This window comes from Aestuariibius insulae (genome assembly GCF_040783535.2).
Lineage (GTDB): Bacteria > Pseudomonadota > Alphaproteobacteria > Rhodobacterales > Rhodobacteraceae > Aestuariibius > Aestuariibius insulae.
This window is the reverse complement of record NZ_JBFONW020000002.1, coordinates 1-57,140: the sequence shown is the minus strand read 5'-3', so window position 1 is coordinate 57,140 and position 57,140 is coordinate 1. Positions and strand designations below refer to the sequence as shown.

Genomic DNA, 57,140 nt, shown 5'->3' with positions numbered 1-57,140 from the left:
CATCGATTCCGATCCGCCTGTGACCATCACGTCAGCGGCGCCCGACCGGATCATCCAGAAAGCCTGCCCCATCGCGTGATTTGACGACGCACAGGCTGTGGCGACCGTAAAGGATGGTCCCTTGAGGTTCCACTCCATCGACACGTGGCTGGCCGCCGCATTGTTCATCAGCTTGGGAACCACAAAAGGATGCACCCGGTTCTTCCCGGCCTCATAGACGGTCCGGTAATTCTCGTCCCAGGTGTTCACCCCGCCCCCGGCCGTGCCGAGGATCACGCCCGACCGCGCAGCCATACGGCCGCCGAATTCGCTCAGCCCCGATTGCGTCATCGCCTCCTTGGCGGCGAGCAGCGTGAACTGTGTGAACCGGTCGTAAAGCGCGATCTGCTGGCGATTGAAATGCGTGTGCTCATCGAACTCGATGACCTGGCCGCCGATCTTGACCGACAGACGGTCTACATCCTGAATATCAAGGGCGCGGATCCCGCAGCGCCCTTCCCGCATCGCCTCCAGCGTACTCGGCACGTCGTGGCCAAGCGCGTTGATGGTCCCGGCGCCGGTGATGACAACCCGCCTGGCGGTCAAGCTGGGGTGCCTTTCTGGACGCGCACCAGTCCTTCCACAGCGCCGACAATGGACGCGACAGTCGAGATATCGAACTCGCTTTCGGACGGATCGTTTGCATTAAACGGCACTGAAATGTCGAACTCTTCTTCAATGGCAAAGATGCTTTCCACTAGGCCAAGGCTGTCGACGCCCAGATCCTCAAGCGTGCTGGTCATCGTCACATCCGATGTCTCGAGCATGGCCTGATCGGCGATGATCTCGATCACCTTGGTCTTGACGTCCATTTGCCTGCACCCCGTCTCGTCTGCTTTGGCAGGGATTTAGTCACTCTCACCCGGCTTTGAAACCGCTTTCTTCAGCGCCGTCACGTCGGTCAGCAGTCGCGGCAAGCGGCGAAGCGCCTTGTAGATGGACAGGTTCGTCGCCATGCGCGTCGCCGGATAGCCCAGCATGATCCGCCCCTTGGGCACGTTGGACATCACGACCGAGGCGACACCGACCACGACATCCTCTCCGATCAGCAGGTTGTCGGACACCCCAACCCGGCCGGCCAGCACGCTCCGGTCGCCAATTACGACCGATCCGGCAATCCCGACCTGCCCGCAAAGCAGGCAGTCCTCGCCCACGATGCAGTTGTGCCCAACCTGCACGAGGTTATCGATCTTTGTACCCCGCCCGATCCGTGTCGCCCGGATCGTGCCCGCATCGATGCAGCTGTTGGCGCCGATCTCGACATCGTCGCCGATCTCGACCCCGCCCAGCGAATGGATGCGGTGCCATGTGGGATCCTCGGGCGGCGTGATTTCGGTCTCTCCGAGCGTCTCGCGGGCCAGCTCGGCACCCGAGGGCTCGGCGGTAACGAAGGAGAACCCGTCCCCCCCGATTGTAACATTGGACTGGGCGACAAAGCGCGCTCCGATCCGCACATTCCGCCCGATTCGAACGCCCGCCGCAATCTGCGCGCCCGCGCCGATCACCGATCCCGGCCCGATGCTGACATGCGGCCCGATACTCGCATCCTCTGTGACCTCGGCAGAAGGATCGATGACTGCGGAGGGATGGATTCCCGGCTTCGGCCCTACATCCATCAATTGCGTCAGCCGCGCCATTGCCAGCCGCCCGCGTGGCGCGATGATCGCCGCCTCCAGCCCCAAAGCCTGCCAATCCGCGCCCGGCCAAAGCACCGCCGCCCGCGCGCCGCCCCGCTCCAGATCCGCGCCATAGGCTGGCGCCAGAGCCAGCGCCAGATCGGCCGGCCTCGCGCTTGCCGGCTCCGCAACCCCGTCCACGGACAAGGAAACGGCGCCGAAGGCTTCCGCCTCCAGCGCCGCTGCGATGTCCTTGACCGAAAAGCTCATATCGCCCTCTCATTCGAGGGAACGAATTAGCCTCCGACCGACCGGATTGCCACCCCTTCGGAGGAGAGCGCATTCCAGATCCGCGCATCCCGCCCATAGACGTCACGCCGGAAGTTCAGTGTACCACGCGCATCGGTAAAGGCCGTCCGGTAGACGATATGCACCGGGATCGGCTGTGCCAGATCCACCCGCGTTTCGCGCCCAGTCCGAAGGCGCTCCTGAAAGAACGCCTCGGGGTTCGCCGTCTGTTTGGCCAGAAGCGCATAGGCGAAATCGAACGGATCGCGCAGGCGGATGCAGCCATGGCTGAAGGCGCGCACTTCCCGCCCAAAGAGGCTCTTGGCCGGCGTGTCATGCAGATAGATGTTGTGCCTGTTCGGGAACATGAACTTCACCAGCCCCAGCGCATTACCCTGGCTCGGCGGCTCGCGCATCGAGAAGGGGAAAGTCTGAGCTGTATAAGCGTTGAAGTTCACCGCCCCCCGATTGACCGCCCGGCCCCGACTGTCGGTGATCTGGATGTGGTTCACCGCATAAGGGTTTCGCTGGAGCATCGGCAGATACTCCTTGGTCACGATAGAGCGCGGCACATACCAGCTTGGGTTCACGACCATGAACTCCATCACGTCCGAGAACTCCGGGCTGCGACGGTCGCTCTGGTTTGCGCCGACGACCGAGCGTGTCTTGAAGGTCTCGCGGTCGCTGTCGATGATCGCCGCGGTAAAATCCGTCAGGTTCACCCAGACATGGCGCGTCCCGCGGGGCCGGTTGATCCAACGCTCGCGCTCCATCGCCACGATGACGTTGCGCAGCCGCTCGGGCACCGATTTGTTGATCTCGGTGATCGTACTGCCACCGGCGACGCCATCGGGGTTCAGCCCATAGGCCAGCTGGAACTGCTGCACGGCGGCCCGCATGGTCTCGTCATAGGTGGTTGTGGCGCTTCGGCCCATAAAGCCCATCGCCTGCAGGCGGTTGCGCAAGGCCACAACGGCCGCCCCGCTCGCCCCAGGCTCCAGCGTGCCGGGCACCTGCGCCCCCCAGCCGCCATCGGCGATCAGACGCTCCATCCGCAGCTTCTCGCGCATAAGGCGCGTATATTCCGGTGCCGCAGGCGGCAGCGACCGAATGAACGCGCCCGGGTTCGACTGAACGAACGCGGCCAGCGTCGCAGCCCGCCCGCGATAGGGCACCTCGCGCTTGATCTCGCCATCGACGCGTGACGGGATCAGAACGCCGGTCTGGATGTCCCGCGCATATTGCAGGAAGAGACGGCTCATCTCGACCTCAGCGCGCCCGCGCGAGACCGGGTCATTGGCCTGCTGCAACAACGCGGTCATACGCTGCGCATCATAGCGGCCCGACGGAAGACCATGATCCTCGGCAGTTTGCATCGCGCTCAGGAACGCCTGACGTCGCGCCCGGTCGTTATTGTCGGTCCAGATGCCTTCGAACTCTACTGAACGGTAGAACTGGGCAAGGGCATCATCGCGCGCTGCGGCTTCTGCCACTGCCTGTTTGAACGGAGTGACTTGAGCGCTCACTGCGACAGGCAAACCCACCATGAGAGAAAGACTAAAAAGAAGAGAGCGAACCGGCAGCCCACCCTTCAGGATCGTCTTCATCAAGACATCCTCCTATGAAAATCGTGTCCTAGATATCTGACCATGTCACGAATGCAGCCAGTAGCATATCCGTCTAGTCACAACTCCGAGACCGGGATGCAAGAAATGCCATCCGTGTCCCCAAAGACCGACGCAATTTCGCCACATACCTAAATTTGTTGGTGAAAACGAGACGAATCTGCGCAATTTCCTGCCGATTCTCCCTTCGTTAACTCTCTTCGCTGTAACAATCCCTTGGTCCGTGAGTCGTCCTGTGCAATAAAAATCATGCATCTGGGGATAGCTAGGCAAACCGGACCTGCGGAATAGCGGGCCAATACGGGTATAGAAACGGGACGCACAATTCATGACAAAAAGCAGCTCGATGGGCCTCACTAGACGTGGGCTCCTCTCCGCTTTCGCGGCAACAGCCATCTGCGCAGCACCGACTTACTCCAAGGCGGCAGGTTTTCTTCGAGGCGGCGGAGATGTGCGAAAACTGCGCATGTACTCGGGCCGAACGGGCGAGCACTTGAACATGGTCTACTGGATCGACGGCAAGTATGTCGGCGACGCCCTGGCCGAGGTGAACCACTTCATGCGCGACTGGCGCACGAATACCGGCATCAACATCGACACCCGTACGGTCGATATCATGGCTGCCGCCCACCGCCTCATGGATGCACGCGAACCCTATATGCTTCTGTCCGGCTACCGCTCCCCTCAGACCAATGCGATGCTGCGCAGCCGCTCGTCCGGCGTGGCCAAGAATTCTCTGCATCTCAAAGGTCAGGCCGCCGATCTGCGTCTCGACAGCCGCTCCGTCAGCCAGATGGCCCAGGCCGCTGCGGCCTGCCGTGCCGGGGGAGTGGGCCGCTATACCGGTTCTGACTTCGTCCATATGGATTGCGGGCCCGTCCGCACCTGGGGCCGCTAAGGTCTGCTTCACTCCCCGTATCCCGGAAAACGAGGCGCCCTCTTGTGGCGCCTTTTTTCTTGTTCTCAAGAAGATCTGGTACCGGTGGTCGGACTCGAACCGACACGATGTTGCCATCGGGGGATTTTGAATCCCCTGCGTCTACCATTCCGCCACACCGGCCCAGTTCGGCTGTCCTAGCCTCCACGAAAGCCCTCTGCAAGACCGGGAGTCCGCGAAATGTGCGGCGGTTCTCGCCCCCGCACAAAAGAAAAAGAGGGACCCGAAGGTCCCTCTGAGTTTCGTCATTCAGGCTCAATTATGATCTACCGCTCGCGTTTTTTGCCTGCGGCCCGAACAACGCCAGAGGGAGCGCACCCCCTCAGGGTCTCTTATCTCCTCAACTACACCCGCTCGTACCGCCGCAGGTGTTGCACTTCATGCAGGTCCCGTTGCGCACCAGCGTGTAGTTGCCGCATTCGCCACAGGGATCGCCCTCGTAGCCCTGCATCTTCGCCTTGTCGCGGGCTGACAGCGCCACGGCCGAAGTTGCGACCTTCGCCACGGTCACCTCTCCGACCTCGGGCACCAGTGTCTGCAAGGCCGCGACCGTCTCACCCGCGCCGCCTTCGACTACGGTAAAGCCCTGCGGCACGCGATTTCTTAGATACCCGGTCGAGGCAACCTGCTTGAGCACTTCGAGCGGGGACGAGCCATGCGAGCCCGGCACTTCGGTGAAGTTGCGCTTGCCCTCTTCCTCGCCCCGCCCCATCGCATCGAAACTGTCGCCTTCGGGCTTCACATGGGCCAGATCGGTCCGATCAAGATAGCTGACCGCCAGCTCGCGGAAGATATAGTCGAGGATCGAGGTCGCGTTCTTGATCGCCTCGTTGCCCTGTACCATCCCTGCCGGTTCGAACCGGGTGAAGGTGAAGGCGTCCACGAACTCCTCCAGCGGCACCCCGTATTGCAGGCCAACAGACACCGCGATGGCGAAGTTGTTCATCATCGCCCGAAAGCCCGCGCCTTCCTTATGCATGTCGATGAAGATCTCGCCAAGCGAGCCGTCCTTATATTCGCCCGTCCGCAGATAGACCTTGTGACCGCCGACGATGGCCTTCTGCGTGTAGCCGCGCCGACGCTCTGGCATCTTGTCCCGCTCGCGGGTGGCGATCTCCTTGATGATGATCTTCTCGACCACCTTCTCGGCCAGCACGACCGCCTTTTCCTGATCCGAGCCGCTTTCCAGCACCTCAAGTGCCTCGTCATCATCCTCGACTAGCGCGGCGGCCAAAGGCTGCGACAGCTTCGATCCATCGCGGTACAGCGCGTTTGCCTTCACGCCGAGCGACCAGCTCAGCTCGTAGGCCGCCTTGCAATCCTCGATCGTCGCATCGTTGGGCATATTGATCGTTTTGCTGATCGCGCCGGAGATGAAGGACTGCGCCGCCGCCATCATGTGGATGTGGCTGTCCACGCTCAGGAAGCGTTTGCCGGTCTTGCCGCAGGCATTGGCGCAATCGAAAACTACGTAATGCTCTGGGTTGAGATGCGGCGCCCCTTCCAGCGTCATCGTCCCGCAAACATGCGAGTTCGCCGCCTCGATATCGGCCTTCGCAAAGCCAAGCGAGCCCAGCAGATCGAAGGTCGGATCATTCAGCTTGTCTGCCGGGATCCCCAGCGTGCCGGTACAGAACTCCTCGCCCAGCGTCCACTGGTTGAAGACGAACCGGATATCAAAGGCAGAGGGGAGCGCCGCCTCAATCTTCTCGATCTCGGCCGGGCCGAAACCGTGCCCGATCAGCGAGGTGTGGTTGATCCCAGGTGCATTCCCCAACGTACCGTGACCCACCGCATGAGAGATGATCTCCTCGATCTGTGCCGATCCGTAGCCCAGCTTGGTCAGGGCCGCAGGCACCGAGCGGTTGATGATCTTGAAGTAACCGCCACCCGCGAGCTTCTTGAACTTCACCAGAGCGAAATCCGGTTCGATTCCAGTCGTGTCGCAATCCATCACCAGACCGATCGTCCCGGTTGGTGCGATCACTGTGGCCTGGGCGTTGCGGTAGCCGTGCTCGACGCCCAGCTTGAGAGCCTCGTCCCAGGACGACTTGGCCAGCTCGACCAACCGCTGATCCGGGCAGCCCGCCGCATCCAACGGCACAGGCGTTACATCCAGCTCTTCGTAGTCGGTCGCGCCATAGGCCGCCGCACGATGATTGCGGATCACCCGCAACATGTGATCGCGGTTCTTCTCATAGCCCGGGAAGGCGCCCAGCTCGCCTGCGATTTCGGCCGAGGTCGCATAGCTCACCCCGGTCATGATTGCAGTCAGCGCGCCGCACAACGCTCGTCCTTCGACAGAGTCGTACCCGTATCCCATATTCATCAGCAGACCGCCGATATTGGCATAGCCCAGACCCAATGTACGGAAGTCGTAGGACCGCTGCGCAATCTCCTTGGAAGGGAACTGCGCCATCATCACGCTGACTTCCAGCGTCAGCGTCCACAGACGCGCAGCATGCATGTAGTCCTCGGCCTGGAACTCTCCATCTTCGTAGAAAGTCAGCAGGTTCATGGAGGCCAGGTTGCAGGCCGTATCGTCGAGGAACATGTATTCCGAACAGGGATTCGAGCCCCGGATCGCCCCATCCGCCGGGCAGGTATGCCATGCATTGACCGTGTCGTGATACTGGATGCCCGGGTCGGCGCAGGCCCAGGCCGCGTGGCCCACCTGCTCCCACAGATCGCGCGCCTTGATCGTCTTGGCGACCGATCCGTCGACCCGGTTGAGCAGATCCCAGTCCGCATCGTCCTTCACCGCCTTGAGGAAGGCATCCGTCACGCGGATCGAGTTATTGGAATTTTGCCCAGAGACCGAGTTGTAGGCCTCGCTGTCCCAATCAGTGTCGTAGGTCGGGAACTCGATGCTGGTGTGACCCTGACGGGCATAATCCAGCACGCGCTTGATATAGGTCTCGGGGATGGCAACTTTCTTGGCCGCTTTGATCGCGCCTTTCAGCGCATCGTTCTTGGCGGGATCATAGGCCCCCTCTTCGCTCCCATCAAACTCGCGGATCGCGGCGAAGATGCCGTTCAGCTTTTCCTCGTGCATTTTCGATCCGGCGACAATCGAGGCCACCTTCTGCTCTTCGATGACCTTCCAGTTGATGAAGTCCTCGATATCGGGGTGATCGGCGTCGCAGATCACCATCTTCGCTGCCCGACGGGTTGTCCCGCCTGATTTGATCGCGCCGGCCGCCCGGTCTCCGATCTTGAGAAATCCCATGAGGCCCGAGGACCGGCCGCCGCCCGACAGGCTCTCGCCTTCGCCGCGCAGGGACGAGAAGTTGGTCCCCGTGCCCGAGCCATACTTGAAGAGCCGCGCCTCGCGGACCCAAAGATCCATGATCCCGCCATCGTTCACCAGATCGTCGCTGACCGACTGGATGAAGCAGGCGTGGGGCTGCGGATGCTCGTAGGAGCTTTTTGACTTGGTCAGCTTCCCGCTTTTCCAGTCGACGTAATAATGCCCCTGCGCCGGACCATCGATGCCGTAGGCCCAGTGCAGGCCGGTGTTGAACCATTGCGGAGAATTCGGCGCGGCCCGCTGGGTCGCCAGCATGAAGCGCATCTCGTCGAAATAGGCGCGCGCGTCCTCTTCGCTCGAGAAATAGCCGCCTTTCCAACCCCAATAAGTCCAGGCGCCGGCCAGACGGTCAAAAACCTGTTTGGCCGAGATCTCCCCGCCGAACTCTGCGCCCTCAGCCGCCTCATGTCGGCACAACCAGGACGGAACACCCTTTTCCTTGACCGGCTTGAGCTTGCTGGGCACGCCCGCCTTGCGGAAATACTTCTGCGCGATCACATCGCTGGCCACCTGGCTCCAGGTCGCAGGAACTTCGCAGGCCTCCAGCTTGAAGACGATCGTCCCGTCCGGATTTCGGATCTCCGACGTGGTCTCGGAAAAGTCCAGCGCCGCATAGGCGTCCGCTCCGGCTTTGGTGAACCTGCGATCGATCTTCATTATCTCTGTCCCATTTTCTCGGTCGCTCTGCGGCGACTGTCTCAACCTTGCCGTCGGACCGCTTCGGACGATCCTACTGCCGCCACCGACCAGGCAAACCTTGTCCGAGCACGAGAAGGGCTCTGACCCCACCCGCAACAGGCATTCCCTGCCGTCTCTTCCTGTGTTTGCCGCCAGCCACTAAATCTTGTGTGCACTGCATCAGCCCACACAACTTGACGTATCGGGACCTAGACGGTCAACGGATTTTTCAGCGAGTTTTGAAGATTTTTTGTTTGACCGGCAGTTAACGAAACTCGTCCACCGATTCCCCCACACGAAGGCCGCATGACCCTGATCCACTCTGTACCTTACCAAGCGGCCCTTTTACCCCGCTCTCTATCGTGCAACCGTGTCTTCAGTTCTCTGGAGACCCATATGCGCGCGCTTCTCGTCCTTCCCATTGTCCTGATACTCACAGCCTGTGAGCCAGTGGACCCAAGAACTCCGTTTTCGGTCGAGGGCCGCCCAGCCGCACAGATGGCCTATTTCGCGGAGTATCCCGAGGATCTCTTAGACGCGGCGGCCGATGCCTGCTCGCGTCCGGGAGATCGACTCGCCCAGCGGGATCGCGAAAGGATTCGCTGCGAAAGTTTCCTGCCTCCCGAAGCGACAGCGGGTCTTATCCTGGAATTCGATGGGACAGTTGACGATTTGCCTATCCTGATCTTTGATTTCCAGACCACCCGGCAAGGCGATGGTTATGTAGTGCTGGCAGACAACTTCGTCCGCGTCCCCCAACGCAGCGGCCCTCCGAAACAGGTCAGGTTGGAAGATCCCCGGTTCAACAGAATACTTGCCCGTATCCTGGCGGGCGCTGGCGGGCGTCCCATCGCTTAAACAGACGCGCCGCCAAATCCCATCTCGGTCAAGATCTGCTTCATACGCTCAGCTGCCTTCTGTCGAAGGCGGGGTTGGACCATCCCTTGGGCAAAGAAGAAGGCAAGGTATTTCTCGTAGTGAAACGTACCGGCTAAGGCACGGTCCAACGCGTCCCTAATCCCGGCCGGATTGCGAACGACAACCATGTTGTGGTGAAAATCCACCTGCGCGCCCACGATCCCCGGCACGCGGTGCATCTGCGCCTCCAAAAGCACCGCCGAGCTCAAGCTCACCGCGACCGCTGCCTCCGCGAGAAGGCCGTGGATCGAATGGGTCGTCACCTCCACACCATTGTCGGGATCATGGTAGCTCTGCACGATCTCAAGATCCTTCTCCTTCTGGCGCGGATGCGGCTTGATATAGACCCGCCGTCCGCCCCGATTGGCGATGACCCCTTCAATCAATTCGGGATAACTCATGTAGTGAGGGTAGTATTTTGGCGTCTTGAACCTCTGGAGAAAGAGACAAATAGATTCTCGTTCAGGCGCGAACCCCGTGACCAGATCCTGATCGAACTTCGACAGATTTCCGTCGATAAATGTCGATCGAAGGCGCGCCGTAAATGTGTCTGCGAAGGACTGGCTCATTTCCTCTGGTCGGAAAGGTTTCGTCTGCATCGAAGAGCTATTTCGGATGCCGACCGGATCGACATACCAGAAGCCGCGCAGATAGGAGGGACCGCAATAAAGGATGTTCGGCCCGCAAAGAGGCGCATCGTCAACGACGACATGCAGATGTCGTCGATCCGATTTGGCCAGCCGCTCGATATCGCCAGACATATCTCGCCATTCGACGGGATATCCCCGTTCCTCAAGCACCGACACAAGCAGATTGAGACCGTCCATCCGGCCAGCCTTTCCCCGCTCCCAGACACGGCCTTGTCCATGGATAAAAGCCGTTGGCGATGCCGTGCTCGATTTACTATTCCAACCCAAGATCATCGACGTCTGCCTGTCTGCTCTCGTCCACGTCTCACACAGTAGCAACCGCGCTTCGGATGCTTAAGCGACAAAAAAAGGGACTATGTAGATCCGCCTAGGATCGGGCTATTCTCATCTGCCAGAGCAAGAGAAAAAGTGGTCGGGGCGGCGAGATTCGAACTCACGACCCCCTGTACCCAAAACAGGTGCGCTACCAGACTGCGCCACGCCCCGGACCACGAGCTTGTCTCTAGGGGGTGCATCGCTGTTTGAAAAGGGCAAAACTCAGTCGCAAGAAAGCGCTGCTATCTCCGGGTCCAATACCGGATGCCCCAACACGTCGCCCTCCGCGATCCCAAGCCGTTCGGCAACGCCGCCATTAATCTCGAGAACCGCGATGGTTCCTTCGGGTCCGGGGATCGGTGTCGTATCCCCGGGCACCGCCTCGGGATGAACCATCAAGATCTGACCTGTCTCATCCACGAAAATCATGTCGAGAGAGATCAAGGTGTTCTTCATCCAGAAAGACGGCTGGCGAGTACTCGGATAGACAAAAAGCATTCCGTCAAAGAGATCCATCTCTTCGCGAAACATAAGCCCGCGGGCCTGCTCCTGGGGAGTCTGGGCGAGCTCAACATCGAAATTGACCTGCCCGAACTCACCCCTGATGGTTACGGTATCCTGATCGCAGGCGAACGCTCCACCCGGTAGAGTAGAGATCAAGAAGGCAGATAGGACTGCCCTCACCTACTTGACCGCCATATCCCAGGGTAGAACAGCTGTCGCCATACGCCCTCGCTTTCCGTCCACGACGCGTAGCCCAACGGCTTCTCCGGGCTGCAGGTCCGCTAGTCCCGACCGGCGAAGAACTTCGATATGAACGAAGACATCGTCGGACAAACCAAAGACGTTGGCAAAACCAAAGCCCTTGCCTTTGTCGAACCATTTGACCCGTGCGGGTTCGACCGGGATCTGTTCAAGCGCCTCCGGGTCGTAGACGTCGAAGTCGCTTAAGGGCAGATCATCGGACGGCGCAGGCGGCTCGATCCAACGGATCGCCGTTGCCTGAAATCCCCGATCAGTCTCCTGCATCTCAATCTCGATCGCAGATCCATCTGCCACCGAATTCTGCCCAAAGTTCCGAAGCACATTCGCGTGCAAAAGGATGTCAGGGCCGCCTGCCTCTGCAACGACGAACCCGAATCCTTTTCCAGGATCGAACCATTTTACATGGCCTCGAACGCCGCTCGTTTGTGTTTGCTCGTCTTCCATTCTCGATGTCCGTTGCGAGGATAGTCCAGTCTATCGACGCTGTCTTGGTGCAGATCAAATTGATTTCACCCAAATTACAAGGGTCTAAAGAGACATGTCGTTCACGTGACGTGAAAATTCATGGGTATAATCGGCTTACTGTCCACGGATCGGCAGCGGTCTGTCGTGTCCATAGGAACCGATCGTGCAATCTATCGGCCCCATCGGCCCAAAATTCGATTTCGACAGGTGTGATACGAAAGCCACCCCAAAAGGGCGGACGCCCGGGCTCATCACCCAGCTTCGCTATTGTATCGTCGCGCTCCTGAAGCAAGGCTGCGCGTGATGCGAGAGGCTTGGACTGCTGAGATGTCCAAGCACCGATCCGGCTGCCCGGCGCACGAGATTGATAATATGCGTCTGCTTTCGGACCGTCCTCACGACGGACACTGCCTCTGACCCGAACCTGCCGCCTCAGAGTTTTCCAATGCAAGACGAAGGCCGCCCGCCCTGCTGTCTCGATCTCCTGGGCCTTTGAGCTTTCGTAATTGGTATAGAACAAAAAGGCACCGCCATTCTCGGTTGTGGGCTCGATCTCCTTGAGCAGGACGATGCGCACATTCGGAAGACCCGCCGCGTCAACCGTAGCGAGAGCCATTGCGTTCGCATCCTCTGGCTCGGACCGCTCGGCATCTGCAAGCCAGTCCATAACCAAAGCGATAGGGTCGGATCCCGCAAAGATCCCCACCCGATCGGTGTGCCGTTCTTCATTCCCCATGCAGATATCTTACCACATCCGTCGCCAAACCCAACGCCAATCCAACTTGAAGCGTCCCATATGATCGCCTAGACCAACTGGAAACGAGGGACGATACACCATGACGACCGGACTGATGGATGGAAAACGCGGCCTCATCATGGGCCTCGCAAATGACAAATCCATCGCTTGGGGTATCGCCTCGGCGCTCGCCGAACAGGGAGCGGAACTGGCCTTCTCCTACCAAGGCGACGCGCTCCGAAAACGGGTCGAGCCGCTTGCCGCTTCCGTCGGCTCTAATATCGTCCTGCCCTGCGATGTGGGCGACGAGGCCTCAATGGACGCTCTTTTTGAAGCGCTCCAAGACAAGTGGGGCACGCTCGATTTCGTGGTCCATGCGATCGGTTTCTCCGACAAGAACGAGTTGCGTGGCCGCTACGTCGACACCTCGCGCGACAATTTCCGCATGTCGATGGACATCTCCGTCTACAGCTTCACCGCTATCGTCCAGCGTGCTGAAAAGATGATGACCGAGGGCGGCTCCTGCCTGACGCTCACCTATTACGGCGCCGAAAAGGTGATGCCGCACTATAACGTCATGGGCGTCGCCAAAGCTGCGCTCGAGGCATCCGTACGCTATCTGGCCGAGGATCTGGGCAAGAAGGCGATCCGGGTCAACGCAATCTCCGCCGGCACGATCAAGACGCTCGCCGCCTCAGGCATCGGCGATTTCCGCCTCATCATGAAGTGGAACGAATACAACGCCCCCCTCCGCCGCACCGTCACCCAGAAGGAAGTCGGGAACTCCGCCCTCTATCTTCTGTCCGATCTTGGCTCCGCCGTCACCGGAGAGGTCCTGCATGTCGACGCAGGCTACCACGTCGTCGGTATGAAGGCGGTCGATGCGCCTGACATCTCCAAAAACGCTGCGGGAGATGACGGAGCCGCAGGGTGATCGCACGATCCGTCTGCACCTTTGCTCTGATCGCCTTCGCCTGCGACGCAGTCGCTCAATCCACCGAAAGCTGCCCTTGGGCGGATGATGCCGAATTGGCGAACCATCTGTCAGACACCGCATGGCATCTTCAGATCGAACGGGGAACCCGGATCGAAGGAAGTACAGCGCGGCTCAATCTTCCAAGGCGAGAGGCATCTTTCACGATAGGAGCCTTCCTCAGCGGATCCTCGATAGATGACGTAGCGGTCGACCTCAGGCTAATCGCACCGTCGGATGCGATCGAGTACGAACGAGGCCGGAACACATTCGCCTTCGGACTTGCCGAGGACACTCCTTGCCGGGACGGGGATCTCTCCGATATCCGGGCGACGGCTTCGACGGTCGTCGATGACCATTCGGGCGATGTCATTCTCACCCTGCGTCCTATCGACGAGGCCTCCATGAGAGGATACCTGCGCCTGGAGGAATGGAAGAGGAATGGCGCGCAAATGGTCACTATCGAGACAATTTCCGCGACGCTGATGCCATGACGCTCACAGCTTTCCTGACCCTCGCCGGTCTTCAGGCCCTCATCGCGATCAGCCCCGGCCCCGCCGGAGTGCTCACGATCAAGACAGCCGCTGCCGAAGGCGCCCGCTCGGGACTGCTGCTCTCCCTCGGCCTCGCCCTCGCAATTCTTATCTGGGCGTCGGGCGCCATGGCGGGCCTATCCCTCCTCTTCGAGATTGCGCCTTACTTGCAAACCGCCTTCCGCCTGATCGGAGCCGCCTTCCTGATCTGGATCGGTCTCTCGCTCTGGCGCAAGGCATCCGAACCGATGCCCGATATTTCGGCCGCTCGCCTCAAGAGCCCGCTTGCCCTCCTTCGCCTCGGCCTGCTTACCAACCTCGCCAACCCCAAGGCACTCGCCTATTTCGCCGCCGTTTTCACCGGGATCATGCCGACTGATCCGACAATAGGCGATGCGACCCTGATTTTGGCTGTGATCTTTGCAATCGAATTCACCTGGTACGCCGCGCTCAGCCTCGTCTTCTCGCGCCCCGGTCCGCGCCGCGCCTATGCTCACGCAAAAGGCTGGCTCGACCGCGCCTTCGGCGGCATGGTGGCGCTGCTCGGCGCAAAGATCGCCATCCCCTGACCGGAGAGCCTGCCATGACCGATCGCCTGCCTCACGAAAAAGGCTTCCACATCAGCTGGGACCAGATCCACCGCGATGCCCGCGCGCTTGCTTGGCGTCTCGACGGTCACGGCCCCGATGACGGCGCCTGGCGCGCGGTCGTCGCCATCACCCGCGGCGGCATGGCACCCGCGATGATCGTCGCCCGAGAGCTCGACATCCGCACGGTCGATACGATCAGCGTTAAGAGCTATGACCACCAAGACCGCGCGGAGGCGAAAGTCCTTAAAAGCCCCGACCGCGACTTGGTAGGAGATGGCACCGGCATCCTGATCGTCGACGACCTCGTCGACAGCGGCAAAACGCTCGAACTTGTCCGCAGCCTCATGCCAAAGGCTCATTTCGCGACCGTCTATGCCAAGCCCAAGGGCCGCGCTCAGGTCGATACGTTCATCACCGAAGTCAGCCAGGACACATGGATCTTTTTTCCTTGGGACATGGCGCTGCAATATGTCCAGCCCTATCGCGGCACCGATTGATTGGACTTCTAGCAGATCTCACCCATCCCCGACGCGATATAGCTGGCGATCATCCCGTCGAAGCTCCCTCTCTGCCGCCAACCTGAATGCCCGCCCTCATCTCGACCGTCCCTCAAGAACCGCCGCATCAAACTCCCCTAACCTCCTCGAATGCATTAACCTTAACGCCTCTCACTCTGACAAAACTGCGTCCGTCCTTCATCTGGCCGAAAATACTCAAATCCCGACCTCTCCTTCCGCAACAGGTGCCCTTTCATGAGCCGCACGACCGCCACCTTCCCCCCGCCCGTTATGGAAGCGCGCCGCTGGCTCGAAAATCTACCGCCAACGGACCGCCCGCTCCTCAATGTCAGCCAGGCCGCGCCGACGGAGGCTCCACCCGAACCTCTCCTAAACGCCATGGCCGAGATCGTCCTGACAGTTCCCGAGGCGCATCTTTACGGCCCCGTCCTTGGCCTTCCGGAACTGCGAGCGCAAATCGCCGAGGATTGGTCGGCCGCTTATCAAGGCGTGATCGGGGAAGATCAGGTCGCGATCACCGCAGGCTGCAACCAGGCCTATGCCGCCGCCATCGCCACCCTTTGCAGCGAAGGCGACGAGGTCCTGCTGCCGATCCCCTACTACTTCAATCACCGCATGTGGAACGACATGGCTGGCGTCCGGACTGTCCCGCTGCCCGCGAGCCCGGACCTGCTTCCGGATCTCGACGCGGCGAGGAGGCAGATCACGGATCGAACAAAGGCCATCGTCCTCGTCACCCCGAACAATCCCACGGGCCGCGAATATCCCGCACCCCTCGTTGGCGCCTTCGCAACCCTCGCCCGCGAAAGAGGACTCGCGCTGATTGTCGACGAAACCTACCGCGACTTTGACAGCCGTGAGGGCGCCCCACACGACCTCTTCGCGGATCCGAACTGGGACGATACCGTCATCCAGCTCTACAGTTTCTCCAAGGCCTACCGTCTTACCGGGCACCGGACCGGCGCGCTCATCGCAAGCCCTGCCCGCCTCGCCGAAGTGGAGAAGTTCCTCGACACGGTTGCCATCTGCCCACCGCAAATCGGCCAGCGTGCCGCGCTCTGGGGTATGCGCCACCTCCAGGACTGGTTGGCTGGCGAGCGGCTCGAAATCCTTGATCGCCGCGCCGCCCTCACCGAAGCCGGCCCCGCCATGCAAAAAGCAGGCTGGACCCTCAAATCCTGCGGCGCCTATTTCGCCTATCTCGAGCACCCGTTTCCCGAACCCTCCAGCGCACTGGCCAAGCGCCTGCCGCGAGATGCAGGTATCCTCGCCCTGCCCGGCACCATGTTCGCGCCGGACGGCGATGCGGATGCCGCTCGCCATCTGCGTATCGCGTTTGCCAATATTGACCGGGCCGAGATTGAGGACCTGACGGACCGCCTTATCGCCCTTGGCGGGCAGCCGTCCTAGCAGGCCGTCACCGCTTGCACGCCCCCGTTGCCCGTCCTATTGCTGCGCAACAAGGCAAGAGACGCGCGAGGGGGGATCCATGGCCAGCAAATCCAGAACGATCGGCTACGTTATAGTCGGTCTCGCCTCTGTCGGCCTTCTGGGCTTCGGCACGGGCGGGCTCTCTACCGGTGGCCGGACGATCGGATCGGTCGGCGATATCGACATCACCCGCACTGACTACATTAACACCCTCCAGCAGACCATCGCCCGCGCCGAGCAGCAATTCGGCACGCCGATCAGCTTCCCTCAAGCCCTCTCGCTCGACCTGGATATGATCGCCCGCAACCAGCTCATTTCTCAGACCGCGCTCGAGGACGAGGCGCAGCAGCGCGGCCTTTCGGTCGGCGACGAGCGGATCCGTGACGCGATCCTCGCCCAGCCCGCCTTCCAGCTCACCCCCGGAGAATTCGACCGCGAACGCTACCGGATCGAGCTGCGCCGCCAGGGCCTGAGCGAGGCCGATTATGAGGACGGACTGCGCCTCGACCGCGCCCGCACTCTCCTGCAGGCTGCGGTTTCCAGCGGCATCGCCGAAACGGATGTCTACGGCGAGGTGATCGCCGGATATCTCGGCGAAACCCGCGACGTGATGTGGGTCACCCTCACCGAGGCAGATCTGATCGATCCGCTCCCGAGCCCGACAGACGACGAGCTGACCGCCTGGTTCGAGGCAAACGCCGAGGCCCTGACCGAACCCGAGCGCAAGCGCATCAGCTATGCCTGGGTCACGCCCGACATGCTCGCCGACGAGGTCGAACTGGACGAGGACAGCCTGCGCGATCTTTACGACAGCCGCATCGACCAATTCGTCCAGCCCGAGCGGCGTCTGGTCGAACGGCTGGTCTTCCCCGACATGGCTTCTGCCGAAGCCGCCGCGCAATCCATCGGATCGGGCGAAGCAGAGTTCGAGACCATCGTCGAAGAGCGCGGCATCACGCTCTCCGATATCGATCTGGGCGATGTGGCCCTCGCCGATCTGGACGCCGCTGGAGAGTCCGTCTTCGCCACCGAACCGGGAGAGGTGACAGAGCCGATCGAAACCGATCTCGGCCCCGCCCTCTTCCGCGTGAACGCCATCCTCGATGGGCAGGAGATCACGTTCGAGGATGCCCGTCCCGATCTGCGCGAAGAGCTGGCCATCTCCCGCGCCCGCCGCCTGATCGAGGATTCCCGCGACGGCATCGACGACTTGCTTGTCGGGGGCGGCACGCTCGAAGATGTCGCGGCCGAAACCGACATGATTCTCGGCCAGATCGACTATGATCCGACTGTCAGCGAAGACATCGCCTCCTACGAGGCCTTCCGCGAAGCCGCCGCGCTTCTGACCGAAAGCGACTTTCCCGAACCGATCGAGATGGAAGACGGTGGCCTCTTCGCCCTGCGCCTCGACGAGACCGTTCCGCCCCGCCTGCCCGATATCGAAGAGGTCATGCCCCAGGTCACCGAAGGCTGGCGTCAGGACGCGCTTCTGGAGGCGCTCGAGGCTCGCGCTGAAACCGTCGCCCAGGCGCTTGAGGCAGGCGAGGATACCGCGCTCGGCGATCTGACTGTCGACACCCAGGACGCGCAGCCGCGTCAAGGTTTCATCGACGGCACGCCCCCCACGATGATCCAGACGATCTTCGAAACAGAGCTGGGCGAGACCGCGACCCTGCCCGCCGAGGACAGCCTCATCGTCCTGCGCATCGACGCGATCAACGAGGCCGCCACCGACGACGAAGAAACGAGCGCCCGGATCGAGGCACTCGCCACACAAGGCGCGCAGGCCATCTCGGACGACATCCTGACCTACTTCACCCAATACGTCGTCACCAATGCCGACCGCAGCATCAACGAGGCGGCGGTCAACTCCGTCCATTCGGACTTCTCGGCCAATGTCCGTTGAACCGGCCTTTCCGGAGTTTGAAGCGGCCTTCAAAACCGGCGCCAATCAGGTCGTCTATACCCGCCTTGCCGCCGATCTCGACACGCCCGTCTCGCTGATGCTCAAGCTCGCGGCGGCGGGCGAGAACAGCTTTATGCTCGAAAGCGTGACCGGCGGCGAGGTGCGCGGACGCTACTCGATCATCGGACTTAAACCCGATCTTATCTGGGAATGTCGCGGCACCACCTCGCGCATCAATCGCGCCGCGCTATACGCTGAGACATTCGAGGACTGCGCCGCCGATCCGCTGACCGAGATTCGCAACCTGCTCGCCGAAAGCCGCATCGACCTGCCCGAGGGCCTGCCACCCGCCTCCGCCGGTCTCTTCGGCTATCTCGGCTATGACATGATCCGGCTGGTCGAACACCTGCCTGATATAAACCCCGACCCCTTGGGCCTGCCCGACGCGGTCCTCATCCGCCCTTCCGTTATCGCGGTCCTCGACGGCGTCAAAGGCGAGGTCACGCTGGTCGCTCCCGCCTGGGCCAACGCGGACCAATCAGCCAAGGCCGCCTACGCTCAGGCCGCCGAGCGGGTGATGGAGGCCCGACGTGCTCTCGACCGTCCAGCCATCGCCGCCACCCGCACGCTTGGAGAGGCGCACCCGACCGAAGAGCCCGTCTCGAATTTCACCAAGGAGGCCTACAAACAGGCCGTCGAGACAGCCCGCGACTATATCCGCGTGGGCGACATCTTCCAGGTCGTCCCGTCCCAGCGCTGGACCCAGCCCTTTGCCGAGGAGCCCTTCGCCCTTTACCGGTCCCTGCGGCGCACGAACCCGTCGCCCTTCATGTTCTTTTTCAACTTCGGCGGCTTTCAGGTCATCGGCGCCTCACCCGAAATCCTCGTCCGCGTCATGGGAAGCGAGGTCACGATCCGCCCCATCGCCGGCACCCGCCATCGCGGCAAGACCCCCGAAGAGGACCGTGCGCTCGAGGCCGATCTTCTGGCCGACGAAAAGGAATGCGCAGAGCATCTCATGCTGCTCGATCTGGGCCGCAACGATGTGGGCCGCGTCGCCAAGATCGGCACTGTCAAACCGACCGAGGAATTCATCGTCGAGCGTTATTCCCATGTCATGCATATCGTCTCGAATGTCGTCGGCGAGCTGTCCGAGGATCACGGCGCCCTCTCCGCGCTCCTCGCGGGCATGCCTGCGGGCACCGTCTCGGGCGCTCCCAAGATCCGCGCAATGGAGATCATTGACGAGCTGGAGCCCGAAAAACGCGGTATTTATGGCGGCGGTGTTGGCTACTTTTCGTCGGGCGGCGACATGGATATCTGCATCGCCCTGCGCACCGCCGTCCTTAAGGATGGCCAGTTGCACATTCAGGCAGGAGGAGGCGTAGTCCATGACAGCGACGCCGAGGCTGAATGGCAGGAGACCGTGAACAAAGCCGCCGCCTTGCGCCGCGCCGCCGAAGACGCCGCAAGGTTCTCCAGCGGCAACGGATAATCCGAGGCCCCGCCTGCCCTGGCCGTAATCCGAGACCTCATCGCATAACACTCATCAAATGCCGTATGGCAGGGTTAACCCCGCTACCTTTGGCAAATCCTACTCGCCGTTATCGGCTTTCGACCCGCAGACCCTGATCAGGCAGACGCGGTGTGGGAATGAACGGCTCGGATCTAAGCGCTGATAATGCTCGGTCCACAGCCTTCCGCTGCGACAACAGGTGATTGAACTGAACATCACAGCCTGAGATCGGCGTCGGGTAATCGCGAATTGCCTCCGTCAATATACGTTTCGCGGCGCCAAGCTCTGCGGTTGCGACAGTCAGATAATCTTCAACATCGTCATCCATGGCCAACTCCAATCCGTATACATTTGTATACCAACTAAAGCCTTCATCTGTCCATGGGGTTGAAGCTTCGCATTGTAGGCAAAAACGGCCGATGCTGACACGAGGATTGGATCAAGTGCATTTCACTCGTAGATAGATACTCCCGCAGAGGCCTATCCAGCCATCGGCCGCCGCCGCGCCCTTACTCCTCGATCCTATCTTTCAGGATCGCAGAGACAGGTGCCAACGTCACCCGCCCCGCCTCGGATCCGGCCAACCATTCGCTTAGCACTTTGAGTGTCAGCGGATTGGCCTCGCCCAGAACGATGGCGCTCCCGGTCTGCCGTGCCTCGAAGACCGCTTGGTCAAGCATGCGCCGCATCTCGGTCTCGTCGTTCCGCGCCTCGTCGAGGTCGCGGTGAATGACCGCCGCTGGCACACCTTCGGACCGCAGCGGGCGCACCGGATCAGCCAGCCCCGCCGCCCGCGCGATAAAGCCCTGCCCTGTCTCGGCAAGGATATCGGCCGCTTGCGCCAGAAGCCGTCGGTCTTCCGCAAGTCGGGTCTGACCGGCATCTAGAACCGCGACCGTCTCGGGCAGCAGATCCTGATAGATCCCGAAGGCCTGCTCCATATCCGTCGGACTTGCCCCGCTTGGCAGATTGGGGATTAGGGCGACTTCGTAGCCGCTTCCGCGATAAGCGGCCATCACCGAATTGACATCGGTCCGCCCAGGATCAAGACCGACCGTCACAGGTTGCCCCAGCTCCCCGAGCACATCGGGCCCGCTTCCAAGCGCTCCGTCATCGATCAGCACGATGGAAACCAGCGGCTGGTCTATGGGCGCGTCAAAGCTCGCGGAATAGCGGCCCAACGCTGTCGGATCTTCTTCCGCCTCGGCCTCGACCTCAGGCTCCGCCTCGACGAGTTCGGGTGTCTCCTCCTGCCCCGGCCGCAAGACCCGAACACCCGGAGCGAGATTGCCAAAGCCCGATTGTCCGTTCTGGATCAGCCGATTTCCCGTTCCCGGGGTCAGGATCTCGGGAGCGCTGTCGGTCTGGGGCTCAGCTTGCGCCAGAACAGGATCATCCGACTCGCTGATAACCTCTCCACTCAATCCGGCCTCATCGCGGTCGATCTCAACAGACTCGACACGGTCATCAACACGGCGCGGTATAATGACGATAGCAGGCGGTGCCTCTTCCGGATCACCGCTTACCCGCGGCGAAACGGTCGCATCGTCGACTGGCGAAAGCTGGCTTTGCGCCAGAATAATCTCGGCAGGCTGCGATCTCTCCTCCTGCTGCTCTGCGGTTAGCTCAATCGCAACAGATCGATTGGAATGGATTTCCTGAAACATCAGCCCCTCGGCGGCCCGATCGTCCGGATCGGGCGTCACGCGAAGGAACGATGCGCCTCGAGATCCTGAAAACACGCGCTCCGGCGGTAGTTCGACGGGAGCCAGACCGACCGGGACAAAAGTTGCCTCAGGGCTGATCCCATTCGCGACATCCGGCGCATCCCCTAGAACCTGTCCGCTCAGCACGATCCGCTCCGGCAGGGCACTATCCGCAAAGTCGGGCACCTCTACCGGATCGATCAATACATTGGATGGCACATTCGTCTCAGGCAGGGCAGACACGACCATCGCAGGGCTGACCTCTGTGGTCTCGGGCACCTCCGGCACGATTGGACGCGCATCTTCCGCCAAGCCGAGCGCAAGCTCGGATGGCTGGCGTCCAAGCACCGGCGCCTCTGATATAGGCGTGATGTCGGCGACTTGCTCCTCGCCTTCAGATCCCGCTCGAAGCGCAGCCAAGGCCGCGACATCCACGGACGGTGCTAGAAGCACCAATGGCCGACCCGGCGCCGCATCCCGAACCGCGGATGCAGGCGCGACCGGCAAAGCCAAGGCGCTGTCCACATCCGAAACCGGGCTCAATGGCGGCAGATCCGCAGCTTCTTCGGACGGCTGGACCAAGGCATCCGACCGCGCCGCTAGCACGACGGAAGGCCGTTCGGGTGCCGACTGTGTCACCAGATCCGCCTCGCGCGCGGCAATGGCAGGCACCTCTTCGATGTCGCGGACGACCCGGACGCGGCCCGGATCGGGAACCGCCACGCCGGCTGACCCTTCGATACGCGGCTGATCAACGTCCGCTACGTCGGACAGAACCCGGCTTGCGACGACAGCAACCTCGGGCTCGGCCTCTCCGGCGGTCTCGTCCACTCGGATCGACGGCGCGGGCGGCAACACGATGATTGACAAACCCACGGCGGATCCGACGCTGACGACGGCCCCGGCCAAAACTCCTGAAAGAACCCCTCGCGCCATTGGCTCGGCCCTCATTGCTGATCCTGCTCTCTGGAAGCCAGCGCCCGAAAGACGCCACAGGCGACCTTGACGGCCGCTCTTCTCCCGCCGCATGTATATCCCGGCCTAACCCCTTTGTGGTAGCCCTGAAATCACGTTATGTCACATTCATGCTTCTCCTGATCGATAACTACGACAGCTTTACCTGGAACCTCGTTCATTATCTTGGCGAGGTTGGGGCGAATGTGCGCGTCGAACGCAACGATGCTATCGACGTGCAAGAGGCTATGGCGATGCGCCCCGAGGCGATCCTGCTCTCTCCTGGCCCATGCGATCCGGACAAGGCGGGGATATGCCTGGCACTGACCCAGGCCGCGGCGGAAACGCGCATCCCCCTCATGGGCGTTTGCCTGGGTCATCAGGCCATCGGTCAGGCCTTCGGCGGCAAGGTCGTCCAGCATACTGATATCGTCCATGGCAAGCTCGGCACGATACAGCATGACGGAACCGGCATCTTCGCGGGCCTGCCTTCGCCGCTGACCGCGACCCGTTATCATTCGCTGGTCGTCGACCGCGCGTCTCTTCCCGAAAGCCTGATCGTGAACGCCGAGCTTGAGGACGGCACGATCATGGGTCTGCGCCACCGCGAGCTTCCGATCCACGGCGTACAGTTTCACCCCGAAAGCATCCGCTCCGAACACGGCCATGCCCTTCTGCGCAACTTTCTCGCCCAGATCAGCGTGCCTGCATGAGCGACAGATTGCGTCCGCTGATCGGAACCGCTGCCGACCGACCGCTGACCCGGGACGAGGCAGAGGCGGCGTTCGAATGCCTCTTCGAAGGCGACGCAACGCCCGCCCAAATGGGCGGCTTTCTGATGGCGCTCAGAACGCGCGGCGAGACGGTCGAGGAATATGCCGCCGCCGCCCGCGTCATGCGCGCCAAATGCATCAAGGTGACAGCCCCCGCAGACGCGATCGACATCGTCGGCACGGGCGGCGATGGCAAAGGCACGCTTAATATCTCGACCGCGACGGCGTTCGTCGTCGCAGGCGCTGGCGTACCCGTCGCAAAGCACGGCAACCGCAATCTTAGCTCGAAATCGGGCGCCGCCGATGCGCTCGGCCAGATGGGCATCGACGTGATGGTCGGCCCCGAAGTGGTTGAAAGAGCGATCAAAGAAGCCGGCATCGGCTTCATGATGGCCCCGATGCATCATCCGGCCATCAAGCACGTCATGCCCACCCGGGGTGAGCTGGGCACACGCACCATCTTCAACATCCTCGGCCCGCTCACCAACCCCGCAGGCGTCAAACGCCAGCTCACCGGCGCATTCTCAAGCGATCTGATCCGCCCGATGGCAGAGACGCTGGCGGCGCTTGGTTCGGACCGCGCCTGGCTCGTCCACGGCTCTGACGGCACGGACGAGCTGAGCATCGCGGGCGCCAGCGCGGTCGCCGCGCTCGAGGATGGCCGGATCGAGATGAGAGAGATCCACCCCGAGGATGCAGGCCTGCCCGTCCATCCCTTCGAGGCGATCCTCGGCGGCACGCCTAAGGAAAACGGCGCCGCCTTCCGCGCGCTTCTGGACGGCGAGACAGGCGCCTATCGCGACGCGGTCTGCCTCAATGCCGCCGCCGCCCTTGTCATCGCCGATCGCGCGCCCACCTTGGCCGAAGGGGCCGCCCTCGCGCAGGAGAGCATCGACAGCAGCGCGGCAAAGCGGGCCGTCGAGACGCTCGCCTCTATTACCCAAGCAGGATGATCCGATCATGACTGACACGATCCTCGACCGGATCAAGGCCTACAAGCTTGACGAAATCGCGGCCCGAAAGGCCGAAATGCCGCTTAGCGAGATTGAGGCGCGCGCCAGATCGGCCTCGCCTGTGCGCGGCTTTGCCGAGCGGCTTTCGGACGCCGCCCGCGAAGGCTACGGCCTCATTGCCGAGATCAAGAAAGCCTCCCCGTCCAAAGGGTTGATCCGCCCCGATTTCGACCCACCCGCCCTTGCCGAGGCCTATGCCGAGGGAGGCGCGGCGTGCCTGTCGGTTCTGACCGATGGACCGTCCTTTCAAGGCGACGACAGCTACCTCGTCGCCGCGCGCGAGGCAGTTGAGCTGCCCGTTCTGCGCAAGGATTTTCTCTACGATCCCTACCAGGTCGCCGAATCCCGCGCGCTCGGTGCCGATTGCATCCTCATCATCCTCGCCTCTGTCGACGACGCACTCGCCCACGAGCTTGAAAGCGCGGCTAAGGACTGGGGCATGGATGTCCTTGTTGAAGTACATGATGCGACCGAACTGGAACGCGCGAGCACGCTGTCCTCGCCCCTTCTCGGGATCAACAACCGCGACCTCAGAACCTTCGAGACGAGCCTCGAGACGACCCGTACGCTGGCCCGGCTCGCTCCAGAGGACCGGATCCTCGTCTCCGAAAGCGGGCTTTCCACGCCCGAACATCTCGCCGATCTCGCCCGCTTCGGCGCCCGATCCTTCCTCATCGGCGAAAGTCTGATGCGTCAAGACGATGTCGCAGAAGCAACGCGCCGCCTTCTTGCTGATCCGCCCGTCTCTGCAGGCATGTGATGTCAGGCCTCACTCATTTCGACGTCTCCGGTCAGGCCCATATGGTCGATGTTTCGGATAAGGATGTCACCGCCCGGATCGCGACCGCCGAATGCGTGATCCGTATGCAGCCCGACACACTCGAGATCATCCTCAAAGGCGATGCGAAGAAAGGCGACGTCATCGGTATCGCCCGCCTTGCCGGGATTATGGGGGCCAAGAAGACATCCGATCTGATCCCGCTCTGCCATCCGCTCCCGATCTCCAAGGTCGCGATCGAGATCGAGCCGGACAAGGACCTGCCCGGTCTGCGCATCGCCGCCACCGTTAAGACAACCGCCCGAACGGGGGTCGAGATGGAGGCGCTGACCGCCGCCTCCACCGCCGCCCTGACCGTCTACGACATGGTCAAGGCCGTTGAAAAAACGATGGAGATTAGCGGCCTGCGGGTCGTTCTCAAGGATGGCGGCAAATCGGGCCGCTTCGAAGCGCCGTGATCAGTGTCGATGAGGCGCTGGAGCATATCTTCGCGCTCAGCACCCCGACCAACACCGAAACCATCCCCCTGACCGAAGCGCAGGGCCGCGTTCTGGCCCAGGATGTCACCGCTCTGCGCGCGCAGCCGCCCTTTGCGGGATCGGCGATGGACGGCTACGCGGTCCGCTCCGCCGACGTCTCTGCCGGCGGCACATTGACGGTGATTGGTGAAGCTGCCGCTGGACGCCGCTTTGACAAGCCCGTCGGGCAAGGTCAGGCCGTCCGCATCTTTACCGGCGCCCCGGTGCCGGACGGCGCTGACCGCATCCTTATCCAGGAGGATACCGATCGCGACGGCGACACGCTCCACCTCCACGATGATTTGGACGCAGGCCCCTATATCCGGCCCGCAGGCAGTGACTTTCCCGCCGACTTCACCCTGTCCACCCCTCGCCGTCTCGGGCCCAATGACATCGCGCTTCTGGCATCGATGGGTGCGGGCCAGATCGTCACCTACCGCCCTCCGACGGTCGCCATCCTGGCCACCGGCGACGAGCTTGTGGCCCCAGGCGAGAGACCCGGCCCCGACCAGATCATGGCTTCCAACAGCTACGGCCTCCATGCGATGTTCCGCGCCGCCGGAGCGCATCCGCGCCTGCTGCCGATCGCCCGCGACACCGCCGCCTCTCTGTCGACCGCCTTCGATCTTGCCGCCTCCGCCGATCTGATCGTGACCATCGGCGGTGCCTCGGTCGGCGATTACGACCTCGTTCGCCCTGTGGCAGGCGCGCGCGGGATGGAGCCGTCCTTCTACAAGGTCGCGATGCGCCCCGGAAAACCACTCATGGCAGGCCGCATCGACAGCACGCCCATCATCGGCCTGCCGGGCAACCCGGTTTCCGCAATGGTCTGCGGCCGGATCTTTGTCCTACCGCTGCTTGATGCAATGCAGGGCCTTTCTGCCAAGCCCGCCGCCCGCCTCAATATACCGCTGGCCGCCCCCCTGCCCGCGAACGGTCCGCGCGAGCACTACATGCGCGCCGTTATGGCAGATGGCGTCGTGACCGCCTTCGACAGGCAGGACAGCAGTCTTCTGAATGTTCTCCATAGATCGAACGCTCTCGTTGTCCGACCTCCGAATGCGCCAAAGGCCAATACCGGCACACCCGTACCGGTTGTTCCGCTCTAGAGCGTGATTCGCGAACATGTTGACACAAAACATGAACATGAATAGAACACGAGACAAGGACGCCAGAGGCGGCACCGCAGCTCTGTGAGGGATATCATGCTGACGAAGAAGCAACTCGATCTGCTCGACTTCATTCACCGCAGGGTGCAACGGGACGGTGTGCCGCCCTCCTTTGACGAGATGAAAGATGCACTCGATCTTCGGTCAAAATCCGGTATTCACCGGCTAATCACGGCGCTCGAGGAACGCGGCTTCATCCGCCGCCTCGCCCACCGGGCTCGCGCCATCGAAATCGTAAAACTGCCCGATGCGATGCAGACCAATTCTGCCCCGACGACGGGCTTTACCCCGCGCGTGATCGAAGGATCGCGCCCGGATCAGCACGCCAATGCGATCCCGGTCGAAGAAGCGGGCTCGGTCAATCTGCCGATGATGGGCCGCATCGCCGCCGGTGTCCCGATCGAGGCGATCAACCAGCAGTCACATAACGTCTCGGTCCCCGGCCATATGGTCTCCGGTTCGGGAGAGCATTACGCCCTCGAAGTGCGCGGCGACTCGATGAAGGATGCCGGGATTAACGATGGCGACGTTGTCGTGATCCGCGAGACGAATGCCGCCGACAATGGCGATATCGTTGTCGCTCTGGTCGAAGATCACGAGGCGACGCTCAAGCGGTTCCGCCGCAAGGGCAGCGCCATCGCGCTCGAGGCGGCCAACCCCGCCTACGAGACCCGCGTTTTCCGCGACGATCAGGTCAAGGTGCAGGGCCGTCTCGTCGGTCTGATCCGCACCTATTAACGCAAGGCCAGGCGCAACTCGGTGCGTCTGGCGTCTCTGCTGTTCCACAAACGTGATCCGGATCGGTCACGGGCTGTCACGACCTTTAGGCCGCCCTCCTCGAGGTAAAACGCGACCGCGCCGGTCTCGCGCAAACGCACCGGATCATAGAGATCACAGGGATAGGCGCTCTCGGCCGGAACGCTCAGCACAAGCACGTCCGAGCCGTTGCACCCCTCCAGGGCGGCGGCCGCCGTCTTGCCCGCGACATGCAGCACCTGTGCAGGCCCGATCCGCGCCATCGACCGCTTGCCCTCTTGCTCCAGCCCGGCCCGTCCATAGGCGCTCTCCTGTTCCACGCCGTCACCGTCATTCTCCAGCCAACTGCGCGCGGCAAATCCCTGCCCTTTCGACTTGTTTAGATCCCGCCCCGCCTCTGTCATCAGACCGATCAGCGCACCGCTTTCGTCGATCAGAACCGCAGGTCGCTCGGTCTGGGCCCAAAGCACAAAAGCCGCAGCCACCGGCACCGTCCCACCCCACCGCGCCGGACCGCGCCAAAGGCAGATCCAGAGCAGCCCCAGCGTCAGAGCAGGCAAGACCAGCGGCCCCGGGGTCCAGATATGCCCCAACGCACCCTCCAGCCCGGCCACCCACTGCGCCACGAACAGGATCCAGCGCAGCCCGATCTCCATCCCCCAAAATCCGATCCAGTCCAGACCGAGCGGCGAAAGGCAAAAGGCCAGAACAGCCGCCGGCATCACGAGGATCCCCATCAGCGGAACGGTCGTCACGTTGGCCAGCAGGCCATAATGCGAGATCTGGTTAAAATGCAGCGCTGAAAACGGAGCCGTCGCCGCCCCCGCCACGGCAGAGGAGATGACAACAGCCAGAACCGGTCGCGCCCATTTCGGAACCGATGCGCGCTCGAAATCCCGCAAGGCCCGAAAGACCACGATGAGCGCCGTCGTCGCAGCAAAGGACATCTGGAACCCCGGCCCGAACAAAGCTTCGGGCCTCAGCAAAAGGACGATCATCGCCGCCATCGCCACCGCCCGAAGTGTCAGCGCGCGTCGTCCCAACAAAATAGCGAGGAACACAACGGCCACCATGATAAAGGCCCGCTCCGTCGCAACATTTCCGCCGGACATGGCAAGATAGGCCGCGCCCGCAACCAGAGCCACCACAGCTGCAATCTTCTTGATCGGCCAGACAAGCGCGATGGCCGGGACCATCGCCAGGCCCGCCCGCGCCAGCGTGAAGACGAATGCCGTCAAAAGCCCCATATGCAGCCCCGAGATCGCCAGCAGGTGCGCCAGATTGGATGCCCGAAGTGCATCTAGCGTCTCCTGCTTCATCGCCGACCGATCCCCCGTGACGATCGCGGCCGCCACGGCTCCGGGCTCCCCGCCCACCGCGTCCTGCACGTAGGCGGACACCGCCCGCCTCAACCGGTAGATGCCCAGCCCCGCCTGCCCATCCTCGGCAGGCTCCAGCACCAGACCGGGCGTGCGCGTATACCCGACTGCTCCGATCCCGGCGAACCAGGCCATACGTTGAAAATCAAAACCCCCGGGCTCCACCGGTCCGGATGGCGGCGACAGATGTCCGGTCAGGATCACCGTCAGCCCGGGCTCTGGCGTGACAAAGCCCTGCTCGCCATGCAGCGACATCCGCACTTGGTCCGGCGTTCGCTCGGGCGAGACCCGCGACAGCACGACCCGGTCAAGCGTCAGGCGCACCTTGTCGCTTTGCGATCGGTCGATCTTGACGATCCGGCCTTCGACCGGACCGTAATAGCGCCAGCCCAGAACCGGCTCAGCCACCGAATTGGCTCGAAGCCCCGCCCAGCAAAACCCGCAAAGCACAACCGCCAGCGCGACGAAAAACGGCGCGACGCTCTCGCTGCCCCAGCGCGCCAGCGCCGCGCACAGCACCGCCGAGCCCGCAAAGCTGCCATAAAGCGCCAGATCCGGCTCGGTCTTCACGCCGAAATACCAGCCGATCCCAAGACCGAAAGCCACCGGCACCCATAAAAACAGATGTCCCCGCTGCGCCGCCACGGCATCCAGAGGTGCGATCCAGCTGGGCACTTGTCCTCCCTCCGCGCGGTCGAGTAGGACCCCTCCTAACGCCCGCGTGGTGAACGAAAGGTTAATGTCCCGATGTCAGAGCAGCCCCCCGTCGTCACCCGCTTCGCGCCGTCGCCGACCGGCACCCTGCATATCGGAGGGGCGCGGACCGCCCTTTTCAACTGGCTTTATGCGCGGGGCCGGGATGGCAAATTCCTCCTACGGATCGAGGATACCGACAAGGCCCGCTCCACCGACGAGAACCGGCAGGCGATCCTGGACGGCCTTGGCTGGCTCGGCCTCGACTGGGACGGTGAACCCATCAGCCAAGCGGAGCGCGCGAACCGTCACGCCGAGGTCGCGCAGCAGATGCTCGCGGATGGCACAGCCTACAAATGCTTCTCGTCTCAAGACGAGATCGAAGCCTTTCGCGAGGCCGCCCGCGCCGAAGGCCGCTCCACCCTCTACCAATCCCCATGGCGGGACGTCCCCGACGCCGATCACCCCGATGCCCCCTTCGCTGTCCGCCTGAAGACACCGCAGGACGGCCAGACCCTCATCAAGGATCGCGTTCAAGGCGATGTCACCTGGGGCAATGACCAGCTCGATGATATGGTGCTGCTCCGCTCGGACGGCACGCCGACTTATATGCTGGCCGTTGTTGTCGATGATCACGATATGGGCGTCACGCATGTGATCCGCGGCGACGATCACCTCGCCAATGCCGCCCGCCAGATCGGCATCTACCGCGCCATGGGCTGGGACGAACCCATCTGGGCCCACATCCCCCTCATCTTCGGCCCTGACGGCAAGAAGCTCTCCAAACGCCACGGCGCGACCGGCGCCGCCGAGTATCAAGCTATGGGCTATCCGGCGGCCGGGATGCGCAACTACCTTACCCGTCTCGGTTGGAGCCACGGGGACGACGAATTCTTCACCGACGCGCAGGCGCGCGACTGGTTCGATCTGGACGGGATCGGCAAATCCCCAGCCCGGTTCGACCTGAAAAAGCTCGAGAACCTCTGCGGCCAGCATATCGCGGCGTCCAGCGATGCTGCACTGCTGCAAGAAGCCGAAGCTTTCCTAACCGCCACCGGCCAACTGAACTTGACCGAAGGTCAGCGGGACGGGCTTCTTCGCGCCATGCCCCACGTCAAGGAGCGCGCGAAGACCCTTCCTGAACTTCTTGATAAAGCACGCTTTGTCCTGGAAAGCCGCCCGCTCGATCTCGATGAGAAAGCCGCTCAGACCCTCGATCCGGTATCCAAAGGTATACTCACGGATTTGACGCCGCAGCTGCAAGATGCTAGCTGGGACCGCGACACTCTGGAGGAGGTCACGGGCCAGATTGCCGCGGCGAATGGTCTGAAATTCGGTAAGCTTGCCGCGCCCCTGCGCGCGGCCCTTGCCGGGCGGACTGTCACCCCCAGTGTCTTCGACATGATGCTTGTGCTCGGGCGCGATGAAACCATCGCAAGGCTCGAGGAGGCCGCCGCGTAGCAACGGATCCGACACCTCGGTCCAGCTACACGACTAGTAGATTTCAGCGTGGCCCCTTGACCGGCCATCGCGAGCTGACCCAGGGGGACTGGAATGAGCGACACGACCAAAACCGCGACACTGACCGTTGATGGCAAAGACTACGAGCTTCCCATCCACTCACCGACCACAGGCCCCGATGTCATCGATATCCGCAAGCTTTACGCTCAGGCCGATGTCTTCACTTACGATCCCGGCTTCACCTCGACGGCCTCCTGCGACAGCACGATCACCTTTATCGACGGCGACAAGGGAGAGCTTCTTCATCGCGGCTATCCGATCGACCAGCTTGCCGGAAAATCCCACTATCTCGAGGTGTGCTACCTGCTTCTTTACGGAGAGCTTCCCACCGCTGAGGAACTCGAGGATTTCGAACAGCGCGTGACAACCCACACGATGCTGCACGAGCAGATGAAGAACTTCTTCTCGGGCTTCCGCCGCGACGCGCACCCGATGGCGATCATGGTCGGCGTCGTCGGCGCCATGTCCGCCTTCTATCACGACAGCACCGATATCTCGGATCCTTGGCAGCGCGAGGTCGCCTCGATCCGTCTGATCGCCAAGATGCCGACCATCGCCGCCTGGGCCTACAAATACTCCATTGGCCAGCCGATGGTCTATCCGCGCAATGATTGCAACTACGCCACGAACTTCTTGCGCATGTGCTTTTCCGTACCGGCCGAAGACTACCACCCCGACCCGATCCTGAGCCGCGCGATGGACCGGATCTTCACGCTTCACGCCGATCACGAACAGAACGCATCGACCTCCACCGTCCGCCTTGCCTCATCCTCGGGCGCGAACCCTTTCGCCTGCATCGCAGCAGGGATCGCCTGCCTCTGGGGCCCGGCCCATGGTGGCGCCAACCAAGCCTGTCTCGAGATGTTGCGCGAGATCGGAACGCCGAACCGCATCCCCGAATATATCGAGCGCGCGAAAGACAAGAACGATCCGTTCCGCCTGATGGGCTTCGGCCACCGGGTCTACAAGAACTTCGACCCTCGCGCGAAGGTCATGAAGGAAAGCGCCGACGAGGTGCTCGAATTGCTGGGCGTCGACAACAACCCGACGCTTCAGGTCGCCAAGGAACTCGAGCGCGTGGCCCTTGAGGATCCCTATTTCTCGGAAAAGAAGCTCTACCCGAATGTGGACTTCTATTCCGGCATCATCCTCGACGCGATGGGCTTTCCGACCTCGATGTTCACGCCGATTTTCGCGCTAAGCCGCACGGTTGGATGGATTTCCCAGTGGAAAGAGATGATCGGCGATCCGCAGAACAAGATCGGCCGCCCGCGCCAGCTCTATCTGGGCGAAACCGCGCGCGACTACATCGACATCGAGAACCGCTAAGACCGACGCTGTCCCGGCCCCGAGCCGGGACCTCCCGGTTTAGAAAAGAGATCCCGGCGCAATAGCCGGGATACCTCAACGCCCTTCGTAGCGCGCGGGCCGCTTTTCCAGAAACGCCATCACGCCTTCCTGGAAATCGCGCGTTTTGCCGCTCTTGCCCTGCAACTTCGCCTCAAGCGCCAGTTGATCCTCCAGCCCGTTTTCGAACGAGCTGCGGACGGCCTGTTTCACATAGCGGTAGGCCTCGGTCGGCCCCTTCGCCAGATGCGCCGCGCGGCTGCGCCAATGCGCGTCGAAGGCGTCATCGGCCACCGCTTCCCAGATCATTCCCCAATCCGAGGCCTGCTGCGCCGGGATCCGGTCCGCAAAAAGCGCCGCCCCCATCGCCTTGGCCGCGCCCATCTGGCGCGGCAGCCAGTAGGTGCCGCCCGCATCCGGGATCAGCCCGATCCGCGTGAACGCCTGAATGAATACCGCCCGATCCGTCGCAATCACCACATCGGCGGCCAGCGCCAGATTGGCCCCCGCCCCGGCGGCTGCCCCGTTCACGGCCGATATCGTCGGCACCCGGCACTCGAAGATCGCATTCAGCATCGGCACATATTCGTCCCGCAGCGTCCGCTCTAGATCGAGGTTCGCGGCATTGCCCCGGTCGCTCAGATCCTGACCAGAACAAAACGCATTGCCAGCCCCCGTTATCACGATGACCCGCGCCTTGTCCTGCGCATCCTTCATCGCATGGGTGATCTCGGCCCGCATCTGTGTGTTGAGCGCGTTCATCACATCGGGCCGGTTCAGCGTGACGACCGCGATATCGTCCCTGATGTCGAGCTTGATTGCCTGATAGTCCATCCGCTGCCTCCGCGATCATCTGTTGGCGCCACGATAACGAGGCAGACGCGGCTGACCAGAGCGAACCGTACGTTACTCCTTGAGAAGATCGTGCAGCCGCGCTTCCTCTTCCGGCGTCAGCGCCGCCTCTTCAGACGGGCCGCGATGGCGCACAACGCGCCATCCGATCCCCAAGGCGGCCAGAAGGGCCAGCGGCCCCGCGATCCAGAGGATCATTGCCGAGCCGCCGACATCCGGCCTCAGCAGCACATATTCCCCGTAGCGCCCGACGATGAAATCGAGCGTCTCCTCATCGCTATCGCCCGCCTCAAGCCGCTCGCGCACCAAAAGCCGCAGATCCGCGGCCAGCTCCGCATTGCTTTCATCGATGCTCTCATTCCGGCAGACCGGGCAGCGCAGCCCCTTGGACAGCTCCCGCGCCCGCTGCTCCAGCGCGGGATCCTCCAGCATCTCGCTTGGCTCGACGGCCCAGACCGGCGCGGCCAGCACCAGCAGGGCGACAAGCCAGCCCCTCATTCGGCCGGCACCGCACGCATCTTCGGCGCGCCCGCCGCAACCCGGTGCCGCCGGTCGCTCAGCGACAGGATCCCGCCAAGCGCCATGATGATGCAGCCGGCCCAGATCCAGTTGGCGAAGGGTTTGACATAGACCCGAACCGCGTAGCCACCCGCCTCCTGCCGGTCGCCGATCACCACATAAAGATCGCGCCAAAAGCCGTTGGCGATCGCCGCTTCCGTCGTCGGCATCTGCGCCACCGGATAGATCCGCTTCTCCGGCGTCAGCAGCGCGACCTGCCGTCCGTCCTTCGCCATGGCGATATCGGCCTCGGTCGCGATGAAATTCGGCCCTCGAACCTGCTCGCGCACATCGACAAGCGTCACCTCATAGCCGCTCACCTCGTAGCTGTCGCCGATCTGCGCCACGCGAATATCCTCGGTCTCCCAGGCCATCAGCGCGGCCACACCGATGACCGTGACCCCCATCCCGGCATGGGCGACCGACTTGCCCCAATCGGCCCTCGGCAGGCGAAACAGCCGCCCGAGCCCGCTCTTTCCCGTGCGCTTGATCAGATCGTAACCCGCGCCCCCGATTACCCAGATCCCTAGCGCGACCCCGACCGGCCCTAGCGCCGTCCGGCCTGTCTGCAAAGCCCAGACCAGCGCGCCCACGGCCACCGCGAAGCAGGCCAAAGCCGTCAGCATCCGCCGGTCCTTGTCCAGCCGCCCGCGTTTCCAGGCGAGGATCGATCCCACGGGAAGGATAAGCGCCAGCGCCACCCAGAACGGCGTGAACGCCATCTCGAAGAAGGGCGGGCCGACCGATAGAACCCGGTCAAAGGCCAGCTCGGACACCAAGGGCCAGATCGTCCCGATGAAGACCACGAAGGCCGAGACCGCCAGCAGAATATTGTTGAGAACCAGCGCGCTCTCCCGGCTGACCGTGCCAAAGATGCCCTTCGCCTCCATCCGGTCGGCCCGCATCGCAAAGAGCGTCAGCGCCCCTCCCATGAAGATCGCGAGGATGACCAGAATGAACGTGCCGGTAAACGGATCATTGGCAAAAGCATGCACGCTTGTCAGCACGCCCGAGCGCACGATGAACGTTCCGATCAGCGAGAACCCGAAAGCGAGGATCGCCAGCAGGATCGTCCAAGCCTTCAGCGCCTCGCGCTTTTCCACCACGATTGCCGAATGCAGCAGGGCCGCCGAAATGAGCCACGGCATGAAGGACGCGTTCTCCACCGGATCCCAGAACCAGAAGCCGCCCCAACCAAGCTCGTAATAGGCCCACCAGGACCCCAGCGCGATACCGACCGTCAGGAACATCCAAGCCGCCAGCGTCCAGGGCCGCACCCAGCGCCCCCAGGCGGCATCGACGCGGCCCTCGATCAGGGCCGCAACCGCGAAGGAGAACGTCATCGAAAGCCCGACATAGCCAAGGTACAAAAACGGCGGGTGAAACGCCAAACCCGGATCCTGCAAAAGCGGGTTGAGATCCTGCCCGTTGAGCGGCGGAAAGCTCTCGCGCCAGAAGGGGTTCGAGGTAAAGATCATGAAGGCCATGAAGGCCACGGCAAGGCTCGACTGAACCGCCAGAACCCGCGCCCTCAGCCGCTCTGGAAGGCCTTGCCCGAACCAGGCCGCGCATGCCCCGAACAGCGTCAGGATCAGGACCCATAAAAGCAGCGATCCCTCGTGGTTCCCCCAGACACCCGTCACCTTGTAGAGCATCGGCTTGTCGCTATGCGAATTCAGCCAGACCAGCCGCACCGAGAAATCCGAGACCACGAAGGAATAGGTCAGCGCCCCGAAAGCCAGCGCGACCAAACCGAATTGCAGCGTCGCCGCCGGATCGGCCACCGCCATCCAATTGCGCCAGCCCTTCTGCGCTCCGACAAGAGGCACGATCATCTGAACGATCGCCACGACGAAGGCGAGAATCAGCGCGAAATGTCCGAGCTCTGCAACCATGCCCTCGTTATAGGCAGGCCGCAGAGGAAGGCCAATCGGATGTGGCACCAGGTCACTGCCGCGACAGCCTCCACTCGCTCAAAGCTGCGTTGTCTCCAGCCTCGGTCACGGACAGGGACAGCCGCGCATCATGGCCGCTATCGGCGGGCGGGCGCGGCGCGAGCGCCTCGAGCTGCTTGGTATTGGCCACGACCTGCGGCACCTGCGCCATCGTCGCGGCCACAGAGCGTTGAAACTCCTGACTTTTGATCTGATGCCGCGCGCCGAAGTAGAAACTGACGATTGCCCCCATCAGCCACCAAAGCGGATCGGGCACCAGTGCGATCCCCTGCATCCGGCTGGCGAACCAGATCGGGTTGACCATCGCCGCGACAAAGAGCCCCAGCGTCCCAAACGCCAAAAGCGGGCGCGGCAGACGGTTCAGCCCGTCCATCGCCGCATCGAACCACGTCCGCCCTGCTCCGAACTCTGCGGCGAACTGCTCCAGCGTCTGCCCTTGCAGCACCGACCGCCGCGCACCCGCCGCTTCCGCATTCTCGCGAAAGACCTCGGCGGTTTCCTTGACGACGTTCCGCGATCCGCCGAAAGCCATCGTCATCAGTCGCTCGATCAACCCCATGCCGCGACCCTCGCTCGATGCTCCGCGTCGCTCAGATGATACCGGGCCGAGATGAACTCTTCAGCCCGCCGGATCCAGCCGCCTTTCCCGCCATCGCGCCGCCGCGCATATTTCCGGCTCGCCGCGCGCTGATCGGCCAGGCGGTAGTAATAATTGCGCCGCGCGATCCCGTAGGCATCCACCAGATGCTCCGGCGCCGCCGCCAGCGCTCTCTCAGCCGCTGCGATCGTCTGCGGCCCAATCACCCCATCGACGCTGATCTCGATTCGCATGTCGCGAATGAGCCGCTGCAGGATCTTCACCGCATTGGCGCCCGCATTCACATACATGTCGAAGACGCTCGCCTGAAGCGGGCGCGGCAAGGCATCGATCCGAGGCCGCACAAAGTAATGCTCGATGAAAATGTCGACCGCCCGATCCCGGCTCAGCGCCCGGACATCGGCCACATCCACATCGCCGTCCCGATCCAGATCGAGGCCCAGCCGCCGCATCGTATGAATAGTCACGCCGTACTTCGTGGCTCCGCCCGGATCGTCCGGGTCGTTCACGAACCCGCCCTCCCGCCCGACGATTTCGCCCGCGATCTCTCTGACGCTCTGCATGGCCCTGCTCCCGCTACTACTCGCGGAAAGCCGTGCCACTGCCGGTCTTTCGGGGATCTAAACCCTGCGTACGGTCCAGTTAACCGAACCTTACCAAGGCCGCAGACCGATCAGTTGATTGCCGGGCCCTCATCGGTCTCTCGGTAGACGCCCTGCTCTTTGAGCGCGTCGACCACCTCGGCAGGCATGTAGGTCTCGTCATGTTTGGCAAGGATTTCAACGGCCTCGAAGGTGCCCTCAATGTAGCGCCCCTGCCCGACCATGCCTTGCCCCTCCTCGAAGAGATCCGGCAGGATCCCGTCATAACTGACGGGGATAGAGGCCCCCCCATCGGTCACGCGAAAGGTCACCTTCGTGCCTTGCCCGCGCAACACCGAACCGTCCTCGACTAGTCCCCCAATGCGGAACAGCTCCGTCGGCGCGGGCGGCGCGGCTGCAATCTCGGACGGCGAGCGGAAAAAGTTGATCCCGTCGCGCATCGCGTAACCAATCAGCGCCGTCGAAATCGCCAGCGCCACTACGGCCAGCGCGATTACTTGAATGCGCCGCTGTTTCTTCAGCCCCCTCACGGGAACACCGGTGCCAGCATCAGACCCGCCTCCTCTTCGATCCCAAGCATCAAGTTCGCGTTCTGCAGGGCCTGCCCGGAGGACCCTTTCGTCAGGTTATCCAAAGCGGCTACCACTGTCGCCCGCCCTGGCACCCTATCGCCGACGACTCCCAGATGACAGAAATTCGATCCCCGCACATGCCGCGTCGACGGAAGCTCTCCGAACGGCAGCACTTCGATGAACCGCTCGCCCGCATAGGCCGCCTCTAACGCGCCATGCACCGCCTCCGCCTCGCCGCTGACATAGATCGTCCCCAGGATCCCCCGGTTCGCCGGGATCAGATGCGGCGTGAACTGCACCCGCACATCCCGGCCCGCAAGGCGCGAAAACTCCTGATCGAACTCTCCCAAATGCCGGTGCGCCCCGCCCGCCGAATAGGCATGCGCCCCTTCTGACAGCTCCGCATGCAGCAGTCCTTCTTTCAGCGACCTTCCAGCTCCCGATACGCCCGTCTTGAGATCGATCACAATATCATCAAGCCCGACCACCCCGTCCCGGATCAGCGGTACCAGAGCATATTGCCCCGTCGCCGCATTGCACCCCGTGCCCGCGACAAGCCGCGCACCGGCAATCTTATCGCGATAGAACTCGGTCAGCCCGTAAACGGCCTCTTTCTGCAGCTCCGGCGCGCCATGGGGCTTGCCGTACCAGCGCTCATACTCAGCGGCATCCCTCAGCCGAAAATCCGCCGACAGATCCACGATCTTAAGGCCCGCCGGCAGCTCCTTGATGACCGCCTGAGACGTCGCATGGGGCAAAGCGCAAAAGACGATATCGACGCCCTCAAAGCTCAGATCCCCGATCTTGCGCAGCTCAGGCAGATCCAGATGGCGCAGATGCGGGAACACCGTGCCCATGGCCATCCCGGCCTTGCGGTCCGCGCTCAGCCCCGTGATCCGCAAGGACGGATGCGTGGCGATCAGGCGGACAAGTTCGGCCCCGGTATAGCCCGATGCCCCTAGAATAACGGCAGAATATGTCATGACGACCTCATGTCGACGAAAGATGTAAGGCGGGGCAGCCGCCCCCTCAAGCTTCGGTGAACTCGATCTTTCGTCGCAGGAACTGCATGGCGCGGCTCGAGACCGCTTTGGGATCGCCCGTCGTCAGATATCCGGCCTCGCCCGAGCCTGTCATACCCTCATGCCGCTCCAGATAATCGGCCAGCGCCTCGGCCACCAGATCGGCCTGGCTGAACACTTTTACATCCGCGCCCAGCGCATCCTGAAAGACCTCGGCCATCAATGGATAATGCGTGCATCCCAGCACTGCGGCATCCGGCTCCGGCATCTTCCGTTTAAGCGCATCGACATGGCTCCGCACCAGCGCCTCGGCAAGGATCATGTCGCCTTCCTCGATCGCATCGACGACGCCGCCGCAGGCCTGCGCCTCCACGTCGACCCCGATCGCCCGAAACGCCAGTTCCCGCTGAAAGGCGCGCGAGGACACTGTGGCCGGCGTCGCGAACAAGGCCACATGCTTGACCTCGACCTCGCGCGGCGGAGAGTTGTCGCCCCACTCCCGCTCCGTCAGCGCCTCGATCAGTGGAACGAACACACCAAGCACCCGCTTGCCCTCGGGCACGCCCGCCTCCTGCATCCGGCGCAAAGCCGCGGCAGAGGCCGTATTGCAGGCCAGCACGACCAGATCGGCCCCGCGTCCCCAAAGATCCTCGACTGCGCGTTTGGTCAGCCCATGCACATCCTCCGAGGTGCGCACCCCATACGGCGCGTTCTCGCTATCGGCGTAATACAGGAACTCCACGTCCGGCAGCCGCTTCGCGACCGCATCCAGCACGGTAAGCCCGCCCAATCCGCTATCGAAGATGCCGACCGCCATCCTTGTGCTTCTCCTCGAACTCATAGCCAAGCCTGTCGGCCCGCATCGGTTTCGGAGATAGCGCATATGTCGTCTTGCGCAGGAAATCCATCAACTCTTTCGGATTGCCCTTCCGGGCGGCAATCTCCGCCGGATCGACCGGATCCCCGACGACGATCCGCACCGGCGTATTGATCCGCGCCCGGAACTCCCGGATCAGCAGGCTCATGCGCAAGGTCGAGTGCAAGTGGCTGGCAAGCTGGAACAAACGACTGTTCGCCCCCTCAAAAAACACCGGCACCACCGTGGCATCCGTGTGCGCCACCATCTTCGACGTGAATGACCGCCATTTCGGATCCAGCGCCTGCCCGAACGGTTTGGGCGCCGTCGACACCGTGCCGCCCGGAAAGATCCCAATCGCCCCGCCATCCTTGAGATAGCGCAGCGCCTCTGCCCGAGTCCCTAGGTTCAGCTTCGCGGCCTCCTTCGTCTCGTCGAACGAGATCGGCAGAATCACCCGCTCCAGATCCGGACTCTTGCGAAACACCTGATGGGCCAGAATGCGGAAATCGCCCCGCGTTACCGACAGGATATAGCCCATCATCAGCCCGTCGAGGATACCATAAGGATGATTGGCCACCACGATCAGCGGCCCGTCCTTTGGAATGCTCTCCAACGAGCCCCCCACGATATCGAGCGTCATCCCGTAGCGCTGGGTGATCACCTGCCAGAAGTCGGCTCCGCCCGCGACATCCATCTCGTAGCCGCGCGCCTTGCGGATAAGGCTGACGCGGCCCGTCGCATTCTCCATCAACCGAATGATCGTCCGCCCGCCACGCGTGGCCGCTGAATGCGCATAACTGATATCGCGCGCGACGGCCCGTTCGGCCCGCGCCAAAGCCGTCTCGGACTTTCGGGTCACTTTCATAGCCCTCAGATCTATGGCGAGGGCCCCGACCGATCAAGCGTCGCGCTACTCTGCCGCCTCTTGCAGATGCAGCCCGCCGCCGCGAATGATCGTCAAAAGCTCCTCGCGCCGCTTAGCCGCCACAGCCTGATTCGCCTGCTTGACCGGGCCGAACCCCCGGATCGTCAGCGGCAGCTCGGCCCAGGCGACACAGGCATCGGCCACCGCCTTGGGGGCCTTCAGCACCTCTTCGAGATCCGCCTCGTATTCGGCGATCAGATCCCGCTCCATCCGGCGCTCCTCGGTCCGCCCGAACGGGTCGAAAGCCGTGCCGCGCAGCCCCTTGAGCCGCGCCAGCCAGGGATAGGCCTTTTCGATCCACGCCCCGAAGGCGCGCTTTTTCGGACGGCCTAGCGCGTCCTCTCCAGGCAGCATCGGCGGGGCCAGATGATAGGTCAGCTTCAGATCGCCCTCAAAAGCCGCCTCCGCCTTGGCCCGCGTCTCCTTGAGCAGCCGCGCCACTTCGTATTCGTCCTTATAGGCCAGCAGCTTGTGATAGCCCTTGGCCACCGCCTCGCGCAGGCGCCGATCCGTGACCCGCTCCAACGTCTCGCGATAGCGCCGCGCCAGCCGCTTGCCCTGATAGGCCGTCAGATGCTCAACCCGATAGGCGATCTTCTCGTCCAGCGTCTTGGGCAGCTCCACCACGCTCGGACCCAAAGCCTTGGTCACGCCTTCGGGGTTCAGATAGGCCCAACGCCCGTATTCGAACGCCTCGATATTGCGGTCCACCGCCGCCCCGTTCAGCCGGATCGCGTCAAAGATCGCCGCCAGCGACACCGGGATGCCGCCCGCTTGCCAGGCGGCCCCAAACACCATCATGTTCGAAAAAATCGAATCTCCCATCACCGCCTTAGCAAAATCCGACGCGTCGAACATGGCGATCCGGTCCTGAAGCCGCGCCTCGAGCGCCAGCTCCAGCCGCTCCGTCGGCAGCTTGAAATCCGCATTCCGTGTGAAATCACCCGTGACGATCTCATGGCTGTTGACGACCCCGACCGTGTGCCCCGTGCGCATCAGCCCAAGCGTCTTGGCGCCCGCGCTGACCACCAGATCGCCGCCGATCAGCGTATCGCACTCGCCCGTCGCCACCCGGATCGCCGCGATATCCTCAGGCCGCTTGGCCAGTCGGCAATGAATATGCACCGCCCCGCCCTTCTGGGCGAGCCCCGCCATCTCCATCATCCCTGCGCCCTTGCCATCCACATGGGCGGCCATGGCCAGGATCGCGCCGATCGTCACGACGCCTGTGCCGCCGACCCCGGTGATCACGACGTTATGCGTCCCCTCGATCTTCGGCAGATCCGGATAAGGCAGCTCTCCAATCTCGATCGAGGTTGACGCCTCCTTGCGGATCTTCGCCCCTTCAATGCTGACAAAGGACGGACAGAACCCGTTCACACACGAGAAATCCTTGTTGCAGGACGACTGATCGACCGCGCGTTTGCGCCCCAGCTCGGTCTCGACCGGCACAAGGCTCACGCAATTCGACTGCACCCCGCAATCGCCGCAACCTTCGCAAACATCGGTATTAATGAAAATTCGCCGGTCCGGATCGGGGAAGGTCCCCCGCTTCCTGCGCCGCCGCTTCTCGGCCGCACAGGTCTGGATATAGACGATGGCCGATACACCCTCGACGCCCCGCATCTTCTCTTGCACATCCGGCAGCTCGGCCCGCTCGTGAATATCGAGGCCCTTGGGAAAGACCGACAGATCCACCTCTTCCTTGGCGTCATGCACCAAAGCGATCGTATCCACCCCGATGGCCTGCAGCTCCCGGCAGATCTGATCGGCGCTCAGATCCCCTTCATTGGTCTGACCACCGGTCATCGCCACCGCGTCGTTGTAGAGGATCTTGTAAGTGATGTTGGTGCCCGCCGCGACTGCCGCCCGGATCGCCATCAGCCCAGAATGATTGTAGGTGCCATCGCCCAGGTTCTGGAACACGTGGGGCGTCTTCGAAAACGGCGCTTCACCGATCCAGTTGGCGCCCTCGCCGCCCATATGGGTGTAGCCCGACGTCTCGCGGTCCATCCAAAGCGCCATGATATGGCAGCCGATCCCGGCATAGGCGCGACTGCCATCCGGCAGCTTGGTCGAGGAATTGTGCGGACAGCCCGAGCAGAAATAGGGCGTGCGCGCCGCCATCTCCTTGGCATTGTCCGCGCGCTTGGCCTCCGCGATCTGTCGCAAGCCGCCCTCGATCCGGTCGGTCCGGCGCCCTTCCTCGATCAGGATCTCGCCCAGCTTCTCGGCGATCATCACCGGATCCAGAGCATAGCGCGTCGGAAAGAGCTCAAGCCGCCGCCCATTCTCGTAATTGTCGCCCTTGTGCCAGCCATAGACGCGCCGCCCGTCCCGGTCGTCAAAGATCGCCTCCTTGACCTGCACCTCGATCAGCTTGCGCTTTTCCTCGACCACCACAATCAGATCGAGCCCGCTGGCCCAATCGTGGAACCCGTCCATATCCAGCGGGAAGGTTTGCCCCACCTTGTAGGTCGTCACGCCAAGCCGCTCGGCCTCCTCGGCATCGATCCCCAGAAGCGACAGCGCATGGACCAGATCGAGCCAATTTTTGCCGGCAGCCACCAGACCGATCTTCGCGCCCAGCTTGCCCCACATCCGCTTGTCCATGCCGTTTGCGCGCGAAAACGCCTCTGCCGCGAACCGCTTGTGATCGATCATCCGAGCTTCCTGCTCCACCCAGTGATCGCCCAACCGGATGTTTAGCCCGCCCTTGGGCAACATGATATCAGGCGTCACGAACGACATACGGTCTGGCCGCCCGTCCACGACGGACGTGACCTCCACCGTATCCTTCATCGTCTTAAGGCCGACCCAGACGCCCGCATAGCGGCTCAGCGCCCAGCCATAGATCCCGTAATCCAGGATCTCCTGCACCCCGGCGGGAGAGACGATCGGCATGTAGGCATCGACCATAGCCCAGTCCGACTGGTGGCAGGTCGTCGACGATTCGCCCGTGTGATCGTCGCCCATCGCCATCAGCACCCCGCCATGGGGCGAGGTTCCGGCCATATTCGCATGCCGCATCACATCGCCTGACCGGTCGACGCCGGGCCCCTTGCCGTACCACAGGCTGAAGACACCGTCCTGCTTGCCCTCGCCGCGCAGCTCTGCCTGCTGCGTGCCCCAGACCGCCGTCGCTGCCAGATCCTCGTTCAGACCCGGATGAAAAAGGACATTGGCCGCCTCCAGATGCTTTTTCGCCCGCGCCATCTGCAGATCCACCGCCCCAAGCGGAGATCCGCGATACCCGGTGACGTAACCGGCGGTGTTCAGCCCAGCGGCCTCATCGCGCGCGGCCTGCATCAGCATCAACCGGACCAAGGCCTGCGTTCCATTCAATAAAACAGGGGATTTCTCCAGATCGAACCGGTCGTGAAGCGAAACATCCTGACGTGCCATCGGTAAGCTCCTCCCTGTTGATCGTGGAGTATAGGTCACACACCCTGACCTAGAAAGCTTTTTCTGCCTACCTCGATAGAGCTTTGCCCTTCATTCGCCACACCGAATTCCTAGATAAAGCGCCAGACGCAAAGGACCGCACCGATGGACTGGGACAAGCTCCGCATCTTTCATGCCGTGGCCGATGCCGGCAGCCTGACCGCGGCCGGCGATACCCTGCACCTGTCGCAATCGGCCGTCTCCCGTCAGATCCGGGCGCTCGAGGAGACGCTGAACACCACGCTCTTTCACCGCCACGCCCGGGGCCTGATCCTCACCGAACAGGGCGAATTGCTCTTCGATGCCACCAAAAGCATGAGCAAACGGCTCGAAACCGCCTCCGCCCGCATCCGCGACAGCGAAGAGGAAGTGTTCGGCGAGCTGAAAGTCACCACGACAACCGGCTTCGGCACGATCTGGCTGGCCCCGCGCCTGTCGCGGCTCTATGCGCAATATCCCGATCTCAAGATCGACCTGATGCTCGAGGAACGCGTGCTCGACCTGCCCATGCGCGAGGCTGACGTCGCCATCCGTATGAAAGAGCCGTCCCAGGCCGACCTCATCCGCAAGCGCCTGATGACCGTCACGATGCAGCTTTACGCCTCGCAGGCCTATCTCGACAGCGCGCCGGATATCACACAGATCGAACAGATCGGCGATCACCGCCTGATCTGCCAGAATCCCTCCTCGTTCCAGGTCGCCGCCGGGGCCTCGCTGGTCCAGCACCTGCTGACCTACGACGTGCCCAGCCTGCTAACGATGAACAACTATTTCGGGGTGCTCCAGGCCACGCTCAACGATCTCGGCATCGGCGTGCTCCCCGACTACGTGGTCGAGGATTTCCCGGGCCTGATCCGCGTCCTGCCCGACATCTCCTCCGGTGACGTCCCCGTTTTCCTCGCCTATCCCGAAGAGCTGCGCCAATCCAAGCGCATCTCCGCTTTCCGCGATTTCGTCCAGGACGAAATTCAGGCCCACCGCCGCAAGGCGCGTCTCATCGCCTAAAAACGGCGCAAGATTGACCCAAGGTGAGCCATGCATGCAACGCATGTCGGCTTTGTTCAAAAGAATTGCTCTTCGGCCTTGATTGCCGCCGAGATCAACTCTACCTCGAATAGCGAAGGGGCAACTCTTCATACCTCCCTGTTGGACTTCGCCGGGCCTCGTGCCCGGCTTTTTTTTCGCCGCTGAACGGCACGGACTGCCTGACCTCGCTGGCGCTTCAGATCCGTGACTTTCAATAAATGATCGGCGAAGACGAGGCATCGTTTTGCGTCAAGTCCATACCCCGCAAGACTTATCCCGCGCGCTCTGTCCTTTATCCGAAACGATTAGAAAACCCGAGCAGCAGAGGCTGTCTCTCCTCTCGGAGGCGTCGAAGCAATACCAGTCATACTCACCCGAATGCTCCCCGTTTCTCCTAATTTCCCGCATCGGTTGAATTTTCCTGCGCATCAATGCATTCAAAATAGGTGCCGCGATCTCTGTCAGATACATCTGTCAACCAGTCCGCTCATGGCCGCAAATCGGTCGATCCACTGCGACGCATGATCGTGCCGCCGGTCCGCAACCGATTTCTCACCCTTTTCCCTCGCGCGGCGCTGTCCTAGAACGCACCGACCCGAGCAAGAAGGACCCCCCGCCCATGCGCGAGCCCGAGATCACGCCGGACCTCATCGAGGCGCACGGCCTGAAACCCGACGAATACGACCGTCTTCTCCAGCTTCTGGGTCGGGCTCCTTCCTTCACCGAACTGGGCATCGTTTCCGCCATGTGGAACGAGCACTGCTCCTACAAATCTTCTAAGAAATGGCTCCGCACCCTGCCGACCGAAGGGCCTCAGGTGATCTGCGGCCCCGGCGAGAACGCAGGTGTCGTCGATATCGGTGAAGGCCCGGACGGCCAGAAAATGGCCCTCGTCTTCAAGATGGAGAGCCATAACCACCCCTCCTACATCGAACCCTATCAGGGTGCTGCGACCGGCGTTGGCGGCATTCTCCGCGACGTCTTCACCATGGGCGCCCGCCCCATTGCCGCGATGAACGCGCTCAGCTTCGGCGAGCCGTCCCATCCCAAGACGAAATCCCTCGTCGCGGGCGTCACCGCAGGCATTGGCGGCTACGGCAACTGCTTTGGCGTGCCCACGGTCGGCGGCGAATGCCGCTTCCATGCCGCCTATAACGGCAACTGCCTCGTCAACGCCTTCGCCGCGGGCCTCGCCGATGCGGACAAGATTTTTTACTCCGCTGCCTCAGGCGTCGGTCGCCCCGTCGTCTATCTCGGCGCCAAGACAGGCCGGGACGGCGTCGGCGGCGCCACAATGGCCTCCGCCGAATTCGACGACACGATCGAGGAAAAACGCCCCACCGTTCAGGTCGGCGACCCCTTCACCGAAAAGCGCCTGATGGAGGCCTGCCTCGAGCTGATGGAGACCGGCGCCGTCATCTCGATCCAGGATATGGGTGCCGCCGGTCTCACCTGCTCTGCGGTCGAGATGGGCGACAAGGGCAATCTCGGCATCCGGCTCGATCTCGAAAAGGTCCCCACCCGCGAGCCGAACATGACCGCCTACGAAATGATGCTGTCGGAATCCCAGGAACGTATGCTCATGGTCCTCGACCCGGCCAAGGAGGCCGAGGCCAAGGCGGTTTTCGACAAATGGGACCTCGACTTCGCCATCGTGGGCGAGACGATCGCCGAAGACCGCTTCCTTATTTTCCACAACGGAGAAAGCAAGGCGGATCTCCCGCTCAAAGCCCTCTCCGGCGAGGCGCCTGAATACGACCGCCCCTTCAAAATTCCCACCACCCCGGACGCAGAGCCGCCCGCTGCGCCGAATCTCGATCCCATCGACGCGCTCAAACGTCTAATCTCCGATCCCAACCACGCCTCCAAAGCGTGGATCTACGAGCAATACGACCAGACCGTCATGGCCGACACGCTCCGCACGCCCGGCCAGGGCGCAGGCATCGTTCGGATCCACGGCATCGATAAGGCCATCGCCTTCACCTCTGATGTCACGCCCCGCTACGTCCGCGCCGACCCCATAGAGGGCGGCAAACAGGCCGTCGCCGAGGCCTATCGCAACCTCTCCGCCACTGGTGCGATGCCGCTCGCCACGACCGACAACCTCAATTTCGGCAACCCCGAAAAGCCCGAGATCATGGGCCAACTCGTCGGCGCCATCCAGGGCATCGATGAGGCCTGCAAGGCCCTCGACATGCCCATCGTCTCGGGCAACGTATCGCTCTATAATGAAACCGATGGCCAAGCGATCCTGCCCACCCCGACCATCGGCGCGGTCGGCCTGATCGACACGCCCGACCAGCGGATCGACGGCACCCTGCGCGACGGTCATACCCTGCTGCTGATTGGCGAGACGACCGGCCATCTCGGCCAATCCGCGCTGCTGGCGGCGCTCGGCCGCGAAGAGGGCGCACCGCCCCCCGTCGATCTGGAGGCCGAAAAGCGCCACGGCACCTTCATCCGCGACAATGCCGAGCTAATCCGCGCCTGCACCGACCTCTCGGACGGAGGCCTCGCGCTCGCCGCCGCCGAGATGGCCATCGCGGGCGGCGTCGGCCTGACGCTCGAGCCGGAGGATATCCCCACCCTCTTCGGCGAAGATCAGGCCCGCTATCTCGTCGCCTGCAACTTCGATCAAGCCGAAGCCCTGATGATCGCTGCCGCCAAATCGGACGTCCCCATCACCCCCATCGGCCACGCGGGCGGAGACAGCCTGCGCCTCGGCCAGTCAGACGCCCCCCTGACCGAGATTCAGACCCTCCACCGCGACAGCTTCGCCAAGGCGCTGACGATCTGACCTGCCCTCCGAGACGAGCGCAAACGAACAGCCCCCATCGCCCGGCGAAGCTGGCAGAGCCCCTCTCGCCACACCAAAATCCGCGCGCACGGGCGTAAGGAAAAATGTCAAATTCCTGCCGTTTTCGCTTTCTACGAAACAGCGCAGGGGACAGACCAAGGACTTTTTCACGATGCCTATTCTTATCGCACTTCTCGGCGTCATTGGCGGCGCCATCTGGTGGTATATCCGCTCCAACCCGCGCGACGCGCTCCACACCGCCGAAGACGTTGTCACGACCGTCCGCAACGCACCGCGCCGTCTCGCCTTCCGCAAGCAAACCGGCGCACACCCGGTCGAAGGGATCGAGGATCCGCGCATCGCCGTGGCTACCATCGCCCAGTCGTTTCTCGAACTCGACGATCTGCCCACCCAGAACCAGCGGACCCGCCTGACCGTCTCCATCCGCCGCGAGCTGCACGCCAGCGAGGCGGAAGCCGAAGAGATGCAGGTCCTCGGCCGCTGGCTCCAGCAGCAATGCGGCACGCCCGAAGCCGCCATCACCCGCACCGCGCGCAAGCTTTACAAGTTGGACGGCTCCACCTCCTTCGACACGCTTCTGGCGCTGCTCAAGGACGTGGCAGGCCCCGACGGTCTCAGCAATCGCCAGCGCGACGCCCTCGACGAGATCAAGCGCGCCTTCCGCATCCGCTGACGCGCCGTCAATCGCCTTTCGCGGAACACCGGGCCCGCCCGGCCCGTTCTCCTGACCGAACACAACATGTCCGGAAAGGAACCTGTTATGACCGCGATCACCGACGCCAAGATCCTCATCATGGCCACCCATGGCTACGAACGCTCCGAGCTGCATCAGCCGCTCGACGACCTGCGCAAGGCCGGCGCGACCGTCCATATCGCCAGCCCCGAAGGCGGCGACATCAAAAGCTGGGATGGCGACGATTGGGGCGACAGCATCGCCTCCGATCACAAGATCGCGGATATCAGCTCGTCCGACTATGATGCGCTCGTCCTGCCCGGCGGCCAGATCAACCCTGACATCCTGCGCACCAAGGACGACGCCGTCTCCCTCGTCAAAGCCTTCCACTCCGCCAACAAGCCCGTCGCCGCCATTTGCCACGGCCCCTGGATGCTGGTCGAAGCAGGGCTGGCCCGCGGCCGCCGCATGACCGCCTATCCGTCGATCCGTACCGATCTGACGAATGCGGGCGCCGAGGTTGTCGACGAACCCGTCGTCAGCGATGGCGGTCTCATCACCAGCCGCAATCCCGATGATTTGAACGCCTTCTCGTCCAAGATCATCGAAGAGATCGAGGCCCGCGGCCCCCAGACTGCCGCCGCCTGACCGACCTCTCCGGGTTTCGCTATCGGCGGGACCCGGATCACCAACAAGCCTCTTTTCGCCGATCTCCCTGCCGCTCCATGGTTCCCAGGCATAATCTATGGGAACTTTGATCATTGTCGCCTGTTTGTCACAAAACACTGATCTGAGGGCGCCCATGAAATCGCGCATCGACCCCCTCATCGCAGAGCGCGCGCCGTGGCTCCACCGTCCCGGCCTCCTCTCCTCGCTGTCCCGCCGGCCGCTCGAACGCGCTTTGGCCTATCCGGCGACGATCGCGCTCGCGAGCCTGCTCAAGGATGCCTCCAGCCGTGAGATCATGGATGCGATGGCCCGCCGCCTCGCCCGCGATGTGGAGCTGACCGGTCTGACGAACATCCCCCGCTCCGGCGCGGCGCTGATCGTCGCCAACCATCCCACCGGCATCGCCGACGGCATCATGCTCCACCACCTGATCCGGCGCATCCGCCCCGACGCTTTTTACTACGCCAACCGCGATATCCTGCGCGTTCTGCCGCAGATGGCCGACATCATCGCGCCCGTCGAATGGCGCGAGGACAAGCGCAGCCCCGCCAGCGCACGCGAGACCCTGCAATTCACCCGCAAGGCCGTCGATGCGGGCCGCCTCGGCGTGATCTTTCCCTCGGGCCGTCTGGCCAAACGGCGCGGCCTGCAACTGCACGAGCGCCCTTGGATGGCCTCCGCCGCGCGGCTCGCCAAAAAGTTCGACCTGCCGGTCATCCCGGTCCATGTGCGCGCCCGCAACTCGGCGCTCTTCTATCTCTTCGATCTGATCCACCCGACCTTGCGGGACATCACGCTCTTCAACGAGACGCTGAACAAGGACCGCCAGCCCTTCCGCCTCACGGTCGGAGAGCCGATCTCTCCCTCAGCCATCCCCGCCGACCCTGACAAAGGCATCGCGCTGCTCAAACAAGCGACGATGGCGCTCGCGGTTCCGAACGACAGCCCCTTTGTCTACAAGCGCCCGATCCGCAGATCCGCCTAAAAGCTACCGGCCGCGTTCCATCAGCAGACCCGCCGCCTCAAAGGCGCTCTCGCCGGGTCCTGCGACCAGAAACGTCGTGCCATCCCGCACGAAATGTCGCCACTCGGTCGAGAAGATCTCGTTGCCCCCGTCGTGCCAATACATCAGGCCCAGATCCTCCGATTCTTCGACGACCAACCCGTATCCATAAAAGCTTTCCCCGCCGCCCTCATCGGCATGGGGCGTCAGCGCCAGCGCGACAAGATCGGCCCCTACGATCCGCCCTTCCAAGAATGCCGACCAGACGTCCAGAAACGTCTCCGCCGTCGTCACGGCACCGCCATTGCCGATCAGCGCCCAACCCGGCGACGGGCGGCCCCAACTGGCCGCTTCGATCGGCCGCTGCCGATAAAACGTGCGCGCGCTTCGCTCCGACCGCAAGGATCGCGCCTCGTTATAGACGGCGCCATATCCGATCGGCCCAAGCCCGCGCGACGCCAGAACCCGCTCGATCAGATAGGTCTCGAATGACTGGCCCGAGGCGGTCTCGACAATCGCCGCCAGCACCGAATAGCCGACATTGGAATAGGCATAGCCACTCCCATCCAGAAGCGGCGCCTCGAAAGCGCGCCTCAGAAACGTCTCCCGGCCCAGATCCTCTGCATCGTCGGCGACCGATTCCACGAACCCGCTCGTATGGGTCAAAAGCTGATGAACAGTGATCCCGGCCTTCTCCGCAGGAACATTCGGCAGCAGATCGCCCAGCCGCGCCTGAAGATCGAGCCGCCCCTCCTCCACCAAATGCAAGACCGTCATAGCGGTCATGACCTTCGTCACCGATCCTAGATCGATCAGCGGATCGCCCTCCGGCTGGAACTCCGGCAAAAAGACCTCCACATCCCGCCCAGAAGGCGTCGCAAGAGCCACGATCACCGGCAGATCCTCTTCGGCAAGCGCAAGGACATCCCCATGGCTTGGCGCCGCAGAGGCCCCGCCCGCCAAAGCGCCCAAAACAAGACCGGCAAGCCCTCTTCTCATCGCCTGCATTCTCTCTCCTTCCGCGAAGGTTTCGGGCGGGCGGGTGTCGCTTCGGCGAAGCCGCAAGCGCAGTCGCCGCGCTCGAAGCGGTCAGTCTTCCCGCGCCACGGGCCGCACGCTCTCCAGCGGGCGGCAATAGGTCTGCCGCCGGGTCCAGGCGGCCATCTCGCGCCGCTTGGCCGAGCTGACCATCGGCCCCCAATCGGCCGCGACCCCGCGCCAGCGCCCGTCATGCACCGCAACCGCATTATCGCGCGGCACCGTCACTGCCATGATCCGCACCGCACAGCTCAGATTGTCGGTCGCATCCTTCAGCGCCGCCCCGGTTCTCGCATGGCAACCATAAGACCGCGCCGTCGGCGGAAAGATCTGCAGCAGCCCGAACCACTGGTTCCCGCCGCCCACCGCCGTCGGATTATAGGTGCTCTCGTGCTTGGATAAAGCCGACATCAGCCCCACCCAGAAGGCGCGGCGCTGCTCGGGCGAATTCTCCTCATAGGCCGGGCACCAGGCCTCGATATCCTGCGGCACCGTCTCCTCGAGGATCGCGCCGTGGGTCTTGACTGCCTGCAAAGCCGCCCGCGCCCAAAGCCGTCCGTTCAGACGGGTGTCCCAGCGCGTCCGCGGGATCCCAACCGCCCGCGCCACCGGGCGCACCGCGGACAAAGATGGATCCGCAGCCAGGGTTGGACGAACGGCGAGCGCCGGACCCGGCACCTCCGCCTCCAGATGCGGGGTCGCGCCCAGCGCCCCGGCCATCCCCCAGATCAAAAGCGCCCCAAGACGCGCGGCCTTCACGGCTGGCAATAGCTTTGCGCGCGGGTGAAAGCGCGCATCTCCGCCCGCTTCCCGCTGGAATGAAACGGCCCCCAGTCGAGCATCCCGCGCGCGATCGTCCCGCGCCTTTGCACCTGATGGGTCGCGATCCGCACCGCGCAGCTCAGATTGGCGGGACCGTCCTTGAGCGCCTCTCCCGTTTTGGCCGCGCAGCCATAGCCGCGCGCCGTCGCCGGATCGATCTGCACCAGCCCGAACCAGCGCCCGCCTCCGCCCACCGCGCGCGGGTTCCACGTGCTCTCATGCTCGGCCAGGGTCGAGAACAGCCCCGACCAGAACGCCGCCCGATCAGACGCATCCGCCTCCGGATAGGCCGGGCACCAGCGCGTCACATCCGCAGGCACCGTCTGCACCAGCGCCGCCCCATGCCCCCGGAGCGCGGTCAGCGCCGCCAGCGTCAACTCGTCCGAATCCGACCGGTGATCCCACGCCATCAGCGGCAGCCCCGGCGGTGCCTCTGGCGGCTCCTCCACCGCGCATCCGGCAAGCAGGACCGCAACGGCCAGCATCATCAGTCGTCTCATAACGTGTCTCTCCGGGCTTTAGCCTGTCTGTGTCGTGACAGATCTGGGCCGGGATCGCCTCCCATGTCAATTCACCGGGGTTAGACAAAGGCACCGATCCGCCCGGAATTGTTGACGAATCGGCGTCAGCGCGCCACCCTCACCACACGGGTCCGGGCCATCTGCCCGGCCGCTTTCCCCGCAGGCCGCGCCCTATTTCAAAGGCGGCCGTCCAGATGCTCCGGCAGGGGTCCGCTCGTTTCAAAGGTCCCCATGTCATTTGTAAAAAGTTGGTTGAGTAGATGATATTTGACGCCCGCTCCCTCTCCGAAGGTGACCTCATCGATGCCGATATCTGCATCGTCGGAGGCGGCCCCGCCGGAATCACCCTCGCCCTCGAATTGCGCGACACGCCGCTCAAGGTCGTCCTTCTGGAAAGCGGCGATCTGCACCCCGATCCCGAAACCCAGGCGCTCTATCAGGGCCCCAATCTGGGCTTTCAATACGATCCCCTCGACGAGGCGCGACTGCGCTTTCTCGGCGGCTCCTCGAACCACTGGGCGGGCAACTGCATGCGCTTGCGCCCGATCGATTTCGAACAGCTCGACTGGATGCCCCATTCGGGCTGGCCCATCGGCTACGACGATCTCGACCCCTTCTATGACCGCGCCCAGCCCTATTTCGAGATCCCGACGGATCGCCCCTACGACATCGACCACTGGTCGAGCGAGCTGAACCTGCCGCTCCTCGATCTCGATCCCGATCTGATGGTCAATATGGGCGCCAATGAAAGCCCGCCCACCGCCTTCGGCCATGTCTACGAGGAGGCGTTGCGCCAGGCAGACAACCTGCATGTTTTCCTCAACGCCAACGTTCTCGAGATAGAAACAGACATCAACGCAGCCAGCGTCACCGCGCTCAGCGTGGCCTGTATCGACGGCCCCACCTTGCGGGTCGAGGCGCGGCAAACCGTGCTGGCCATGGGCGGGATCGAGATCCCCCGCCTCATGCTGCTTTCAGACCGGGTCGCGCGAAATGGCATCGGCAACGAGGCGGGCCTCGTCGGCCGCTTCTTCGCCGATCATCCCGCCATCCGCCCGCCAATGCGCATCCTGATGGGCCGCCGCGCCCCGGATCTGGACCTTTATTCCACGACACACAGCGTCGAGAACGGCGTCCTTTACGGCGCGGTCATGGGATCGGATGCGCTCGCCCGCCGCGAAAAGCTGCCGGGCTTCATGTTCAACCTCTTCTACGACCGTCACTCCCCCGGCGCGCTCGCGGCCACCAACTTCTACCGCAACATCCGGGGCGGCAACGATATCCCCTATCTATCCTCGCAGGTCGCCAACCTCTTCACCGATTTCGACGGCGCGGTGAATGCGGTCCACGAACAGGTGACCGGCGCCCGCGATCCGCTGATCGACCGCGACTGGCTTGGCCCCTGGCTCTCCTTCGAATGCGTGCCCAACCCGGACAGCCGCGTGCATCTGGTGGACGAAACCGACCGTTTCGGCCAACGCCGGATCGCGCTCGACTGGCAGTTCACCGAACAGGAGATGCGCACCGTCAAACGCGCGACCGAGATCTTCGCAGCCGAAGCGACGCGGCTTGGCCTCGGCCGCGTCTGGACCGACGTGCTGCGCGAGGATTACGACTGGCCGCCCTATGTCGCGCGCGGCAAGCACCATTGCGGCACCACCCGCATGTCGGACGATCCGACCACCGGCGTCGTCGATGCCGATTGCCGCGTCCACGGCATGGAAAACCTTTATATCGCCAGCAGTTCTGTTTTCCCCACCAATGGCTTCGCCACCCCGACGCTGACCATCGGCGCCATGGCGATCCGCCTCGCCGACCACCTCAAATCCAGCACAAGATCGGGGAGCCTTTAATGCAGCGTCGCGATTTTCTTCTCACCTCGCTCCTCGCCGCCCTTGCCGGGACGGCGCCTGCCGCATCCCCGGCCGCTCAGGCCCTCGCCGATGCCCGAACCATAGGCCGCGCCGCGCTGGCCGAGGGCACCGTCTCCGCCGATCCTGCCGCCCTCGCCCGCGCGCTCGGCCTGCCGGATCCTTCCCTGCGGACCCTCCTCGCTCGCCACTGGACCCCAAGGATCGAGGGTGACCTCGCCTGCGCCGATACCCTTTATACCGCAGGCTGGCTTCTCAGTCGGACCGAGGTCCAGCTCTGCGCCCTCATCGCCTTGACCCAAGCGGCCAACGTATGACCCGGCTCCTCGTCACACTCGCCTTGCTGGCCGCGTGGATCGCCATCCTCGCGCTCTTCGTGCCCGGCAGCTTCTATTCCGGCACGGCCCTCGGCCTCCTCATAGCTTTTCTCTGGCTCGCCATCTCCGCGCTCCGCCGCCGCAAGCAAAGCTGACCTGTCGCATCTTGCCGCCGCCCCGTACCGGCGCTAGGACGGGGACGCTCAATCCAAAGGCGGACACGATGCTCGATCTTACCTACGAGGCCCCCAAACCCAAGGTCATCCACGGCGCCAAGGACGATTGGGAGCTCGTCATCGGGCTCGAGGTCCACGCCCAGGTCTCCTCGAATGCCAAGCTTTTCTCGGGCGCCTCCACCGAATTCGGGGCCGAGCCCAATTCTAACGTCGCCTTCGTCGATGCAGGCATGCCCGGCATGCTTCCGGTCATCAACGAGGGCTGCGTCGCGCTCGCCGTCAAAACCGGCCTCGGCCTCAAGGCCGAGATCAACTTGCACTCCGCTTTCGATCGCAAGAACTACTTCTACCCTGACCTGCCGCAAGGCTATCAGATCAGCCAGCTTTACGACCCTATCGTCGGCGAAGGCGAGGTGCTCGTCGACATGGAGCCCGGCATCGCCCGCCTCGTCCGCATCGAGCGCATTCACCTCGAACAGGATGCCGGCAAATCGATCCACGACATGGACCCCTCCATGTCCTTCGTCGATCTCAACCGCACCGGTGTCGCCCTGATGGAGATCGTCTCCCGCCCCGACATCCGTGGCCCCGAAGAGGCGGCCGCCTATGTCGTCAAGCTGCGCCAGATCCTGCGCTATCTCGGCACCTGCGACGGCAACATGCAAAACGGCAACCTGCGCGCCGACGTCAACGTCTCCGTCTGCCGCCCCGGCGATTACGAGCGCTATCAGGAAACGCAGGATTTCTCCCATCTCGGCACGCGCTGCGAGATCAAGAACATGAACTCCATGCGCTTCATCCAGATGGCCATCGACTACGAGGCCCGCCGCCAGATCGCCATCCTCGAAGACGGCGGCGAGATCGTGCAGGAAACCCGCCTCTACGACCCTGACAAAAACGAAACCCGCTCCATGCGCTCCAAGGAAGAGGCGCATGACTACCGCTACTTCCCCTGCCCCGACCTGCTCCCGCTCGAGATCGAGCAAGCCTGGGTCGACGACATCGCCGCCACGCTGCCCGAGCTTCCGGACGACAAACGCGCCCGCTTCGTCACCGAGTTCGGCCTCTCCGAATACGACGCCTCCGTTCTAACGGCCGAGGCCGCCTCCGCTGCCTATTTCGAAGCGGCCGCCGCAGGCAATGACGGCAAGCTGACCGCCAACTGGGTCATCAACGAGCTTTTCGGGCGCCTCAAGAAGGACGGCGACAAGGACATCACCGAAAGCCCCGTCGCCCCGCTTCAACTCGGCACGATCGTGGCGCTGATCACCAAGGGCGACATCTCAGGCAAGATAGCCAAGGACCTTTTCGAGATCGTCTATACTGAAGGCGGCGACCCCGCACAGATCGTCGAAGAGCGCGGCATGAAGCAGGTCACCGACACCGGCGCCATCGAAGCCGCCGTCGACGAAGTCATCGCCGCCAACCCCGATCAGGTCGAAAAGGCCAAGGCCAATCCCAAGCTCTCCGGCTGGTTCGTCGGCCAGGTCATGAAAGCCACCAGCGGCAAAGCGAACCCAAAGGCCGTCAACGAGATCGTGGCGAGAAAACTCGCCGACTAATCCGCAACCCAGAATTTGCCTGACGGATACCCGCGCCCGGAAAACCTCCGGACGCGGGACGCGCCGATCTATTGCCTAGCAGCTGACGTCGATGATCCAGGTCGTCGCAAGCCACCCGCTGTGAACCAACGCGCGGTTGTCGCTCGTACAACCCGCCATAGCAGCGGCAGCCGATGCCGCACGGGCGCGGACTTCCCGGCTCTTAAGCCCGAGACCATTCGCCGGCTCCAGAACCGCATAGGGAGATCCGTTCAGGATCACCAAACGCAAACCACCTGATATCCCCTCGGCCGAGAAGGGAACCGTCCTTGCATCATTGCTGGTGGCCGAGCTGTCGCCCGCCCGCCGGATCGCGGTAATGGTCCGGTCGCTCGGCCGATACCCCATACCTTTGATGCGCGGATCGTCGATCCGGTAGGTCGGCACTGATCCGGAAGCGACGAAAGTGGGCGCGACACCGCTTGCAGATGTCTGTCCCGGCGGGGTCCCGATCTCGACGGTCCGCGTCGTGCGCGTCCGCCCATCCGCCCCAACGACGGTCTGCGAGGTGACGGTGCCGCCACGAATGGCCGTGGTGGTGCTGGCGCCAGCAGGCTGTGGCGCCGCCGCGACAGTCGCGGGCACGCCGCCGCCAAAGTCATCGCCAAATCCGACGCCGCTTGCGCGCTTGGGGGCACTTGTTGTGCAGGCTGCCAATGCGCCGCACACCAGAAGAAGGGGAAGCTGTCTCATAAATATCTCCGTAAATGATAGCCATCCGGTCCGCGCCGATGATGGCGATTCTTCGGCAGCCCTGCGGCGAAGCCATGATAATGATCCGCAACCTGACATTGATCTCGCC

The 57,140-nt window shown here is 63.0% G+C and carries 52 protein-coding genes and 2 tRNA genes (1 of these 54 running past the window's edge); 26 read left to right on the top strand and 28 right to left on the bottom strand.

Annotated elements, in window-relative coordinates; all coding sequences use genetic code 11:
• The 4 genes in view from AAD018_RS06575 to AAD018_RS06560 are tightly spaced (at most 36 nt apart) and all read right to left on the bottom strand, a layout consistent with a single transcriptional unit that may run on beyond the window.
• Window positions 1-585: the 5' end (the start) of a beta-ketoacyl-[acyl-carrier-protein] synthase family protein gene (locus AAD018_RS06575; RefSeq protein WP_367314705.1), read on the bottom strand. The gene continues 636 nt to the left of window position 1, outside the view; the window shows 585 of its 1,221 coding nt (coding positions 1-585); its start codon is at window positions 583-585; the stop codon falls past the left edge of the window.
• A complete protein-coding gene (locus AAD018_RS06570; RefSeq protein ID WP_367314704.1) occupies window positions 582-851 on the bottom strand; it encodes an acyl carrier protein in 270 nt (89 codons plus the stop codon). The genes AAD018_RS06575 and AAD018_RS06570 overlap by 4 nt, the downstream gene beginning before the upstream one ends.
• Before the next feature lie 36 nt (window positions 852-887).
• Window positions 888-1,925, bottom strand: a complete 1,038-nt coding sequence (locus AAD018_RS06565) for a UDP-3-O-(3-hydroxymyristoyl)glucosamine N-acyltransferase (protein ID WP_367314703.1) — start codon at window positions 1,923-1,925, stop codon at window positions 888-890.
• A gap of 26 nt (window positions 1,926-1,951) precedes the next feature.
• Window positions 1,952-3,550 (bottom strand): L,D-transpeptidase family protein, encoded by a 1,599-nt coding sequence (locus AAD018_RS06560; protein ID WP_412005205.1) that lies wholly within the window; start codon window positions 3,548-3,550, stop codon window positions 1,952-1,954.
• 346 nt (window positions 3,551-3,896) lie between these two features.
• Between AAD018_RS06560 and AAD018_RS06555 the strand changes: the two genes are divergently transcribed.
• The gene (locus tag AAD018_RS06555) at window positions 3,897-4,466 is read left to right on the top strand and encodes a YcbK family protein (protein ID WP_367314702.1); all 570 of its coding nucleotides are present in this window, start codon (window positions 3,897-3,899) and stop codon (window positions 4,464-4,466) included.
• Window positions 4,467-4,542: 76 nt separating this feature from the next.
• Here AAD018_RS06555 and AAD018_RS06550 read toward each other — a convergent pair.
• Both AAD018_RS06550 and AAD018_RS06545 read right to left on the bottom strand, forming a co-directional pair.
• A tRNA-Leu gene (locus AAD018_RS06550) sits at window positions 4,543-4,628 on the bottom strand.
• 217 nt (window positions 4,629-4,845) lie between these two features.
• Window positions 4,846-8,472: a vitamin B12-dependent ribonucleotide reductase gene (locus AAD018_RS06545; protein WP_367314700.1), complete on the bottom strand. Its 3,627-nt coding sequence runs from the start codon at window positions 8,470-8,472 to the stop codon at window positions 4,846-4,848.
• Between the two features lie 327 nt (window positions 8,473-8,799).
• On the opposite strand from AAD018_RS06545, the gene AAD018_RS06540 reads away from it, so the two are divergent.
• Window positions 8,800-9,351, top strand: coding sequence for a hypothetical protein (locus AAD018_RS06540; RefSeq protein ID WP_367314699.1), 552 nt, complete (start codon window positions 8,800-8,802; stop codon window positions 9,349-9,351).
• Here AAD018_RS06540 and AAD018_RS06535 read toward each other — a convergent pair.
• The 5 genes from AAD018_RS06535 to pdxH all read right to left on the bottom strand — a co-directional run bounded on the left by AAD018_RS06535 (window position 9,348) and on the right by pdxH (window position 12,342).
• Window positions 9,348-10,238, bottom strand: coding sequence for a hypothetical protein (locus AAD018_RS06535; protein ID WP_367314698.1), 891 nt, complete (start codon window positions 10,236-10,238; stop codon window positions 9,348-9,350). The two genes, AAD018_RS06540 and AAD018_RS06535, sit on opposite strands and share 4 nt — an antisense overlap.
• A gap of 232 nt (window positions 10,239-10,470) precedes the next feature.
• Window positions 10,471-10,547: transfer RNA gene (locus AAD018_RS06530), tRNA-Pro, on the bottom strand.
• A gap of 51 nt (window positions 10,548-10,598) precedes the next feature.
• Window positions 10,599-11,060, bottom strand: coding sequence for a DUF192 domain-containing protein (locus AAD018_RS06525; RefSeq protein WP_367314697.1), 462 nt, complete (start codon window positions 11,058-11,060; stop codon window positions 10,599-10,601).
• A complete protein-coding gene (locus AAD018_RS06520; RefSeq protein WP_367314696.1) occupies window positions 11,061-11,585 on the bottom strand; it encodes a cold-shock protein in 525 nt (174 codons plus the stop codon).
• A 118-nt stretch (window positions 11,586-11,703) separates the two neighbouring features.
• A complete protein-coding gene (gene pdxH, locus AAD018_RS06515) occupies window positions 11,704-12,342 on the bottom strand; it encodes a pyridoxamine 5'-phosphate oxidase (protein WP_367314695.1) in 639 nt (212 codons plus the stop codon).
• Window positions 12,343-12,442: 100 nt separating this feature from the next.
• Between pdxH and fabI the strand changes: the two genes are divergently transcribed.
• From fabI to trpE, 7 genes are all read left to right on the top strand, one after another.
• The gene (fabI, locus tag AAD018_RS06510) at window positions 12,443-13,276 is read left to right on the top strand and encodes an enoyl-ACP reductase FabI (RefSeq protein ID WP_367314694.1); all 834 of its coding nucleotides are present in this window, start codon (window positions 12,443-12,445) and stop codon (window positions 13,274-13,276) included.
• Entirely contained in the window at window positions 13,273-13,809 is a 537-nt protein-coding gene (locus AAD018_RS06505; protein ID WP_367314693.1) for a hypothetical protein, read from the top strand. Before fabI ends, AAD018_RS06505 begins: the two co-directional genes overlap by 4 nt.
• Entirely contained in the window at window positions 13,806-14,417 is a 612-nt protein-coding gene (locus AAD018_RS06500) for a LysE family translocator (RefSeq protein ID WP_367314692.1), read from the top strand. The genes AAD018_RS06505 and AAD018_RS06500 overlap by 4 nt, the downstream gene beginning before the upstream one ends.
• A gap of 14 nt (window positions 14,418-14,431) precedes the next feature.
• Complete coding sequence (gene gpt, locus AAD018_RS06495; RefSeq protein WP_367314691.1) at window positions 14,432-14,935, top strand: xanthine phosphoribosyltransferase; 504 nt, start codon at window positions 14,432-14,434, stop codon at window positions 14,933-14,935.
• 255 nt (window positions 14,936-15,190) lie between these two features.
• Window positions 15,191-16,366, top strand: a complete 1,176-nt coding sequence (locus AAD018_RS06490) for an aminotransferase (protein WP_367314690.1) — start codon at window positions 15,191-15,193, stop codon at window positions 16,364-16,366.
• A 79-nt stretch (window positions 16,367-16,445) separates the two neighbouring features.
• Window positions 16,446-18,293 (top strand): peptidyl-prolyl cis-trans isomerase, encoded by a 1,848-nt coding sequence (locus AAD018_RS06485; RefSeq protein ID WP_367314689.1) that lies wholly within the window; start codon window positions 16,446-16,448, stop codon window positions 18,291-18,293.
• A complete protein-coding gene (gene trpE, locus AAD018_RS06480; RefSeq protein ID WP_367314688.1) occupies window positions 18,283-19,788 on the top strand; it encodes an anthranilate synthase component I in 1,506 nt (501 codons plus the stop codon). Before AAD018_RS06485 ends, trpE begins: the two co-directional genes overlap by 11 nt.
• A gap of 109 nt (window positions 19,789-19,897) precedes the next feature.
• Here the strand turns inward: trpE and AAD018_RS06475 are convergent, their stop codons facing one another.
• A complete protein-coding gene (locus tag AAD018_RS06475) occupies window positions 19,898-20,137 on the bottom strand; it encodes a hypothetical protein (RefSeq protein WP_367314687.1) in 240 nt (79 codons plus the stop codon).
• A 181-nt stretch (window positions 20,138-20,318) separates the two neighbouring features.
• Window positions 20,319-22,466, bottom strand: coding sequence for a divergent polysaccharide deacetylase family protein (locus tag AAD018_RS06470; RefSeq protein ID WP_367314686.1), 2,148 nt, complete (start codon window positions 22,464-22,466; stop codon window positions 20,319-20,321).
• 134 nt (window positions 22,467-22,600) lie between these two features.
• Between AAD018_RS06470 and AAD018_RS06465 the strand changes: the two genes are divergently transcribed.
• From AAD018_RS06465 to lexA, 6 genes are all read left to right on the top strand, one after another.
• Window positions 22,601-23,182: an anthranilate synthase component II gene (locus AAD018_RS06465; RefSeq protein WP_367314685.1), complete on the top strand. Its 582-nt coding sequence runs from the start codon at window positions 22,601-22,603 to the stop codon at window positions 23,180-23,182.
• A complete protein-coding gene (gene trpD / locus AAD018_RS06460; protein ID WP_367314684.1) occupies window positions 23,179-24,195 on the top strand; it encodes an anthranilate phosphoribosyltransferase in 1,017 nt (338 codons plus the stop codon). Before AAD018_RS06465 ends, trpD begins: the two co-directional genes overlap by 4 nt.
• A gap of 7 nt (window positions 24,196-24,202) precedes the next feature.
• On the top strand, window positions 24,203-25,015 hold the full coding sequence (trpC, locus tag AAD018_RS06455) for an indole-3-glycerol phosphate synthase TrpC (RefSeq protein WP_367314683.1): 813 nt from the start codon (window positions 24,203-24,205) through the stop codon (window positions 25,013-25,015).
• Window positions 25,015-25,491 carry a cyclic pyranopterin monophosphate synthase MoaC gene (moaC, locus tag AAD018_RS06450; RefSeq protein WP_367314682.1) on the top strand — a complete coding sequence of 159 codons (477 nt, stop codon included), beginning with the start codon at window positions 25,015-25,017 and terminating at the stop codon, window positions 25,489-25,491. Before trpC ends, moaC begins: the two co-directional genes overlap by 1 nt.
• Window positions 25,488-26,660 (top strand): molybdopterin molybdotransferase MoeA, encoded by a 1,173-nt coding sequence (locus AAD018_RS06445; protein WP_367314681.1) that lies wholly within the window; start codon window positions 25,488-25,490, stop codon window positions 26,658-26,660. Before moaC ends, AAD018_RS06445 begins: the two co-directional genes overlap by 4 nt.
• Window positions 26,661-26,756: 96 nt before the next feature.
• On the top strand, window positions 26,757-27,458 hold the full coding sequence (gene lexA, locus AAD018_RS06440; protein ID WP_367314680.1) for a transcriptional repressor LexA: 702 nt from the start codon (window positions 26,757-26,759) through the stop codon (window positions 27,456-27,458).
• Here the strand turns inward: lexA and AAD018_RS06435 are convergent.
• Window positions 27,455-29,530, bottom strand: coding sequence for a ComEC/Rec2 family competence protein (locus AAD018_RS06435; RefSeq protein ID WP_367314679.1), 2,076 nt, complete (start codon window positions 29,528-29,530; stop codon window positions 27,455-27,457). The genes lexA and AAD018_RS06435 overlap by 4 nt on opposite strands.
• A gap of 72 nt (window positions 29,531-29,602) precedes the next feature.
• Here AAD018_RS06435 and gltX point away from each other — a divergent pair, with 72 nt between their 5' ends.
• The gene (gene gltX / locus AAD018_RS06430; RefSeq protein WP_367314678.1) at window positions 29,603-31,009 is read left to right on the top strand and encodes a glutamate--tRNA ligase; all 1,407 of its coding nucleotides are present in this window, start codon (window positions 29,603-29,605) and stop codon (window positions 31,007-31,009) included.
• 93 nt (window positions 31,010-31,102) lie between these two features.
• Window positions 31,103-32,398 (top strand): citrate synthase, encoded by a 1,296-nt coding sequence (gene gltA / locus AAD018_RS06425; RefSeq protein ID WP_367314677.1) that lies wholly within the window; start codon window positions 31,103-31,105, stop codon window positions 32,396-32,398.
• Window positions 32,399-32,473: 75 nt separating this feature from the next.
• On the opposite strand, the gene AAD018_RS06420 is transcribed toward gltA, so the two are convergent.
• The 10 genes from AAD018_RS06420 to AAD018_RS06375 all read right to left on the bottom strand — a co-directional run bounded on the left by AAD018_RS06420 (window position 32,474) and on the right by AAD018_RS06375 (window position 43,764).
• The gene (locus AAD018_RS06420; protein ID WP_367314676.1) at window positions 32,474-33,250 is read right to left on the bottom strand and encodes an enoyl-CoA hydratase-related protein; all 777 of its coding nucleotides are present in this window, start codon (window positions 33,248-33,250) and stop codon (window positions 32,474-32,476) included.
• 72 nt (window positions 33,251-33,322) lie between these two features.
• Window positions 33,323-33,766: a cytochrome c-type biogenesis protein gene (locus AAD018_RS06415; RefSeq protein ID WP_367314675.1), complete on the bottom strand. Its 444-nt coding sequence runs from the start codon at window positions 33,764-33,766 to the stop codon at window positions 33,323-33,325.
• Window positions 33,763-35,721 (bottom strand): heme lyase CcmF/NrfE family subunit, encoded by a 1,959-nt coding sequence (locus AAD018_RS06410; RefSeq protein WP_367315196.1) that lies wholly within the window; start codon window positions 35,719-35,721, stop codon window positions 33,763-33,765. The genes AAD018_RS06415 and AAD018_RS06410 overlap by 4 nt, the downstream gene beginning before the upstream one ends.
• A gap of 52 nt (window positions 35,722-35,773) precedes the next feature.
• Entirely contained in the window at window positions 35,774-36,340 is a 567-nt protein-coding gene (locus AAD018_RS06405) for a holin family protein (RefSeq protein ID WP_367314674.1), read from the bottom strand.
• Window positions 36,331-36,942: a holin-associated N-acetylmuramidase gene (locus AAD018_RS06400; RefSeq protein ID WP_367314673.1), complete on the bottom strand. Its 612-nt coding sequence runs from the start codon at window positions 36,940-36,942 to the stop codon at window positions 36,331-36,333. Before AAD018_RS06400 ends, AAD018_RS06405 begins: the two co-directional genes overlap by 10 nt.
• 110 nt (window positions 36,943-37,052) lie before the next feature.
• Window positions 37,053-37,511, bottom strand: coding sequence for a cytochrome c maturation protein CcmE (ccmE, locus tag AAD018_RS06395; protein WP_367314672.1), 459 nt, complete (start codon window positions 37,509-37,511; stop codon window positions 37,053-37,055).
• The gene (gene argC / locus AAD018_RS06390) at window positions 37,508-38,536 is read right to left on the bottom strand and encodes an N-acetyl-gamma-glutamyl-phosphate reductase (RefSeq protein ID WP_367314671.1); all 1,029 of its coding nucleotides are present in this window, start codon (window positions 38,534-38,536) and stop codon (window positions 37,508-37,510) included. The genes ccmE and argC overlap by 4 nt, the downstream gene beginning before the upstream one ends.
• A gap of 46 nt (window positions 38,537-38,582) precedes the next feature.
• Complete coding sequence (locus AAD018_RS06385; protein WP_367314670.1) at window positions 38,583-39,392, bottom strand: glutamate racemase; 810 nt, start codon at window positions 39,390-39,392, stop codon at window positions 38,583-38,585.
• Complete coding sequence (locus tag AAD018_RS06380) at window positions 39,370-40,299, bottom strand: lysophospholipid acyltransferase family protein (RefSeq protein WP_367314669.1); 930 nt, start codon at window positions 40,297-40,299, stop codon at window positions 39,370-39,372. The genes AAD018_RS06385 and AAD018_RS06380 overlap by 23 nt, the downstream gene beginning before the upstream one ends.
• Before the next feature lie 45 nt (window positions 40,300-40,344).
• Window positions 40,345-43,764 (bottom strand): indolepyruvate ferredoxin oxidoreductase family protein, encoded by a 3,420-nt coding sequence (locus tag AAD018_RS06375; RefSeq protein ID WP_367314668.1) that lies wholly within the window; start codon window positions 43,762-43,764, stop codon window positions 40,345-40,347.
• 144 nt (window positions 43,765-43,908) lie between these two features.
• On the opposite strand from AAD018_RS06375, the gene AAD018_RS06370 reads away from it, so the two are divergent.
• From AAD018_RS06370 to AAD018_RS06350, 5 genes are all read left to right on the top strand, one after another.
• A complete protein-coding gene (locus AAD018_RS06370; protein ID WP_367314667.1) occupies window positions 43,909-44,808 on the top strand; it encodes a LysR family transcriptional regulator in 900 nt (299 codons plus the stop codon).
• 640 nt (window positions 44,809-45,448) lie between these two features.
• On the top strand, window positions 45,449-47,626 hold the full coding sequence (gene purL, locus AAD018_RS06365) for a phosphoribosylformylglycinamidine synthase subunit PurL (protein ID WP_367314666.1): 2,178 nt from the start codon (window positions 45,449-45,451) through the stop codon (window positions 47,624-47,626).
• Window positions 47,627-47,798: 172 nt separating this feature from the next.
• Window positions 47,799-48,320 carry a hypothetical protein gene (locus AAD018_RS06360; protein WP_367314665.1) on the top strand — a complete coding sequence of 174 codons (522 nt, stop codon included), beginning with the start codon at window positions 47,799-47,801 and terminating at the stop codon, window positions 48,318-48,320.
• An 87-nt stretch (window positions 48,321-48,407) separates the two neighbouring features.
• Window positions 48,408-48,968 (top strand): type 1 glutamine amidotransferase domain-containing protein, encoded by a 561-nt coding sequence (locus AAD018_RS06355; protein WP_367314664.1) that lies wholly within the window; start codon window positions 48,408-48,410, stop codon window positions 48,966-48,968.
• A gap of 154 nt (window positions 48,969-49,122) precedes the next feature.
• A complete protein-coding gene (locus AAD018_RS06350; RefSeq protein WP_367314663.1) occupies window positions 49,123-49,974 on the top strand; it encodes a lysophospholipid acyltransferase family protein in 852 nt (283 codons plus the stop codon).
• Between the two features lie 3 nt (window positions 49,975-49,977).
• Here the strand turns inward: AAD018_RS06350 and AAD018_RS06345 are convergent, their stop codons facing one another.
• The 3 genes from AAD018_RS06345 to AAD018_RS06335 all read right to left on the bottom strand — a co-directional run bounded on the left by AAD018_RS06345 (window position 49,978) and on the right by AAD018_RS06335 (window position 52,352).
• Window positions 49,978-51,000, bottom strand: a complete 1,023-nt coding sequence (locus AAD018_RS06345) for a serine hydrolase domain-containing protein (RefSeq protein ID WP_367314662.1) — start codon at window positions 50,998-51,000, stop codon at window positions 49,978-49,980.
• Window positions 51,001-51,081: 81 nt separating this feature from the next.
• Window positions 51,082-51,789 (bottom strand): transglycosylase SLT domain-containing protein, encoded by a 708-nt coding sequence (locus AAD018_RS06340; protein ID WP_367314661.1) that lies wholly within the window; start codon window positions 51,787-51,789, stop codon window positions 51,082-51,084.
• Window positions 51,786-52,352, bottom strand: coding sequence for a transglycosylase SLT domain-containing protein (locus tag AAD018_RS06335; RefSeq protein WP_367314660.1), 567 nt, complete (start codon window positions 52,350-52,352; stop codon window positions 51,786-51,788). Before AAD018_RS06335 ends, AAD018_RS06340 begins: the two co-directional genes overlap by 4 nt.
• 281 nt (window positions 52,353-52,633) lie before the next feature.
• Here AAD018_RS06335 and AAD018_RS06330 point away from each other — a divergent pair, with 281 nt between their 5' ends.
• The 4 genes from AAD018_RS06330 (at window position 52,634) to gatB (ending at window position 56,299) form a co-directional block, all read left to right on the top strand.
• On the top strand, window positions 52,634-54,226 hold the full coding sequence (locus tag AAD018_RS06330) for a GMC oxidoreductase (RefSeq protein WP_367314659.1): 1,593 nt from the start codon (window positions 52,634-52,636) through the stop codon (window positions 54,224-54,226).
• Complete coding sequence (locus AAD018_RS06325) at window positions 54,226-54,561, top strand: hypothetical protein (protein WP_367314658.1); 336 nt, start codon at window positions 54,226-54,228, stop codon at window positions 54,559-54,561. The genes AAD018_RS06330 and AAD018_RS06325 overlap by 1 nt, the downstream gene beginning before the upstream one ends.
• On the top strand, window positions 54,558-54,716 hold the full coding sequence (locus AAD018_RS06320) for a hypothetical protein (protein WP_367314657.1): 159 nt from the start codon (window positions 54,558-54,560) through the stop codon (window positions 54,714-54,716). The genes AAD018_RS06325 and AAD018_RS06320 overlap by 4 nt, the downstream gene beginning before the upstream one ends.
• A 68-nt stretch (window positions 54,717-54,784) precedes the next feature.
• The gene (gene gatB / locus AAD018_RS06315; protein WP_367314656.1) at window positions 54,785-56,299 is read left to right on the top strand and encodes an Asp-tRNA(Asn)/Glu-tRNA(Gln) amidotransferase subunit GatB; all 1,515 of its coding nucleotides are present in this window, start codon (window positions 54,785-54,787) and stop codon (window positions 56,297-56,299) included.
• A gap of 75 nt (window positions 56,300-56,374) precedes the next feature.
• Here gatB and AAD018_RS06310 read toward each other — a convergent pair whose 3' ends face one another.
• Window positions 56,375-57,031, bottom strand: coding sequence for a hypothetical protein (locus tag AAD018_RS06310; protein ID WP_367314655.1), 657 nt, complete (start codon window positions 57,029-57,031; stop codon window positions 56,375-56,377).
• Window positions 57,032-57,140 lie beyond the last annotated feature (109 nt).

What these genes read in the sequence shown, in the direction of transcription:
- trpD (WP_367314684.1), top strand. Translation starts at nt 23,179, where the DNA reads ATGAGCGACAGATTGCGTCCGCTGATCGGAACCGCTGCCGACCGACCG.
- AAD018_RS06420 (WP_367314676.1), bottom strand. Translation starts at nt 33,250, where the DNA reads ATGGACTATCAGGCAATCAAGCTCGACATCAGGGACGATATCGCGGTC.
- AAD018_RS06475 (WP_367314687.1), bottom strand. Translation starts at nt 20,137, where the DNA reads ATGGATGACGATGTTGAAGATTATCTGACTGTCGCAACCGCAGAGCTT.
- AAD018_RS06500 (WP_367314692.1), top strand. Translation starts at nt 13,806, where the DNA reads ATGACGCTCACAGCTTTCCTGACCCTCGCCGGTCTTCAGGCCCTCATC.
- purL (WP_367314666.1), top strand. Translation starts at nt 45,449, where the DNA reads ATGCGCGAGCCCGAGATCACGCCGGACCTCATCGAGGCGCACGGCCTG.
- AAD018_RS06345 (WP_367314662.1), bottom strand. Translation starts at nt 51,000, where the DNA reads ATGCAGGCGATGAGAAGAGGGCTTGCCGGTCTTGTTTTGGGCGCTTTG.
- trpE (WP_367314688.1), top strand. Translation starts at nt 18,283, where the DNA reads ATGTCCGTTGAACCGGCCTTTCCGGAGTTTGAAGCGGCCTTCAAAACC.
- AAD018_RS06405 (WP_367314674.1), bottom strand. Translation starts at nt 36,340, where the DNA reads ATGGGGTTGATCGAGCGACTGATGACGATGGCTTTCGGCGGATCGCGG.
- AAD018_RS06325 (WP_367314658.1), top strand. Translation starts at nt 54,226, where the DNA reads ATGCAGCGTCGCGATTTTCTTCTCACCTCGCTCCTCGCCGCCCTTGCC.
- lexA (WP_367314680.1), top strand. Translation starts at nt 26,757, where the DNA reads ATGCTGACGAAGAAGCAACTCGATCTGCTCGACTTCATTCACCGCAGG.
- gltX (WP_367314678.1), top strand. Translation starts at nt 29,603, where the DNA reads ATGTCAGAGCAGCCCCCCGTCGTCACCCGCTTCGCGCCGTCGCCGACC.
- AAD018_RS06490 (WP_367314690.1), top strand. Translation starts at nt 15,191, where the DNA reads ATGAGCCGCACGACCGCCACCTTCCCCCCGCCCGTTATGGAAGCGCGC.
- AAD018_RS06370 (WP_367314667.1), top strand. Translation starts at nt 43,909, where the DNA reads ATGGACTGGGACAAGCTCCGCATCTTTCATGCCGTGGCCGATGCCGGC.
- AAD018_RS06560 (WP_412005205.1), bottom strand. Translation starts at nt 3,550, where the DNA reads ATGAAGACGATCCTGAAGGGTGGGCTGCCGGTTCGCTCTCTTCTTTTT.
- AAD018_RS06545 (WP_367314700.1), bottom strand. Translation starts at nt 8,472, where the DNA reads ATGAAGATCGATCGCAGGTTCACCAAAGCCGGAGCGGACGCCTATGCG.
- AAD018_RS06535 (WP_367314698.1), bottom strand. Translation starts at nt 10,238, where the DNA reads ATGGACGGTCTCAATCTGCTTGTGTCGGTGCTTGAGGAACGGGGATAT.
- AAD018_RS06485 (WP_367314689.1), top strand. Translation starts at nt 16,446, where the DNA reads ATGGCCAGCAAATCCAGAACGATCGGCTACGTTATAGTCGGTCTCGCC.
- AAD018_RS06375 (WP_367314668.1), bottom strand. Translation starts at nt 43,764, where the DNA reads ATGGCACGTCAGGATGTTTCGCTTCACGACCGGTTCGATCTGGAGAAA.
- AAD018_RS06355 (WP_367314664.1), top strand. Translation starts at nt 48,408, where the DNA reads ATGACCGCGATCACCGACGCCAAGATCCTCATCATGGCCACCCATGGC.
- AAD018_RS06555 (WP_367314702.1), top strand. Translation starts at nt 3,897, where the DNA reads ATGACAAAAAGCAGCTCGATGGGCCTCACTAGACGTGGGCTCCTCTCC.
- pdxH (WP_367314695.1), bottom strand. Translation starts at nt 12,342, where the DNA reads ATGGGGAATGAAGAACGGCACACCGATCGGGTGGGGATCTTTGCGGGA.
- AAD018_RS06470 (WP_367314686.1), bottom strand. Translation starts at nt 22,466, where the DNA reads ATGAGGGCCGAGCCAATGGCGCGAGGGGTTCTTTCAGGAGTTTTGGCC.
- AAD018_RS06335 (WP_367314660.1), bottom strand. Translation starts at nt 52,352, where the DNA reads ATGAGACGACTGATGATGCTGGCCGTTGCGGTCCTGCTTGCCGGATGC.
- moaC (WP_367314682.1), top strand. Translation starts at nt 25,015, where the DNA reads ATGTCAGGCCTCACTCATTTCGACGTCTCCGGTCAGGCCCATATGGTC.
- AAD018_RS06350 (WP_367314663.1), top strand. Translation starts at nt 49,123, where the DNA reads ATGAAATCGCGCATCGACCCCCTCATCGCAGAGCGCGCGCCGTGGCTC.
- AAD018_RS06410 (WP_367315196.1), bottom strand. Translation starts at nt 35,721, where the DNA reads ATGGTTGCAGAGCTCGGACATTTCGCGCTGATTCTCGCCTTCGTCGTG.
- gpt (WP_367314691.1), top strand. Translation starts at nt 14,432, where the DNA reads ATGACCGATCGCCTGCCTCACGAAAAAGGCTTCCACATCAGCTGGGAC.
- trpC (WP_367314683.1), top strand. Translation starts at nt 24,203, where the DNA reads ATGACTGACACGATCCTCGACCGGATCAAGGCCTACAAGCTTGACGAA.
- AAD018_RS06565 (WP_367314703.1), bottom strand. Translation starts at nt 1,925, where the DNA reads ATGAGCTTTTCGGTCAAGGACATCGCAGCGGCGCTGGAGGCGGAAGCC.
- AAD018_RS06415 (WP_367314675.1), bottom strand. Translation starts at nt 33,766, where the DNA reads ATGAGGGGCTGGCTTGTCGCCCTGCTGGTGCTGGCCGCGCCGGTCTGG.
- AAD018_RS06320 (WP_367314657.1), top strand. Translation starts at nt 54,558, where the DNA reads ATGACCCGGCTCCTCGTCACACTCGCCTTGCTGGCCGCGTGGATCGCC.
- AAD018_RS06520 (WP_367314696.1), bottom strand. Translation starts at nt 11,585, where the DNA reads ATGGAAGACGAGCAAACACAAACGAGCGGCGTTCGAGGCCATGTAAAA.
- AAD018_RS06380 (WP_367314669.1), bottom strand. Translation starts at nt 40,299, where the DNA reads ATGAAAGTGACCCGAAAGTCCGAGACGGCTTTGGCGCGGGCCGAACGG.
- AAD018_RS06310 (WP_367314655.1), bottom strand. Translation starts at nt 57,031, where the DNA reads ATGAGACAGCTTCCCCTTCTTCTGGTGTGCGGCGCATTGGCAGCCTGC.
- AAD018_RS06330 (WP_367314659.1), top strand. Translation starts at nt 52,634, where the DNA reads ATGATATTTGACGCCCGCTCCCTCTCCGAAGGTGACCTCATCGATGCC.
- AAD018_RS06465 (WP_367314685.1), top strand. Translation starts at nt 22,601, where the DNA reads ATGCTTCTCCTGATCGATAACTACGACAGCTTTACCTGGAACCTCGTT.
- fabI (WP_367314694.1), top strand. Translation starts at nt 12,443, where the DNA reads ATGACGACCGGACTGATGGATGGAAAACGCGGCCTCATCATGGGCCTC.
- AAD018_RS06400 (WP_367314673.1), bottom strand. Translation starts at nt 36,942, where the DNA reads ATGCAGAGCGTCAGAGAGATCGCGGGCGAAATCGTCGGGCGGGAGGGC.
- gatB (WP_367314656.1), top strand. Translation starts at nt 54,785, where the DNA reads ATGCTCGATCTTACCTACGAGGCCCCCAAACCCAAGGTCATCCACGGC.
- AAD018_RS06540 (WP_367314699.1), top strand. Translation starts at nt 8,800, where the DNA reads ATGACCCTGATCCACTCTGTACCTTACCAAGCGGCCCTTTTACCCCGC.
- gltA (WP_367314677.1), top strand. Translation starts at nt 31,103, where the DNA reads ATGAGCGACACGACCAAAACCGCGACACTGACCGTTGATGGCAAAGAC.
- argC (WP_367314671.1), bottom strand. Translation starts at nt 38,536, where the DNA reads ATGACATATTCTGCCGTTATTCTAGGGGCATCGGGCTATACCGGGGCC.
- AAD018_RS06385 (WP_367314670.1), bottom strand. Translation starts at nt 39,392, where the DNA reads ATGGCGGTCGGCATCTTCGATAGCGGATTGGGCGGGCTTACCGTGCTG.
- AAD018_RS06360 (WP_367314665.1), top strand. Translation starts at nt 47,799, where the DNA reads ATGCCTATTCTTATCGCACTTCTCGGCGTCATTGGCGGCGCCATCTGG.
- AAD018_RS06570 (WP_367314704.1), bottom strand. Translation starts at nt 851, where the DNA reads ATGGACGTCAAGACCAAGGTGATCGAGATCATCGCCGATCAGGCCATG.